The organism is Lentzea californiensis, from assembly GCF_024648825.1.
GTDB lineage: Bacteria > Actinomycetota > Actinomycetes > Mycobacteriales > Pseudonocardiaceae > Lentzea > Lentzea californiensis.
The window spans coordinates 449631-507301 of the sequence record NZ_JANBBE010000006.1 but is presented as its reverse complement, the minus strand read 5'-3'; the positions used below and the strand labels follow the sequence as shown (position 1 = coordinate 507301).

The following is a 57671-nucleotide window of genomic DNA, read 5'->3' as shown; positions in this document are numbered from 1 at the left end:
CTGGCACGTCAGGACGCGGACGGCACCGTCGAGTTCCTGGGCCGTGCGGACGACCAGGTGAAGATCCGCGGTTTCCGGGTGGAGCCGGGCGAGGTGCGCGCGGTGCTGGCCGGGCACCCGGACGTGCGGCAGGTCGAGGTCGTGGTGCGGGAGGACCGGCCGGGCGACAAACGCCTCGTCGCGTACGTGGTCGGTGGTGCTCAAGGGCTTCGCGACCACGCCCGCGCACGGTTGCCCGAGCACCTGGTGCCGTCGGCGTTCGTGGTGCTGGACGCCCTGCCGCGCACCGACACCGGCAAGCTCGACCGGCGGGCGCTCCCGGCACCCGACGCGGTGGTCGTGAAGGGCCGTGCCCCGCGCACCGCGAACGAACGCGCGTTGTGCTCGCTGTTCGCTGAAGTCCTCGGCGTGCCGTCGGTGTCGATCGACGACGACTTCTTCCGGCTGGGCGGCCACTCGCTGCTGGTGATGCGGCTGCTCGGCCGGATCCGCCGGGAACTGCACGCCGAACTGTCCGTCGCCACCGTGTTCGACGGACCCACCGTGGCCGATCTGGCCGACCGACTCGTACTCGCGAAGAAGGCCAGACCCGCTCTGCGGGCGCGGGCCAGCCAAAAGGAGACGTTGTGAGCCCCCTGTCCTTCGCCCAGCGCCGGCTGTGGCTGCTGCACCGGCTCGACCCGGCGGGCGCGCTCTACAACGCCACCCACACCCTGCGGCTGCGCGGCCCGCTCGACGTGCCCGCGCTGGAGTCCGCCCTGGCCGACGTGGCCTTGCGGCACGAGACGTTGCGCACGGTGTTCCCGGACGTCGACGGCGAGCCGCACCAGCTGGTGCTGGACACCGTTCCGGTGCTCCGCAAGGAGTCCGGCGAAGCGGGCCTGTGGGACGCGATGACCGAGGCGTCCGGGTACGACTTCGACCTGGCGACCGAACATCCGTGGCGTCCCACGCTGTTCCGAGTGTCCGAACAGGACCACGTGCTGCTCTTCGTGATGCACCACATCGCCACGGACGGCTGGTCCTGGGGCCCGCTCACCCGCGACCTCTCCACCGCCTACGCCGCGCGGCTGGCGGGGGAGGCGCCGGACTGGGAGCCGTTGCCCGTCCAGTACGCCGACTACACGGTGTGGCAGCAGGAGGTTCTCGGCTCGGCCGACGACCCGGACAGCGAGATGGCCGGTCAGCTGGCCTACTGGCGCGACGCCCTCGCCGGACTGCCCGAGCAGCTCGTCCTGCCGACCGACCGCCCCCGTCCGGCCGCTGCGACCCATCGTGGCGCGGCGGTCGAGATCTCGGTCGACTCCGCTGTGCACCACCGGCTCTCGGACCTGGCCGCGGAGACCGGCTCGACGTTGTTCATGGTGCTGCAGGCCGGTTTGACGGCCTTGCTGTCGCGGCTGGGAGCCGGCCCGGACATCCCCGTGGGCACGGCGGTGGCCGGCCGTACCGACGAGGCGCTGGACGACCTGGTCGGGTTCTTCGTGAACACCCTCGTGCTGCGCACGGACCTGACCGGTGACCCGACTCTCCGCGAGCTGGTCGGCCGGGTCCGCGCGACGGACCTCGCCGCCTTCGCCCACCAGGACCTGCCGTTCGAACGGCTGGTGGAGGAGCTCAACCCGGAACGCTCGCGGTCGCGGCACCCGCTGTTCCAGACGATGCTCGTGCTGCAGAACGCTCCGGAGGACGCGCCGGAGTTCGCCGGCCTGACCGTCGAGACCGGGTCGGTCGAGCTGCACCCGGCCAAGTTCGACCTCACCGTCGACCTCGCCGAGACCGCGGACGGCGTGCGCGGCTGGCTCACCTACGCGCTGGACCTCTGGGACGAACCGTCGGCAACCCTGCTGGCACGCCGGTTCACGGCGTTGCTGGACACGTGGTCGTCGCAGCCGGACGTGCCCTTGTCGCGCGTCTCCACGCTGCTCGCCGAGGAACGGGTCGCGCTGGCGGAGTGGAACGCCACCGATGTCGCCTACCCGCGTGACCGGACGCTGGTGGAGTTGTTCGAGGCGCGGGTGGACGCGGACCCGGACTCCGTGGCGCTGGTGTTCGACGGCGTGGAGGTGCCGGCCGCGGAGCTGGACGCGCTGGCGAACCAGGTCGCGCACCGGCTGATCGCCCGCGGAGTCGGGCGCGGTGATCTCGTGGGTGTGCTGGTGCGGCGCTCGCCGGACTTCATGGCCGCGATCCTGGGGGCGTTGAAAGCCGGTGCGGCGTACGTGCCGCTCGACCCCGGGCACCCGGACGACCGGATCGCGTCCGTGGTGGGGCAGGCACGGCTGGACCTGGTGGTGACGGACGACCCGGACCGCGTTGCCTGTGCGGCGGTGCCGGCCGGACCGGGCGACGAGCCCACCACTCGACCCGCTGTGGAGATCACGGCGGACGACGTGGCGTGCGTGCTGTTCACGTCCGGCTCCTCGGGCGTGCCCAAGGGCGCGATGTCCTCCCACCGCGCCACTGTGAGGACCTTCTTCGGCCAGTCCTATGTGGACTTCGGTGGCTCCTGGCTGCAGTCCGCCCCGGTCTCCTGGGACGGGCTGACCCTGGAGATGTGGCCGCCCCTGCTGCACGGCGGGACCTGTGTGCTCGCCCCCGGTCAGGTTCCCGACCCGGCGGTGATCGCACGACTGGTCGTCCGGCACCGGATCACCACGCTCTGGATGTCGGCGGGGCTGTTCGCGGCCGTGCTGGACACCCACCCCGAGGTCTTCGACGTCGTCCGGCAGGTGATGACCGGCGGCGAGAGCCCGTCGGTCGCGCACCTCGCCCGTGTCGTGCGGGAGTTCCCGGACGTGCGGCTCGTGCACGGTTACGGGCCGGTCGAGAGCATGGTGTTCGCCACCACCCACCAGATCACCGAGGCCGACGGCCCGGTGCCGGTCGGCGGGCCGATCGCGAACACCTCCGTGCACCTGCTGGACGGCGACCTCAACGCCGTGCCGCCGGGCGTCGCGGCGGAGATCTACCTCGCCGGTGACGGGCTCGCGCACGGCTACCTGAACCGGGCCGGCACCACCGCCGAGAGGTTCGTGGCGCGGGCCGGCGGTCAGCGGATGTACCGCACGGGTGACGTCGGGCGGTGGCGTCCGGACGGGACCGTCGAGTTCGTGGGCCGCGCCGACGACCAGGTCAAGATCCGCGGCTACCGGGTCGAGCCCGGTGAGGTCGAGGCCGCGCTGCTGAGGCATCCCGGTGTCGAGCGGGCCGCGGTCGAGGTGCGTGCGGACGGGAGTACCGGCAAGCGGCTGGTCGCCTACGTCGTCGGCAGTGCCGACGGCCTCCGGGAGTACCTCGCGGAACGGTTGCCCGACTACATGGTGCCGGCGGCTGTGGTGGTGCTCGACGCCTTCCCGTTGACGCCCAACGGAAAGCTCGACCGGCGTGCGCTGCCCGAACCCGAGCGCGCCCAGACCGGGGGACGGGCGCCCCGGACCGCGCGGCAGGAGGTCCTCTGCGGGATCTTCGCGGACCTCCTCGGTGCGGACCGGGTCTCGCTGGACGACGACTTCTTCGCGCTGGGCGGGCATTCGCTGCTCGCGGCACGGCTGGTCGCCAAGGCGCGCACCGCGTTCGGCGTCGAGATGGCGTTGCGGGACGTGTTCGACCGGCCGACGCCGGCGGCGCTGGACGCGTTGCTCGACTCCCTCGGCACCGCGCGCCGGGCCGTGACGCCGATGCCGCGCCCGGAACGGATGCCGCTGTCCCACGCGCAGCGCAGGTTGTGGCTCCTCGAGGACGTCCACGGCCCGAGCGCCGCCTACAACGTCCCGATCGCTCTGCGCCTCACCGGATCGCTCGACCGTGATGCGTTGCGCGTCGCCCTGGTGGACCTCGTCGCACGCCACGAGCCGTTGCGCACGGTCTTCCCCGCGGCGGACGGTGAGCCGTACCAGGTCGTGCTGCCCGCCGAGGTCGACCTGATTCCGCTGGACCCGGCTGCGCTGGAGGACAGCGCCACCCGGCCGTTCGACGTGCGCACCGAACCGCCGCTGCGGGCGTACCTCGCCGCGGAGGCGCCCGACCGGCACGTGCTGTTGCTGGTCCTGCACCACATCGCTGCCGACGGCTGGTCCGTCGCGCCGCTGCTGCGCGACCTGTCCACCGCGTACACCGCACGTCGCAACAACTCGGCGCCGCAGTGGAAGGCCCTGCCCGTCGAGTACGCCGACCACGTGCTGTGGCAGCAGGAACAAGACTTCAACGAGCAACTGGGCCACTGGCGCACGGCGCTGGCCGGCCTCCCCGACGAGGCGAGCCCGCCCGCGGACCACCTGCGGCCCGCCTCACCCAGCCACCGCGGCGGCCTGGCGACGGCGCACGTCCACGCCGACGTGGCCGGGCTCGCGCGCTCCGGCCAGGCGACCCAGGCGATGGTCGTGCAGGCCGCGTTCGCCGCGCTGCTGTCCCGCCTCGGCGCGGGCACGGACGTCCCGGTGGGCGTACCCGTTGCCGGACGGGGCGACGAGGCGCTGGACGACCTGGTCGGGCTCTTCGTCAACACCGTGGTGCTGCGCAACGACGTCTCGGGCGACCCGACGTTCCGCGAACTCCTCGACCGGGTGCGGGAGACCGGCCTGGCCGGCTACGCGAACGCCGACGTGCCGTTCGACCGCGTCGTCGAGGAGCTGAACCCCGCGCGCACCCTGGCCAGGCACCCGCTGTTCCAGGTGATGGTCGTGCTGCAGAACAACGCGGAAGCCGAAGCCGAGTTCCCCGGTTGCGAGACCGAGCTCGTCGAGGTCGACCGCCACACGGCCAAGTTCGACCTCACGCTGACCCTGCACGAGACCGGCGACGGCCTGACCTGTCACCTGGAGTACGCGACCGACCTGTTCGAGGACCGCACCGCCACCGCGATCCTCGACCGTTACGTGCGGTTCCTCACCGCAGTGGCGGAGAACCCCGGCCTGCGACTGTCCGAAGTGGACCTGCTGACCCCGGCGGAGCGGCACACGATAGCCGTGGAGTGGAACGACACCGGCGTCGTCGAGTCCGGCGAGTGCCTGCACGAGATCTTCGCCCGCCACGCGCTGCGGACACCGGACGCGACCGCGTTGATCCACGAGAACGGCCGCACCACTTACGCCGAACTGGACGCGCGCGCCAACCGGCTCGCGCGGCACATCGACGCCGGCGCGGGCGTGCTCGTCGCGATCTGCCTGCCCAGGGGACCGGAACTGGTCGCGGCCGTGCTCGCCGTGCTCAAGCTCGGCGCGGCCTACCTGTTGCTCGACCCCGACCACCCGGCGGAACGGCTGGCCGCGCTCGTGCGTCAGGCAAACCCCGAGTTGACGGTCGTGGACCGCCAGGAACCCCTGCCCGGCCGGCTGGTCGACGTTCACGGCGCCTCCGGGCTGAGCGCCGAGCCGGTGCACCGCCGCGTGCGGCCGGACGCCGCGATGTGCGTGATGTTCACGTCGGGCTCGACCGGCAGGCCCAAGGGTGTGCTGACCTCGCACCGCGCGATCGTCGCCACCCTCACCGGCCAGGACTACGTCGCGTTCGGCGCGGACGAGGTGTGGCTGCAGTGCGCACCGGTCTCGTGGGACGCGTTCGCGCTCGAACTGTTCGGCGCGCTGCTTTCCGGCGCGGCCTGCGTGCTGCAGCCCGGTCAGTCACCGGAACCCGCGCGGATCGTCGAGCTGATCGCCGAACACGGCATCACGACCGTGCACCTGTCCGCGAGCCTGCTCAACTTCGTGCTGGACGAGTACCCGGCCGCGCTCCGGGGCGTGCGCCAGGTGATGACCGGCGGTGAGGCCGCGTCGAAGGCGCACGTGCGGACGTTGCTGGAACGCCACCCGGACGTCCGGCTGGTCAACGGCTACTCGCCGCTCGAGAACACCGTCTTCACCCTGTGCCACCGAATCCGGCTCGAAGACACCGCGCGCCGCAGCATCCCGGTCGGCCGCCCGCTGACGGGCAAGCAGGTCTACGTGCTGGACGAGCACCTGCGGCTGGTCCCGCCGGGCACCCCCGGTGAGCTCTACATGGCCGGCACCGGCCTGGCGCACGGCTACCTCGGCCAGGGGGCCGCGACCGCCGAGCGGTTCGTCGCCTGCCCGTTCGGTGGTCGCATGTACCGCACCGGTGACCTGGTGCGCCAGGACGCCGACGGCACGGTCGAGTTCCTGGGCCGCGCGGACGACCAGGTGAAGATCCGCGGGTTCCGGGTGGAACCGGCCGAGGTCGCGGCCGTGCTGAACGCCCACGAGGACGTCCGGCAGGCGGAGGTCGTGGTGCTCGAAGGGCCGCGGCTGGTGGCCTACGTCGTGGGCGCGGCCGACCCGGTCGTACTGCGCGGATTCGCCGCGGCCAGGCTGCCCGACCACCTGGTGCCGTCGGCGTTCGTGCTGCTCGGCGAGCTGCCCCGCACCGCCAACGGCAAGCTCGACCGCGCCGCCCTGCCCGTTCCCGACGTCACCGCGTCCACCGGAGACGCCGCCCGCACGCCGCGCCAGCAGATCCTCTGCGGCGTCTTCGCCGGCCTGCTGGACCTGCCCGAGGTGTCGCTGGACGACGACTTCTTCGCATTGGGCGGGCATTCGCTGCTGGCCGCCCGGCTGATCAGCAGGGTGCGCGTGGTGCTGGGCGTGGAGCTCGCGCTGCGGGAGGTCTTCCGCACGCCGACCGTGCGCGGTCTGGACGCCCGCGTCGACTCCCTCGCCGCGGCCAGGCCCTCCGTGCGCGCCGGCGAACGCCCCGACCGGCTTCCGCTGTCGGCCGCCCAGCGCCGGCTCTGGTTCCTGAACCGCATGCAGGGTCCGGGAACGACCTACCACGTGCCGCTCGCCCGTCGACTGCACGGACCACTCGACACCACAGCACTGCAGGCCGCGCTCGGCGACGTTCTCACACGGCACGAGGTGCTGCGCACGGTGTTCCCCGACCGCGACGGCGTACCCGAGCAGGTAGTCCTGCCCGACGCCGAGTGCGCGCTGGAGGTCATCAGGTGCGATGAGAACGAGCTGGACGCGCTGCTCGCAGCCGAGTCCGCGAGGCCGTTCGACCTCGCGTCCGACCTCCCGCTGCGGGCCATGCTGTTCCGGCTGTCCGAAGAGGACAACGTCCTGCTGGTGGTGATGCACCACATCGTGACCGACGGCTGGTCGTGGGGGCCTCTGCTGCGCGACCTCGGCGCCGCCTACGACGCCCGCTGCGCCGGTACCGAGCCGGACCTGCCACCGTTGGAGGTCCAGTACGCGGACTACGCGCTGTGGCAGCAAGATCTCGACACCAGCGCTCAGGTCGAGCACTGGCGGACGGCACTCGCCGGTCTGCCGGAGGAGATCACGCTGCCTGCCGACCGGCCGCGCCCGGAGACCCCGAGCCACCGCGGCGAGCAGCTGGCCGTGTCGCTCGACGCCGAGGCGCACCGCAGGCTGCTGGCGATCGCTCGCGAGTGCGACGCCACGCTGTTCATGGTCGTGCAGGCCGCGCTGGCGCTGATGCTGTCGAGGCTGGGCGCGGGCACGGACGTACCGCTGGGCACCGCGGTGGCCGGCCGCACCGACGAGGCGCTGGACGACCTGGTCGGGTTCTTCGTGAACACGCTGGTGCTGCGCACGGACCTCGCCGGTGACCCGACCTTCCGCGAGCTGGTCGGCCGGGTCCGGGAGACGGACCTGGCGGCGTACGCGAACCAGGACCTGCCGTTCGACCAGGTCGTCGAGGAGCTGAACCCGGTCCGCTCGCCCGCCAGGCACCCGCTGTTCCAGGTGTTCGTCACCGTCCAGCCCGCCGCGCCCGCCGCCGAACTGTCCGGAGTGGACGGCGAACCGGTCGAGATCGCGGTGACCGCGGCCAAGTTCGACCTCGCGCTGATGCTGGCCGAGACCGTGGACGAGGACGGTCCGGCGGGGATCACCGGCACGCTGGAGTACGCGGCGGACCTGTTCGAGCCCGCGACGGCCCGAGCGTTGATCGCGCGGTTCGAACGTGTCACGGCCGGGCTCGACCCGGACGCACGGGTCTCGCGGGTGGACGTGCTGTCCGCCGAGGAGCACGACCTGCTCGCGGGGTGGAACGACACCGCCGCCGACTATCCGCGCGACCGATCGCTGACAGACCTGTTCGAGGAGCAGGCGGAACTCCGCCCGGAGGCGGTGGCGCTGGTCTTCGGCGACGAACGGCTGACGTTCGCCGAGGTGGACGCGTGGGCCAACCAGGTGGCGCACAAGGTGCTCGAACACGGCGTGGTCCGGGGCGACCTGGTCGGCGTGCTGGTCGAGCGGTCGCCGGCGTTCGTCGTGGCGCTGCTGGGGGTGCTGAAGACCGGGGCGGCCTACGTGCCGCTCGACCCGACGCACCCGGTGGCGCGCATCGTGGACGAGGCACGGCTGGACCTGGTGGTCAGCCACCCGTCCGTCGCCGGCCTGCTGCCGGACCGCCTGGACGTCGTGCGGGTGGACGACGTGCGGGACGAATCCACTACGAGGCCGGGGTTCCAGGTCGGCGGGGACGACGTGGCGTGCGTGATGTTCACGTCCGGCTCGTCGGGTGTGCCGAAGGGCGTCGTCACGACGCACCGCGCGGCCGTGCGGATGTTCTTCGGCCAGCGTTTCGCCACCAGGGGCGGAGTCTGGCTGCAGGCGGCGCCCGTGGCGTGGGACGCGGCCGCGCTGGAACTGTGGCAGCCCCTGCTGCACGGCACGACCTGCGTGCTCGCACCGGGCCAGGTGCCCGATCCGGCGCTGATCGCCGAGCAGGTCGCACGGCACGGCGTCGACAGGTTGTGGCTGTCCGCGGGCCTGTTCGCGGCGCTGGTGGACACCCATCCCGAGGTGTTCGGTCAGGTCGACGAGGTCGTCACGGGCGGGGACGCCGCGTCGCCGGCCCACATCGCCCGTGTGCTGCGCGAGTACCCGGACGTGCGGCTGGTGAACGGGTACGGGCCGGTGGAGAGCATGGTCTTCGCGACCACGCACCAGATCACCGAGGTGACCGGGCCGGTGCCGATCGGTGCGCCGATCGCCCACACCACCGTGCACCTGCTCGACGGTGACCTCAACCCCGTGCCCCCCGGTGTTCCCGGTGAGATCTACGTCGGCGGCGACGGTCTGGCACTTGGATACCTGGACAAGCCCGGCGCGACCGCCGAACGGTTCGTCGCGTGTGCGGGCGGCCGCCTGTACCGGACCGGCGACCTCGCCCGGTGGCGCGCGGACGGCGTGATCGAGTTCCTCGGCCGCGCGGACCACCAGGTGAAGATCCGGGGTTTCCGGGTCGAGCCGGGGGAGGTCGAGGCGGCGCTGACCCGCCACGACCGCATCGCCCACGCGGTCGTGGTCGTGCGGGAGGAACCGGCGACCGGCAAGCGCCTCGTCGGCTACGTCGTGCCGGCGGCCGGGTGCCAGGTCACCGCCGAGGAGGCCCGCGAGCACGCCGGCGCGCTGCTCCCGGCGTTCATGGTGCCCGCGGCGGTGGTGGTGCTGGACGCGCTTCCGCTGACGCAGAACGGCAAGGTCGAGCGCCGGGCACTGCCCGCCCCGGTCGTGCAGGCCGGCGACGACGCACCGCGCAACGCCCGCCAGGAAGTGCTGTGCGGCCTCTTCGCGGACCTGCTGGGCACGCCGAAGGTCGGTCCGCGCGACGACTTCTTCGCACTCGGCGGGCACTCGCTGCTCGCCGCCCGGCTGGTGGCCCGGATCCGAGCCGCTTTCGACACCGAGATCGGACTGCGCGAGGTGTTCGACGCGCCGACCGTGGCCGCGCTGGAGGCACGTCTGGACACCGGCCGCCAAGCCAGGGAACGGCTCGTGCCAGCCGAACGGCCGGAGCTCGTGCCGCTTTCCTCGGCGCAGCAACGGTTGTGGACGGTCGAGCAGGTCCAGCAACCCGGCGCCGCCTACCACGTCCCGATCGCTCTGCGGCTGACCGGCGACCTCGACGTGACGGCACTCCGCGCGGCACTCGAGGACGTCGTGCACCGGCACGAGGCGTTGCGGACGGTGTTCCGCCAGCGCGACGGCGTGGTGCACCAGGAGGTTCTGCCGGCGGCGGTCGACTTCGCCGAGTCGCACGGCACCATCGAGGAGGAGGCCCGCAGGCCGTTCGACCTGACCGCGAGCCCGCTGCGCGTACGGCTGATCCGTGCCGGTGAACGCGACCACGTGCTGCTGATCGTCGTGCACCACATCGCGGCCGACGGCTGGTCGATGCGGCCGCTGCTGACCGGCCTCGCTGAGGCCTACACGGCCCGCGTCGACGGCAACGCTCCACAGTGGACGCCGCTGCCGGTCCAGTACGCGGACTACACGCTGTGGCAGCAACGGTTCCCGATCGACGACCAGCTCGCACACTGGCGGCAGGCCCTCGCCGGCCTGCCGGAGGAGGCGACGCTGCCGGCCGACCGGCCCCGTTCCGCCCGTCCCGCCCACCAGGGCGACGTCGTGCCGTTCAGTGTCGGCGCGGACGTGCACCAGAGTCTCACGGCGCTGGCACGGGCCGCCGGTGCGACGCCGTTCATGGTGCTGCGCGCCGCGTTCGCCGCCCTGCTGTCCCGGCTGGGCGCGGGCACGGACGTCCCGATCGGTACCCCGGTCGCGGGACGAGCGGACGAGGCACTGGACGACCTGGTCGGGTTCTTCGTCAACACACTCGTGCTGCGGACCGACCTGTCCGGCGACCCGACGTTCCTGGAACTGCTCAACCGGGTCCGCGAGCACGACCTGGCTGCCTACGACCACCAGGACCTGCCGTTCGAACGGCTGGTGGAGGAGCTGAACCCGGTCCGCACCACGGCCAGGCACCCGTTGTTCCAGGTGATGGTCGTGCTGCAGAACAACGCCGAGGGTGAGCTGACGCTGCCGGGCCTGCAGGTGGAGACGCTGCCCGCGGCGACCGGGGCGGCGAAGTTCGACCTCACCCTCGGCCTGCGGGAGGCGTTCGCGCAGGACGGCACTCCGGCCGGGCTGACCGGCGAGCTGGAGTACGCGACCGAGCTCTACGACCGCGAGACGGCCGAGGCCGTCGTGACCCGGCTGGCCCGGTTGCTCGAAGCCGTTGCCGAGAACCCCGCAGCGCCGATGTCCACAGTGGACGTGCTGGGTGCGGACGAACTGCGCGTCGTCACGGGGGAGTGGAACTCCTCCGGCGACAGCCCGCACCGGGACGCCACCCTGCCGGAACTGATGACCGGACGGCCGGACGCCGTGGCGTTGATCGACGATCTCGAGGCCGTCACGTACGCCGAGCTGCACGCTCGCGCGAACCGGCTCGCCAGGAGGCTGGCGGCGCAGGGCGCGGAAGCCGGGGACACGGTCGCGGTGTGCCTGCCGCGCGGCGTGGACCTGGTCGTCGCCATCCTCGCCGTGCTGAAGGCGGGTGCGGCCTACGTCCTGCTCGACCCCGACCACCCGGCCGACCGCCGGCAGGCGCTGCTCGACCAGGCCGGACCGGTGTTCGTGCTGGAGGACGTCGACGGCGGCCACTACCCGTCCGGCGACTTCACCCGCGTGATCACCGCGGACAGCCCGGCGTGCGTCATGTTCACCTCGGGCTCCACGGGACGTCCCAAGGGCGTCGTCGTGTCGCACCGGGCGCTCGTCACCACGCTGACCGGCCAGGACTACGTCGGCTTCGCGGAGGACGCGGTCTGGCTGCAGTGCTCGCCGGTGTCCTGGGACGCGTTCGCGCTGGAGCTGTTCGGCCCGTTGCTCTCCGGAGCCGCCTGCGTGCTGCAACCCGGCCAGACCCCGGAGCCGGCGCAGATCAAGCGCCTGACCGAGGAGCACGGCGTCACGACGCTGCACGTCTCGGCCAGCCTGCTCAACTTCCTCGTCGACGAGATGCCCGAGGTGTTCGACGGCGTCCGCGAGGTGATGACCGGCGGGGAACCCGCCTCCCTCCCGCACCTGCGCACCCTGCTCGACCGGCACCCGTTCCTGCGGGTCGTGAACGGCTACTCGCCGTTGGAGAACACCATCTTCACCCTCTGCCACGCGGTCGAGCCGCGGGACCTGGAACGGATCAGCGTGCCGGTCGGCCGCCCGGTGACGGGCAAGCGGGTGTTCGTGCTCGACCGCTGGCTGCGTCCGGTGCCGCCGGGCACCCCCGGTGAGCTGTACATGGCCGGTGACGGCCTCGCGCACGGGTACCTGGGCCAGACCCCCGCGACCGCGCAACGGTTCGTCGCCAACCCGTACGGCGCGCCCGGCGAGCGCATGTACCGCACCGGCGACCTGGTGCGCCAGGACCGCGAGGGCGTCGTGCACTTCCTCGGCCGCGCGGACGACCAGGTCAAGATCCGCGGCTTCCGGGTGGAGCCCGGCGAGGTGCGCGCGGTGCTCGCCCGTCATCCGGGCGTCCGGCAGGCCGAGGTCGTCGTCCGCGAGGACAGTCCCGGCGACAAGCGGCTCGTCGCGTACGTCGTCGGCCGTGCCGAAGGGGTGCGGGAGTTCGCCGCGAAGCACCTGCCCGACTACCTCGTGCCGGCCGCGGTCGTCGCGCTGGAGTCGTTGCCGCGCACGCCCAACGGGAAGCTCGACCGCGCCGCCCTGCCCGTTCCCGACGTGCGACGGGTCGCCGGCCGTGCGCCGCAGACCCCGCACGAGGAACTGCTCTGCGGCCTGTTCGCCGAGTTGTTGAACGCCCCCGAGGTGACCGTCGACGACGACTTCTTCGCGCTCGGCGGCCATTCGATCCTGGTGATGCGCCTGGTCAGTCGCGTCCGGTCGGTCTTCGGCGCGGAACTGGGCGTGCGGACCGTGTTCGAGAACCCGACGGTCGCGGGCCTGGCCGCCCACCTGCCGGCAGCCGCCCGTCCCGCCCCACGGCCCGTGCTGCGGGCCCGTCCGATGTCCAAGGAGACGTTGTGATCCCCCTGTCGTTCGCCCAGCAACGGCTGTGGTTCCTCGATCGGCACGAGGGAACCGGCGCCGCCTACAACATCCCGCTCGCACTGCGGCTGCACGGAGTGCTCGACAGAGAAGCACTCGAGCTCGCACTCACCGACGTGGTCGCGCGGCACGAGGCGTTGCGCACCACGTTCCCCAGCCGCGACGGCGAGCCGTACCAGGAGGTCCTGGACGACGCGAAGGTCGTGCTCGCCGTGCTCGAACCGGGCGACCCGGCCGTCGTGCTGGGCCGTGCGGCGCGGGAGGCGTTCGACCTGGCCGCCGACCCGCCGTTCCGGGCGCACCTGCTCGAGGAGGGGCCGCAGGACCACGTGCTGCTGCTGGTGATGCACCACATCGTCAGCGACGGCTGGTCGCTCGGACCACTGCTGCGCGACCTCACCGCCGCCTACACCGCGCGGCTGGAGGGCGAGGCACCGGACTGGGAGCCGTTGCCCGTCCAGTACGCCGACTACACGCTGTGGCAGCAGGACGTCCTCGGCTCGGCCGACGACCCGGGCAGCGTGCTCAGCGCCCAGCTGGCGCATTGGCGGGAGAAGCTGGCCGGTCTGCCCGAGGAGATCCCGCTGCCGGTCGACCGTCCGCGCGACGGCGACACCGGCACCGCGGGCTCCGCCGTGACCGCGCTGCTCGACGCCCGCACCGCGCGTGGACTGGCCGTGCTGGCGGAGGAGTCCGGCGCGACCCTGTTCATGGTCGCCCAGGCCGCCTTCGCCGCGTTGCTGGCGCGCAGCGGCTCCGGCGAGGACGTCCCGATCGGCACGGTCGTGACCGGCCGCGGCGAGGAGGCGCTGGAGGACCTGGTCGGGTTCTTCGTCAACACGCTGGTGCTGCGGGTGGACGTGTCCGGCGACCCGTCGTTCCGCGGGCTGCTGGCCAGGGTGCGCGAGGAGTCGCTGGACGCCTACGGGAACCAGGACCTGCCGTTCGACCGGCTGGTGGAGGAGCTGAACCCGGTGCGGGCACCGGGCAGGCACCCGCTGTTCCAGGTCATGGTGCTCGTGGACACGGACTCCGAGGGCGCCCTCGAACTGCCCGGCCTCAGCGCCGCGGTGGAGCCCTTCGGGGCGGGCTCGGCGAAGTTCGACCTCACCCTGTCGCTGCGCGAGGGACGGGACGGGGTGGCGTGCTCGCTGGAGTACCTCACCGGCCTCTTCGACGACGCGACCGCAGAGATGCTGCTGGAGCGGCTGGTCCGGTTGCTGGACCAGGCCGCGGCCGGCCCCGACCGGCCGTTGTGGGACCTGGAGGTGCTGTCCGCGGAGGAACGCGCCGCGGTGCTCGCCACCACGGAGACACCCGAACCCGCCGCCACCGTGCACGAGCTGTTCACACGTCAGGCCGCGCGCACCCCGCGGGCCGTGGCCTTGGTGTCGGACGACACCGAGATCACCTACGCGAGGCTGAACGCCGAGTCCGACAGCCTCGCGGGTTTCCTGGTTTCCCAGGGAATCCGGAGTGGGGACGTCGTGGGTGTCCACATCGGACGCGGCGTGGAGATGGCGACCGCGTTGCTTGCCATCCTCAAAGCGGGCGCGGCCTACATGATGCTCGACGTCGACTTCCCGCCCGCACGGCTGGCCTCGATGGTGGCGTCCCCGCCGGTGCGGCTCGTCCTGACCGACCGGCCGTTCGACGTGGACGTGCCCGTGGTCGCGCTCGACTACGTCCGGCCGATGCCCTTCACCGCACCGGAGACCGGTCCCGACGACCTGGCGTGCGTCATGTTCACTTCGGGCTCCACCGGTGCCGCGAAGGCCGCCGGCGCTCCGCATCGCGCCCTGACCGCCACGCTGGCCGGTCAGCGGTACGCGGGGTTCGGCCCCGGCGAGGTGTGGCTGCAGTGCGCCTCCGTGTCGTGGGACGCCTTCGCCACCCAGCTGTTCGGCCCGTTGCTGGCCGGCGGCACGTCGGTGCTGTACCCCGGCCAGCGGCCCGAGCCCGCGGTCATCGCGCGGCTCGTGGTGCGCCACGGCGTGACGGTGCTGGACGCGTCCGCCAGCCTGTTCAACCACCTCTGGGACACGAGCCCGGAGATCTTCACAGGGCTGCGCTGGGCGTTGACCGGCGGTGAGGCCGCCTCGGCCGGGCACGTGCGCGCGGTGCTGGCCGCCGTGCCGGGCATCGGCGTGGTCAACGGCTACGGACCCGTCGAGAGCATGGGTTTCACCACCTCGTTCACCGTGCCGCCAGGCTGGGACGGCACTGTGGTGCCGATCGGTTCCCCGTTGGCGGGCAAGACCGCGGTCGTGCTCGACCACCGGCTCTCGCCCGTGCCGACCGGTGCCGTGGGGGAGCTGTACGTCGGCGGAGAGGGCCTCGCGCACGGCTACCTCGGCCGGCCGGGACTGACCGCCGAACGGTTCGTCGCCTCGCCGTTCGCCACCGGGGCACGGCTGTACCGGACCGGTGACCTGGTCCGCCGCCGCGCCGACGGCACGCTGACCTACCTGGGCCGCGCCGACGACCAGGTGAAGATCCGCGGGTTCCGCGTCGAGCCAGCGGAGGTCGAGGCGGTGCTGACCACGCATCCGGACGTGACGGCCGCGGCCGTGGTGGCGCGCGAGGACGGGCCCGGCGGCAAACGGCTCGTCGCCTACGTGGTCGGCGACGCCGACCCGCGAGGCCTCCGGGAACACCTGGTGGAGCGGCTGCCCGAGCACATGGTGCCCGCCGCCTTCGTCACGCTCGACGCGTTCCCCCTGACGCCCAACGGAAAGCTGGACCGCCGCGCGTTGCCCGCGCCGTCGTACACCGTCGGCGGCAGCCAGCCGCGCACGCCCCGGCAGGAGATCCTGTGCGGGCTGTTCGCCAAGGTGCTGGGGCTCGAGGCGGTCGGTCTCGACGACGGGTTCTTCGACCTCGGCGGGCATTCGCTGCTCGCGGCCAGGTTGCTCGCCTCCATCCGCACGGTCTTCGGCGTCGAGCTGGGCATTCGCGTCCTGTTCCGCGACCCCACGCCTCGCGGTCTAGACGGTCACCTGGACAGCACGGCACCGGTGCGCACCGCGCCCCGCCCGGAACACCGGCCGGAACGGGTGCCGCTGTCGTCCGCCCAGCTGGGTGTGCGGCTCGCGATGGAGGTCGCCGACCACGCCTACACCGCGCCGCACGCCATGCGGCTGCACGGCGACCTGGACCTGGAGGCCCTGCGGACGGCGTTGCTCGACGTCGTCGAACGGCACGAGGCCCTGCGGACGGTGTTCCCCGAGGACGCCTCCGGGTGGCACCAGGTCGTGCTCCCGGCGGACGAGCTGGTGTTCGAGGTCGGGGACTGCGCCGAAGCCGAGTTGGAGGCCACGATGGCCGCGCTGGTGGCGCGCCCGTTCGACCTCGCCGCCGACATCCCGCTGCGAGTCCACGTGCTGCGCATCGGCGCACGTGACCACATGTTGTTGCTGGCGCTGCACCACATCGCCACGGACGGCTGGTCGACCGGCGTGCTGCTGCGCGACCTCGCCGAGGCGTACCGGGCTCGTGTCGCCGGCGTGGCACCGGACTGGAAGCCGTTGCCGATCCAGTACCCGGACCACAGCCTGCGGCAGGAGCTGTCCGCCGAGTCGCTCGAGTTCTGGGCCGAGACGCTGAACGGCGTCCCGGACGAGCTGCGGCTGCCCGTCGACCGCCCACGGCCGGTGGTGTCGGCCAACATCGGCGACGAGGTCCGCGCACAGGTCGACGCCGGCACGCAGCAGAAGCTCGCCGCGTTGGCACGGGCCAACAACGCCACGGTGTTCATGGCGCTGCACGCGGCCGTGGCGACGCTGCTGACCAAACTGGGCGCCGGCACGGACATCGTGCTCGGCACCGTGGTCGCCGGCCGCGGCCCCGAAGACCTGGACGACCTCGTCGGCCTTTTCGTGAACACGCTGGCGTTGCGCGTCGACCTGTCCGGTGACCCGGACTTCACCACGGTCCTGCAACGCGTCCGCGAGGCAGACCTGGCCGCGTACACGCATCAGGACGTGCCGTTCGACCGCGTCGTGGAGCGGGTCAACCCGGAGCGTTCCAGTGCCAGGCACCCCCTGTTCCAGGTGTCGCTCGCGTTGCAGGACGGGGTGGACGGCGTCGAGGACGACGCGCTCGGCCTGCCCGGCCTGGACGTGCGGACCGTCCGCACCACGACCGGCGGCGCGAAGCTCGACCTGTCCCTGGGCTTCGGGCAGAGCGAGGCCGGGCTGCAGGTGTGCCTGGAGTACGCCGTCGACCTGTGGGACCGCGCCAGCGCCGAGAAGCTGCTGGCCCGGCTGGTCGGTCTGGTCGAAACGCTCGTCACGGACCCGTCGGCGCCGCTGAGCCGGATCGAGGTGCTGACCGCGGCTGAAAGGGAAGCCGTTCTACGTCAGTGGAACGACACGGCGGTCGCTCACGACCTCGAGAAGCCCGTGCACGCGCAGATCGCCGATGTCGCGGCGCGCACTCCCGACGCACCCGCGGTCGTCGCGCACGACGGGATGCTCACCTACCGCGAGCTGGACGAACGGGCCAACCGGCTGGCGCACCACCTGATCGCGCTCGGCGCGCGCCGCGGCACCGTCGTCGGGGTGTGCACGGACCGGGACACGAGCAGCGTCGTGGCATTGCTGGCCGTGCTCAGGACAGGCGCGGCCTACCTGCCGGTCGACCCCACCTACCCGCCGGAGCGGCTGGTCTACATGCTGGCCGACGCGGGCGCGCCGGTCGTGGTGACGCAACGGGAGCTGGCGCACCTGGTCGCGTCCAGCGACGCGGCGAAGGTCGTTCTGGACGAGGAGGCCCCGGGGTGTCCGGCCACCGCGCCGGTGGTCGTGGGCGACCCGCGCGACGCCGCGTACGTGATCTACACGTCCGGCTCCACCGGCCGTCCCAAGGGAGTGGTGGTCGAGCACCGCGCGCTCGCCAACCAGACGGCCTGGCTGGTGCCCGCGCTCGGGCTCGTGCCGTCCGACCGCTCCAGCCACCTGTCCGCGCAGGGCTTCGACGCGGCGGTCGCGGAGATCTGGCCGACGCTCGTGTCCGGCGCCGCCCTGCACCTGCCGTCGCAGCAGGTGCTGGAGGACACCGAGGCGCTGGCCGAGTGGATCGCGGAGAGCGCGATCACGGTGTCGTCCCTGGCCACGCCGCGGCTGGAGGCCATGCTCGACGAACCTGCACTGGCCGCGTCCTCGGTGCGCGTCCTGCACACCGGAGGCGACGTGCTGCGCCGCCGCCCGCCCGCCGGCATGCCTTTCGAGCTGTACAACACCTACGGCCCAACGGAATGCACGGTCAACTCGACGTGCGGCCTGGTGCGGCCGGGCGTGGACGCGGACCTGCCGCCGATCGGCACACCGATCGACAACTACCTGGCGCTCGTGCTGGACGAGCACCTGCGGCCCGTCCTGCCGGGTGTGGTCGGCGAGCTGTACGTGGCGGGCGCGGGCCTCGCGCGTGGTTACCTGGGCAACCCCGGCCTGACCGCGACCCGGTTCGTGGCCTCGCCCACCGGCGGGCGGATGTACCGGACCGGCGACCTGGTGCGCTGGCTCCCGGACGGGCGGCTCGCGTTCCACGGCCGCGCCGACCAGCAGGTGCAGATCCGCGGCCTGCGCATCGAGACCGGCGAGGTCGAGGCCGCGTTGTGCGCCCTGCCGGAGGTCGCCCAGGCGGCCGTGGTCGTCCGCGAGGACCGGCTCGTCGCGTACCTCGTCGCGCCGGACGGGATCGACCCGGCGGCGGTGCGGCGCCGGCTCGCCGAGTTCCTGCCCCGGTACATGGTGCCCGAGGCGTTCGTCGTGCTGCCCGCCCTGCCGTTGACCCCCAACGAGAAGCTGGACCGGCGAGCCCTGCCCGCACCGGAGGTGGTGACGGCCGAGTTCCGCCCGCCCGCGACGGCACTGGAAGCGACTCTCTGCGCGTTGTTCGCCGAGGTGCTCGGCCGCGAGTCGGTCGGGCCGGACGACGGGTTCTTCGCCCTGGGCGGCCACTCGCTGCTGGCGGCCAAGCTCGTCTCCCGGATCAGGGCGGAACTGGGTGTGCGCCCCGAACTGCGCCTGCTGTTCGACGCCCCGACCCCGGCAGGCCTGGCCGAACGGCTCGGCAGCTCGGCCGCCGGTGATCCGCTGGGCGTGCTGATCCCGTTGCGGACCAAGGGAGACCTCGCGCCGTTGTTCTGCGTCCACCCCGGCGCCGGCATCAGCTGGGAGTACTACGGCCTGCTGCCGCACGTCGACCCGCGCCGCCCGGTGTACGCCCTGCAGGCGCGCGGCCTGACCGACCCGTCCGCGATGCCCGCCAGCCTAGCGGAGATGGCCGCCGACTACCTGGACCTGGTCCGCACCGTCTGGCCGGACGGCCCGTACCACCTGCTCGGCTGGTCGTTCGGCGCGGTCGTCGTGCACGAGATGGCGACCCTCCTGGCCCCGTCCGACATCGGCCTCCTGGCCCTGCTGGACGGCTACCCCGAAACCGAGGAGCACCCGCCGGTGTCACCGGACGACCCGGACCTGCTGACCCCGTTGCTGCTGTCCCTGGGCTACGAGCTCGACCAGCCCGTCCGCACCCGCGCCGAGTTCGACGCGGCGATCCGCGACCAGGCCGGTCCACTGGCCGGCTTCGCGGGGGCAGCGCTGCCCGAGGTGTTCGCGTCGAACGTCAACCTCCACAACCGCCACAAGCCCTCACTGCTGGCCGCGGGCGCGCACGTGTTCGAGGCCACCGAGGGCAAGTCCCCGTCCGATCCCACCCCGGCCTCGTGGCTGCCGCACTTCACCGGCCACGTCGAGGTCCACCGCGTGCACAGCACCCACGGCGGCCTGACCGCCCCGGAACCCCTGGCGTCCATCGGCGCCGTCCTGTCCACCCACCTCTCCAGCGAGGAGCCCCGCTCATGACCGCCGTCCTCAACACCACCCACGTCACCTCCGTCCACCGCTACTACGAGCTCGTCGACGCAGGCGACGTGACGGGCCTGGTGAACATGTTCAGCCCGGACGCCACCTACCGCCGCCCCGGCTACGCCCCGATGGTCGGCCACCAGGAGATGACCGCCTTCTACGGCGGCGCCCGCGTCATCCGCGAAGGCCGCCACACCGTCGACAAGGTCGTGGAGGGAGAGGACGAGGTCGCGGTCTACGGAACGTTCGCCGGCGTCCTGCACGACGGCAGGAACGTGGACCTCAGGTTCTCCGACTTCTTCGAGTTCACCGAGGACGGCCACTTCGCCCGCCGGGACACGTTCTTCTTCGCACCCCTGGTGTGACTGCAGCGGCCCGCCGACCAGTGGTGTGGCTTGGAAGGTTGCCGGGCGAATTCGCGGTCAGACGGGTGCATCGTGGTGCCCTGCTGAGCGTGAATTACCCAGCCGAGCTTCTGAGCCACACCACTGGCCTCACCGGCGGGCCGTCACAGGTCGGCCAGCGGCACGGGCCTGCCCAGCAGGAACCCCTGCGCCTGGTCGCACCCGAGCGTCCGCAATATCTCCAGCTGTTCCACCTGCTCCACCCCTTCGGCGATCACGGTCATGTCGACCGCGTGCGCCATGGCGATGATGCTGGTGACGATCGCCTCCGCCTCGTCGGACCGGCCCAGCCCCGTCGTGAAGGAACGGTCGATCTTGAGCGTGTCCAGCGGCAGGGTGAGCAGCTGCGCGAGGGACGAGTAGCCGGTGCCGAAGTCGTCGATCGCCAGCCGCACGCCCAGCTCGCGCAACGCCGCGAGGGTGCGGGCGGCCAGCGCCGGGTCGCGGGTCAGGGCGCTCTCGGTTATCTCCAGGCACAACGAGCTGGGGTCGAGCCCCGCCTCGTGGGTGGCGTGCCGGATCGCGGACACCAGCCACGGGTCGTCGAGCTGGCGGGCCGACAGGTTCACGGTCAGTTCCAGGCCCGGTGCCAGGTCGGCGATCTCGCGGGTGGCGGTGTGCATCATGTGCGCGCCCACGATGTTGATCAGGTCGCTCTCCTCGGCGAGCGTGATGAACTCCGCCGGGGAGATGAGGCCGTAGCGCGGGTGCGTCCAGCGCAGCAGGCCCTCGACGGCGGTGCGCTCGTCCGTGCGGAGGTCGACGATCGGCTGGTAGGCGACCCACAGCTGGTCGCTCAGCGGTGCCGTGCGGAGGTCCTGTTCCAGCTGCAGCCTGCGCTGGATGCGGTCGCGCAGCTCGACGTCGAAGAACGCGATGCGGCCCCGGCCCCTGGTCTTCGCGTGGTACATCGCCAGGTCGGCGTCGCGGAGCAGGTCGGCGCCGTTGCGCGGGTCTCCCGGCTCGGCCAGGACGATGCCCACGCTCGCGTCGACGTGCAGCCTGCGGCCGTCCACGAAGATCGGCCGGTTCAGCTCGGCGCGGACGTGGTCGGCGAGGGAGGTCGCCTCGTCCGGGCCGGCCACGCCGTAGGCGATGACGGTGAACTCGTCACCGCCGAGCCTGCCCACGACGTCGCCGCGGCGGGAGCTGCGGCTCAGCCTCGACCCGACGACCCGCAGCACCTCGTCACCGGCGCTGTGGCCGAGGGAGTCGTTGATGACCTTGAACTTGTCCAGGTCGATGAACAGCACCGCGGTGAGACCCGACCGGTGGGCCCTGGCGGCGGGACTGAGCCGGTTGATCGTCACCGTGCGGTTGCACAGGCCCGTCAACGCGTCGTGCGTCGCCTCGTGCTCCAGCTGGCTGTCGATCATGCGGCGTTCGGTGATGTCGGTGAAGGAGATGACCGTCGCCGAGGGCGTCATCCCGTCCTGGGTCAGCGCGCGGGCGCTCAGCGACAGCCAGACGTGGGTGCCGTCCGGCCGCAGCGCGCGCAGGATCCGGCCGTGCTGCGCCTTGCCGGTGGCCCGGGTGATGGCCGACGCGTACTGCTCCTGCGGGACCGGCTGCCCGGACTCGTCGTGCAGCTCGGCCAGTGACGCGGGCTGACCGATCACCTCCTGGGCGCGCACGCCGAGGATCCGCTCGGCCGCCGGGTTCACGGACTCGACGAGACCGGTGGCGCCGACCACCAGCACGCCCTCCTCGATGGCCGCGACCACTGAGGTGAAGTGGTGCTCGGCCCGCCTGCGCGCCGTCTCGTCCGCGCAGACCAGCACGTAGCCGTCGTCCATCCGGGCGACCGACACGCGCACCGCCAGCGCGCCACCGTCGGAACGCCGGTGCACCGCGTGCACGACGCCTCCCGCGTCCAGGACCTCCTCCGGGTCCAGCGGCGCACCCACCACCTCACCGATGGACTGCCCGATCGCCTCGGCGGCACGCCGGCCGTAGACGTTCTCCGCGCTGCGGTTCCAGCTCGTCACGACGCCGTCGGAGGTGGTCGCGATGAGCGCGTCGCTGACGTGCGCGGCGAGGGCGGCCTGGTAGCGCAGGGCCGCGGCGGCCGCCTTCTGCTCGGTGACGTCCCGCATGATCACCTGGAACGCCGGCCGGCCCTCCCAGGTCGTGCGCACCGAGACCGACTCGATGTCGGTGGTGCCGCCGTCGAACCGGACCAGCACGGCGTCGGCGGGGTCGCTCGTGGCGCCCGGCTCGGTCAGCTTCGAGATCCGCTGCATCATGTCCTGCTGCGAGTGCGGGTGCACGAAGTCGGTGATCGGGCGCCCGATCAGCTCGGACTCCGACCGCGCCCGCACGAACTGGACCGCCGCCGGGTTCGCGTACACCAGCAGGCCCGCCTCGTGCACCACGATCGCCTCGGGGGCGAGGTCCACGAGCAGCCGGTACCGGTCGGCCAGGTCCGCGAGCTCCTGCTGCTGGACGTGCCGCCTGGTCACGTCGGCGACCACGCCGACCAGGGCGCGGGCGGACTCGTGGGTCGAGACGCGGGCGCGGAACTGGAGCCAGCGCGTGCCGATCGAGGTCTCGAGGGGCTGTTCCAGCTCGAAGTCCTGCCAGGCCGCCGCCTTCGTGGCCACGTTCAGCGGGGCGGTCAGCTCGGCCAGCCGGGCGCGCACGGTGTCCTCGTCGGCGCCGGGCACGCCGATGACCGCGTCGAGGCCGGGCATCCAGCCGAGCTCGCCGGCGTCGAGGTCCAGCCACCACACGACGGCGGCCCCGACCGAGAGCGCGAGCTCGACCAGCAGTTCCTGGTCGAACCCGGCGTCACCGATCAGGCCGCTCACGTCTCGGCCCCCAGATCCGGGTGTTGGCACTGTGAAGTCCTACTACACACTCGACCAGAGCCGCATCCGCCTGGCGTGAACATGGTGAGCCGTTATATCCGGTCGGCGGGACCGCCCGATGATCAGGGTTCGGTTCTGACAGTCCACTGTGGACGGCCGGGTGGCATTTCGCAAGCCGGTTTACACCGTTATCCTTTCCCGAAGAGGTGTCGGCCCTCAGTCTGGGGGATCTGGATATGGTCGCGCGAAGCATGGGCATTTGTGGAATCGGCGTGGTCAGCGCGTACGGGTGGAACCGCCGGTCGCTCTGGGAGGGACTGATGAGCGGCAAACCCGCCGCGTCGATCGTCCCGGAACTGAACCGGTTCCCGGGCGACACCGTCTGGGCCGCGTACGTCGCGCAGGGCGGTGACCCGGTCGACGGGCCGAGCCGGTTCGCGCGTGCCATGCGAGCCGCCGCCAGGGAGGCGATCGACGACGCGGGCGCTCGCGGCTGGCGTCCCGGCCGGAGGGTCGGCCTGCTGCACGCGGTCGTGCTGGGCGAGGTCGACCTGTGGCGCGACTTCTACGTCACGCGCGGTGGCGAGTTACCCGTGCACGACTACTTGGCGTTGATGCCGTCCACACCGATGTCGACGTTCATGCAGGAATACGGTTTCCACGGTCCCGCCATGAACGTCTCGGCCATGTGCGCGTCCGGCAACGCCGGACTGATCACGGCGAAGGCGTGGCTGGACGCGGGAATCGTCGACGACGTCGTGTTCGTCGCGACAGATCTGTCGCTCACCCCGGAGAACGTCTCCCACTTCGTCCGGCTGGGAGTGGCCATCGTGGACGCGGAGCCGCTCGACGCGTGCCGCCCGTTCCAGGAGGGCAGCAGGGGCTTCGTGATGGGCGAGGCGTCGGTGGCGTTCGTCCTTTCGCGAAACGCGGTCAACCCCTACGCCCTCACCCTCGGTGGCGCGATGTCCCACGACGCGTACCACGTGACGTCGATCGACCCGCGGCTCGACCAGGTCACCGCCTGCTTCACCGACGCGCTCGACAACGCCGGGGTCAGCGCGGCCGACGTGCGCTACCTGAACGCGCACGGCCCGGGCACCGCGCAGTGCGACACCGCCGAAGCGGCGGTGCTGGACCAGCTCTTCGGCCCGGACACCGGCATCTACTCCGTGAAACCGCTGACCGGGCACTGCCAGGGCGCGGCGTCGGCGATCGAGGTCGCGGTGACGGCGATGGCCTACGACACGGGGACGATCCCGGCATCACCGGTCGTCGCACCGGCACATCCGCGGCTGCTGGACGGGCCGACGCCGTTGCGCGGCGGGCTCACGGTCAAGTCGTCGCTCGGCATGGGCGGCCACAACTCGGTGGTGGTGCTGGCGCCACCGGCCTAGCAATTGCATCGTCGTGCAATTGGTGTCGGTTCCGAGGGTGAGATCCCTACGGTCGTCTGATGTTGAAGCTGATGACGGCGGCACTCGCGGTGCTGGCGAGCGTGGTGGTCCCCGCGCAGAGCGCGGCGGCGGCCGAACGGTTCTGGGAGCTCCAGCTGAACCTGTGCAACAGCGGGATCGCCGGCTGCTACCAGCAGGGCCGTTCGGTCCCCGAGGCCGGTGACCTGATCGTCCGCCTGCGACCGGACCTCGTGACGCTGAACGAGATCTGCCGCAACGACCTGGCGGACCGCCTGGTGCCGTCGATGCTCACGGCCTGGCCGGGCGACCGGATCCACCAGTTCTTCGCGCCCGCGCTGAGGAAGGACACCGGCACGCCGGTGAAGTGCACCAACGGCCAGGACTACGGCAACGCGGTGATCGGCCGCGTGCCGGCGGCGGCCTACCAGGGCGTGAAGACGTGGACCGGCAGGTACACGAGCCAGGACACCGGCAACGAGCAGCGGACCTACGCGTGCGTGTACGCGATCGGTCACCACCTGGGCTGCACGACGCACCTGTCGGCGTCCAGCGAACCGGTCGCGCTCGCCCAGTGCCGGTCCTTGCTGTTCGACGTGATCCCGCAGATCAGGGCCGCGGAGGGGTTCACCGGCCGGACGGTCGCCGGCGGCGACTTCAACCTGGAGTACGACACCTCCGACCCGGAGAACGCCCAGAACTGCGTCCCGCCCGGCCATGTCCGCAAGGGCGACGGCAGCGTGCAGCACGTCGTGTTCTCGAACGACCTCGCGTTCGTCAGCACGCAGGAGTACTCGATGCGCTACACCGACCACCCCGCGTTCCTGGTCCGCCTGACCAAGCCCTGAGGCTCGGTCAGGCGGGCGCCGTTCAGCAGGCGGGGAAGAACGCCCTGGTGCCGCCGGTGGCCTGCCGGTCGCTGAACCGGCAGCCGAACCGCGGGTCGTCCGTGCGGCGCACGTCGTCACCGGCCGGCCGCTTGCCCCGGTCCACCCACGTGGTCAGGTCGCGCCACGCGGTCCCGGCCTCGGCGGGGGAGAACTCGCAGTGGTCGACCGTGCGGATGGCGCGCTGCACCAGCAGGTGGGTGCGGCCGAAGCGGGCGGCGTCGTCGCGGTAGTCCTGCTCCATCGAGAACGGCACGAACAGGTCGCCGATCCCGTGCAGCGACACGACGGGAGCACTCGGCAGGCCCTGCACGGCAGGGATCTGCGTGAGCGCCCAGGTGTGACGAGCGACGGGGTTGGCGGCCCGGACCCGTTGCACGGCCGCGTCGACGTCCACCGGCGAGTTGGGCCGGTAGCGGGTGGTGAGGTTCGTGGCGATCTGCAGCGGGTTCTCCGCGAGGCTGGTGCTGGAGGAGTTGGTGACCAGCCCGAACAGGAAGTCCTTCCAGTAGGCGTAGGCCGCCTCGGTGCCGGGCCGGGCGCCGCCGGACAGGGTGGCGACGACGGCCTTGAACTGGTCGTCACGCCCGGCCAGCGCTTCCTTGATCTCGGGCACCACGACGGTCGCGTAGTCCGGCGGAAGGGGATAGGCCTTGATGCCGGTCAACGCCTGCGCGACGAGGTGGTAGCTCAGGAAGTAGTCGAACAGCTCGTGGTCGCCCAGCACCCCGCACATGGGCAACGCGCCCGTGTAGAACCCCGGGTACTGCTCCAGCGAACGGGCGATGACGTGCCCGCCCATGGACGCACCGGCCAGGAACACCTTCGAGGGCCGCTGCACCTTCCGCGCGAACAACGTGGCGAGCTCACGGGTCGTCGTGACACCGGCCCGGACGTCGTAGGCGTTGCTGTAGTAGGAGGACGCGGCCCACGCGTAGCCCTCGTCGAGCCAGCGCTGCCGTAGGCCGAACGGCGGAGCGTCGACGGTGAGGACCTTGCCGTCACCCCGATAGCCGTGCGCCCACATCGCGAGCCGGCCGTTCCAGCGCGGCGGCACCTCGATGACGTAGCCGGCGTGGCTGTGCACGCCCTGCAGGACCTTCGTCGGCTTGCCACCGACCAGTGCCGGGGCGAGAGGCGGGTTGACGATCGTGTAGCCGGGCAACGGCCGATCGCCACCGGTGGCCGCCGCGGGCTGCGCGACGACGGACACGAGGAGGAACGACAACGCGACGCTGAGCAGTCGTCTCATGCCCGGGACGCTACCTGCGGGCGGCCGTCGGCGACAGGAGTCCGTTCGGCTGCACGTGGCGACCTCGTGGAGGCGCCGGTCAAGGGAAAACTTGGCCGATATGTGCCACCCCGACCACCTTGTCGCAGGTGGGACGTCTCATTAGCGTCATTCCGGTAAGACCGAATTCCCTTCTGGCACAACGGTTGCCGGAGCCCCCCGGAGGACTCGATGGTGAGCTCGCCCGCGCGTGCGAACGCGCTGCTGTCCGTGCAGGGGCTGGTGAAGCGCTTTCCCGGTGTGACCGCGCTGGGAGGTGTGGACTTCGACGTCCGCGCGGGGGAGGTCCACTGCCTGCTCGGGCAGAACGGCGCCGGCAAGTCGACGCTGATCAAGGTGCTGTCCGGTGCGCACCGCCCCGACGAGGGCGAGATCCGCTGGCGGGGCGAGGTCGTGGAGTTCGGCGACCCGACGGCCGCGATGCGCAGCGGTGTGGCCGCCATCTACCAGGAGCTCGACCTCGTGGCCGGCTTGTCGGTGGCCGACAACGTGTTCCTCGGTCACGAACTGTCCACGGCGGGGTTCAGCCGGCGGGCAGAGGCGCGCCGCAGGACCCGCGCGCTGCTCGATCGCCTGGGACACAGGGACATCTCGCCCGACCGCGATGTCGGCCGGTTGTCCGTGGCGCACCAGCAGGTCGTCAGCATGGCGCGGGCGCTGTCGCTGGACGGGCAGCTGCTGATCATGGACGAGCCGTCGGCCGTGCTGGACCCGGACGAGGTGCGGGTCCTGTTCGGCGTCATCAGGGAGCTCACCGCCCAGGGGGTGGCGGTGATCTACATTTCGCACCGGCTGGCCGAGATCAGGGAGATCGGCGACCGGGTGACCGTCCTCAAGGACGGCCGCACGGTCGCGACGGGTCTGCCCGCCCGCGAGGTGAAGACCTCGGAGCTGATCTCGTTGATGACCGGGCGGGTGCTGGACAACGTGTACCCGCAGCGGTCACCTCTCGACCCGGCCGCACCCGAGGTGCTGGTGGTGCGCGGACTGGCCGACGGCGACCGCTTCGCCGGCGTGGACCTCACGGTCCGCGCCGGTGAGGTGGTCGGGCTCGCGGGTCTCGTGGGATCCGGCCGCTCGGAGATCCTGGAGACCGTCTACGGCGCGCGCAAGGCGGCCGAAGGCACCGTGGAGGTCGACGGCAGGCGCCTGCGACGAGGAAGCGTAGGCGCCGCCGTCCGCGCGGGGATGGGGTTGTGCCCCGAGGAGCGCAAGAGCCAGGGCCTGCTCCTCGATCAAGCCGTGTACCGCAACATCACCGTCTCCTCGATGTCGTCGTTCGCGAAGTTCGGGTTCCTGGACGACCGCGCCGAACGGGTCCGCTCGAGCCAGCTGACCGAGGCGCTGGACGTCCGGCCCGCCGGCGTCGACCGCCTGGTGCGCGGACTGTCCGGGGGCAACCAGCAGAAGGTCGTGCTCGCGCGGTGGTTGCTGCGGGAGTGCCGGGTGCTGCTGCTGGACGAACCCACCCGTGGCGTGGACGTGGGTGCGCGCAGCGAGATCTACGAACTCGTCCGTCAGCTGGCCGACTCCGGTGTCGCCGTGGTTGTCGTGTCCAGCGACGTCGAGGAGGTCCTGGGCCTGGCCGACCGGGTCCTGGTGGTGCGCGAGGGCCGGGTGGTCCACGACGGCCCGGCCGACGAGATCGACGAGTCCCGGGTCCTCGACCTGGTCATGGAAGGACAGCCAGCATGAGCGAGGACACCGCCGTGCCCACGCAGCAGAGAACACCGGTCGCGAAGGAGTCCGGCATCTCGGCGCTGCTCGGCTCCGCGGCCGGGCGCAACACCGGTCTCGTGGTCGCACTGGTCCTGTTGTGCGTCGGCGGTGTGGTCACCGCCGGCGACCGGTTCGCCGACGTCGACAACCTGCTCACCATCCTGCGGCTCGCGGCGGTGATCGGCGTCGTGAGCATCGGCATGACGTTCGTGATCACCGGCGGCGGCATCGACCTGTCTGTGGGCGCGATCGTCGCGCTCTCCTCGGTGTGGGCCACGACCCTTGCCACGCAGGGGATAGCGAACGACACGCACTGGATCGTCATGGTGTTCACCGCGTTGCTGGTGGGCGGCGCGTGCGGACTGGTCAACGGCGCGCTCATCGCCTACGGCCGGGTCGTGGCGTTCATCGCGACGCTGGCGAGCCTGGCCGCCGCCCGCGGTCTCGCCGAGATCCTCTCCAACCGCAAGACGCAGATCGTGAACGTGCCGGGCTTCGCCGCGTTCTTCGACGCGTCGGTGCTGGGGGTGCCGGTGCTCGTGGTGATCTTCGCACTCGTCGCCGTGGGCGGGTGGGTGCTGCTCAACCGCACCACGTTCGGGCGGCGGACGTTCGCCGTCGGCGGCAACCCGGAGGCGGCGCGCCTCGCCGGCATCAACGTGCGGCGCCACACCGTGATGCTCTACTCGCTGCTCGGCCTGTGCTGCGGGCTCGCCGCCGTCATGCTCATCGCCCGCACCACGACCGGCAGCGCGACCCACGGCGGTCTGTACGAACTCGACGCGATCGCCGCGGTCGTCATCGGCGGCACGCTGTTGTCCGGCGGGCGCGGCACGATCGCGGGCACCGTCTTCGGCGTCCTGATCTTCACCACGCTGTCGAACGTCTTCACGCTCAACAACCTCTCCATCTCCGCCCAGGCCGTCGCGAAGGGCGCGATCATCGTGGTCGCCGTCCTCCTCCAGCAGCGGCTCGCCCGACGCAGCGGCGCTTGAGGCCGCGACCACCACCGCCGCACTCCGAGGAGATAGAAACCCATGCAACACAAGAGAGTCGTCCGATTCGCCGCCGTGCTGACACTCGGCGTCGCGCTCACCGCGTGCACGGGCAACACCCCCGAGCCCCAGGGCGGCGGGAACCAGGGCGGCGGTGTGAAGGTCGCCAACGACGAGCCGGGCAAGAAGGTCGTCATCGGCTTCTCCGCACCGGCCGCCGACCACGGCTGGATGGCCGCGATCACCGACGCCGCCAAGAAGGAGGCCGGCAAGTACTCCGACGTCGAGCTGCGCGTCGTCGAGGGCACCAACGACCCCAACCTCCAGATCAGCCAGGTCGAGACGTTCATCAACGACAAGGTGGACGCGATCGTCCTGCTGCCGTTCGACGGCGCGGCGCTCACCCCGGTCGCGCTGAAGGCCATGAAGGCCGGCATCACCGTGATCAACGTCGACCGCCAGTTCGACAGCCCGTTCGCCGCGCGGTCCACCGTGCTCGGCGACAACTACGGCATGGGCGTGTCCGCCGGCACGTACGTCTGCGAGCGGCTCAAGGACAAGCCGGGCTCCGTGGTCGCGGAGATCGCCGGCATCGACTCGCTGCCGCTGACGCAGGACCGCAGCAAGGGCTTCGCCGAGGCGCTCGCGGGCTGCGGGCTGAAGGTCGGCAACCGCGTCGCCGCCGAGTTCACCGTGGAGAGCGGTGAGCGGGCCGCCGCGAACCTGCTGCAGGCCGCACCCAAGATCGACGCCCTGTGGAACCACGACGACGACCAGGGTGTCGGCGTCACCGCCGCCATCAAGAACTCCGGCCGCAGCGAGTTCTTCATGGTCGGCGGCGCGGGTTCGGCCAACGTGATGCGCGAGATCAAGGCGGACAACGGCCCGCACAAGGCGACCGTGATCTACCCGTCCACCCAGGGTGCCGACGGCATCCGGCTCGCGCGGCTGGCCGTGCAGGGCAAGGCCCTCGGCGACCTGGTCGAGGTGGAGGTCCCCCGGCAGGTCCAGCTCTACGCACCGGTCGTCACCAAGGACAACGTCGACCGCTACCTGCCGACCGCCTTCGAGTCCTGAGAAACCGAGAGGACCGCATTGTGACGACGCCGGAGCTGGGCATCGCGATGATCGGCCACGCCTTCATGGGAGCCGCGCACTCCCAGGCGTGGCGGGTCGCGCCGCGCTTCTTCGACCTGCCGCTGCGACCGGTGATGTCCGTGCTCTGCGGCCGCGACGCCGAGCGCACCGCGGCCGCCGCCGAACGCCTGGGCTGGGCGGAGGCCGTGACCGACTGGAAGTCCGTGCTGGACCGCGACGACGTGCACGTGGTGGACATCTGCACGCCGGGTGACACGCACGCCGAAATCGCGGTCGCCGCCCTGGAGGCGGGCAAGCACGTGCTGTGCGAGAAGCCGATGGCCAACAGCGTCGCCGAGGCCGTCGCCATGGCCGAGGCCGCCGGACGCGCCGCGCAGCGCGGGGTGCGGGCCATGGTCGGGTTCAGCTACCGGCGGGTGCCCGCGCTGGGCCTGGCCCGTGAGCTGGTCGCCCAGGGCAGGCTGGGGCGCATCCACCACGTGCGCGCCCAGTACCTGCAGGACTGGATCGTCGACCCGGCCGCACCGCTGTCCTGGCGGCTGGACAAGGAGAAGGCGGGCTCCGGCGCGCTGGGCGACATCGGCGCGCACATCGTCGACGCCACCCAGTTCGTCCTCGGCGACACCATCAGCGAGGTGATGGGGACGCTGGTGACGTTCGTGCCGGAGCGTCCCCTGGCCGCCGCGCACTCCGGTCTGTCCGGTACCGCCGCGACCGGGCAGACCGGCCCCGTCACCGTGGACGACGCCGCGTTGTTCCTGGCGCGCTTCACCGGCGGCGCGCTCGGCTCGTTCGAGGCCACGCGCTTCGCCAACGGCCGCAAGAACGCGCTGCGCATCGAGATCAACGGCTCGAAGGGCAGCCTGGCGTTCGACTTCGAGGACATGAACGTGCTGCAGTTCTTCGACGGCACGGAGGACTCCGCCGTCGCGGGGTTCCGCCGGATCATGGTCACCGAGCCGGAGCACCCGTACGTGGGTGCCTGGTGGCCCGCCGGGCACGGCCTGGGCTACGAGCACGCGTTCACCCACCAGGCCGTCGACCTCGTGCGGGCGGTGGCCGCGGGCACCGACCCCACGCCGACGTTCGACGACGGACTGCGGGTGCAGCGCGTCCTCGCCGCCGTCGAGGCGAGCGCTGATTCCCGCACGTGGCAGCAGGTTTGAGGGGGAGACCGGAAATGGCACGTCCGATCACGCTGTTCACCGGCCAGTGGGCCGACCTGCCGTTCGAGGAGGTCTGCCGGCTGGCCTCGGGCTGGGGCTACGACGGCCTGGAGATCGCCTGCTGGGGCGACCACCTCGACCCGTGGCGGGCCGCGGAGGACGACGACTACGTCGCGGACCGGCTCGCGATCCTCGCCGAGCACGACCTGAAGGTGTGGACGATCTCCAACCACCTCACCGGTCAGGCCGTGTGCGACGATCCGATCGACGAGCGGCACCAGGGCATCCTGTCCGCCCGCAACTGGGGCGACGGGAACCCCGAGGGGGTGCGGCAGCGGGCGGCGGAGGAGATGAAGGCGACCGCGCGGGCCGCGGCCAGGCTCGGCGTCGACACCGTCGTGGGGTTCACCGGCTCGTCGATCTGGAAGACCGTCGCGATGTTCCCGCCGGCCCCCGCCTCGATGATCGACGCGGGCTACCAGGACTTCGCCGACCGCTGGAACCCGATCCTGGACGTGTTCGAGGAGGTGGGCGTGCGGTTCGCGCACGAGGTCCACCCGTCCGAGATCGCCTACGACTACTGGACGACCGTCCGGGCGCTCGAGGCGATCGGGCACCGGCCCGCGTTCGGCCTCAACTGGGACCCGTCGCACTTCGTCTGGCAGGACCTCGACCCCGTCGGGTTCCTGTGGGACTTCCGCGACCGGATCTACCACGTCGACTGCAAGGACGCCCGGCGCCAGGTCGGCAACGGGCGCAACGGCCGGATGGGCTCGCACCTGGCGTGGGGAGACCCGCGGCGCGGCTGGGACTTCGTCTCCACCGGACGCGGTGACGTGCCGTGGGAGCAATCGTTCCGGATGCTCAACACCATCGGCTACTCCGGCCCGATCAGCGTCGAGTGGGAGGACGCGGGGATGGACCGGCTCACCGGTGCCCCCGAAGCGCTGGAGTTCATCCGCCGCAACGCCTTCGACCCGCCGTCGGCCTCGTTCGACGCCGCGTTCAGCTCCGGCGGGTGACGACCGCGAACCACCTTTCCGTGCCGATGTGACAATTGTTCGATGGAGAGCACCTTGGGTGTCGAGGCGGGTTCGCCGGCCGCAGTGCTGCGCATGCTGATGGACGGCAGCCCGCGCACCCGGGCGGAGATCGTGGCCGCGACCGGTCTCGCCCGTTCCACCGTGCGCGCCAGGCTGGACCTGCTGGTGGCCGCCGGCCTGGTGACCGGCAGCGGCACGGGGGAGTCGACCGGCGGCCGCCCGGCCGGCAGGTTCGGCTTCAACCCGTCCGCCCACCTCGTGCTCGCCGCCGAGGTGGGCGCCACCCACGCCACCGTGGCCATCTCCGACCTGGCCTGCCGGCTGCTGGCCGTCGAGCAGGTGGACCTCGACGTGGCCGACGGCCCGGCGGCGATACTCCCGCTCCTCGTCACGACCTGGCGCTCGTTGCTGCGGACCGCCGGCCCCGCGGAGATCGCGGGCGTCGGCATCGGCCTCCCGGGCCCGGTCGAGCACTCCAGCGGCCGCCCGAACAACCCGCCGATCATGCCGGGCTGGGACGGCTTCGACGTCCCCGCGGCGATCGCGGCGGAGTTCGACGTGCCCGTCCTGGTCGACAACGAGGTCAACCTCATGGCCCTGGGCGAGCACACCGCCTCGCACCCGGACGTGCGGCACATGATCGTGGTGAAGGCGGCGACCGGCATCGGCGCGGGCCTGATCAGCAACGGCGTCCTGCACCGGGGCGCGGCGGGCGCCGCGGGCGACCTCGGCCACATCAGGGTGCCCCAGGGCGGCGAGGCGCTCTGCCGCTGCGGCAACACCGACTGCCTGGAAGCGGTCGCCGCCGGCCCCGCGCTGGCCGCGAAGCTGCGCGACCTAGGCCACCCCGCCGACTCGACCGCCGACGTGGTCGGCCTCGTGAGGGCCGGCAACCTGGAGGCGGGCCGCGTCGTGCGGCAGGCGGGCAGGGACATCGGCGAGGTGCTCGCCGGCTGCGTGAGCATGTTCAACCCGTCGCTCGTGGTCATCGGCGGCCTGCTCGCGGAGGCGGGCGAGATGCTGCTGGCGGGCGTGCGCGAGTCCATCTACCGCCGCTCGCTCCCGCTGGCCACGGAAAACCTCCGCATCGTCGCCTCGGGCGCCGGTGTGACCGCCGGTGCGCTGGGCGCGGCGGCGATGGTGGTGCGGCACGTGCTGTCGCCGGAGGTGCTGGACGCGCGCCTGGGCGAGGTCGCCGCCGGTGCCGCCGCGCCTGAGGTGCAGCTCTCTTCCAGCGCCACGTAGGCGCCGTCGTCCGAGTCCCGCCCCGACGGCTGCGGCCGGGGGTTCCGAGATGGCGACCTGGACGTGTCCTTCATCAGTCGTCCGTCTGCCGGTAGAGCGGCAGCGATCACGCATGCCCTGGTAATGGCGGCGTTCAGCCTGAAGATAGCTGTGATTTGACAGCAAAGTGCCGACTTTTGATTGACGGCCGCCAATAGTCCGGCATACAGTCGCCCTATGACTGTGACCCGCGTAACACCGGGGGTGGTCACCCACCTGTCCGTGGGCCAGGAGCCCACGATGGCGACTCAGCGCCTGCTGCGGCTCATGCGCACCGGCGCGACCGACCGTGCGATCGCCCGCGAGCTGGACGTCAGCCTCCGCACCCTGAACCGGCGCATCGCGCGCCTGCAGTCGATGCTCGGCGTGCAGTCGAGGTTCCAGCTCGGCGTGCTCGCCGCCGAGCTGGACTGGCTCGCGGTGCCCCCGAGGGCTCAAGCCGTGGGGGAATGAACGACGGCTCCCGTGCGGGAGCCGTCGTGTGGTGTGACCGGTCGTGTGGTGTGACTAGATGCCGCAGCTCGGTGCGGACCAGAAGCGGCTGGACTTGTGCGCGACGTGCACGTGGTCGTTGTGGCCGCTGTAGCCCGGGCCGAGGATCTCGTTGAAGCCGTGGTTGCGGGCCTGCTTCGCCAGTGCGCAGAAGCCCTGCGGCCCGGCGCCCAGGTCGACGGCGTCGCCGTAGAGGTGGCGGCTTCCGGACGCGCCGCCGACGGCGTTGTTGCACGAGACGCTGCGGAAGCCGCCGTTGACGTCGATCGGCCTGTCTCCCATGGCGTGCCGCATCGCCTGCAGCTTCCACATGGACACCAGGGCGTTGGCGCGTGCGGTCGCCGCCGAGACGTTGCCGCCCGACCAGTCGGAGTTGCAGTTGTTCAGCTCGTCGTAGGAGAAGTTGATCGGCGTGCAGTCGTTGTCCTGCAACGCGTAGAGCTTCGCGAACGTCGCCGGCCCGGCGATGCCGTCCGCGCCGAGGCCGTAGGCCTGCTGGAACCGGGTCACGGCCGCCTTGGTGCCGGGGCCGAACTGCCCGTCGAGGCCCAGCACGCCGCCGTAACCGGGGTAGCCGGCGACCCGGATCTGCAGCTGGCGCACGTCCTCGCCCGACGCCCCCTCCGACAGGGTGCGGCCCCAGGTGTAGCAGGCGTCGGCGGCCGAGATGGGATCCGCCTGTGCTGCTGCGGCGGGGGTGACGACCACGGCGGAGAGCAGGGCGAGGATTGGTAAGAGGAAACGGAGTTTCATGACAAGCGGCACCTTTCGATCACAGGGAGGTGCAGCGTGTCGAGGATCGGCCGGGTCTGTCAATGAGCCACCAAATGAACTTCGAGTGTGGCGAGGAGAAACCACCCGAACGGCCGCCACGGTGAACGCCGCGATCGTCCACAAAGGACTTCAGTCGCTCCCGAGCGCGATCTGCAGCAGATCGCCCAGCTGGTCGAGCTGTGCGGGCGACAGTGCGCTGAACGACGACTCGACGACGCCGTCGGCCAGGGCCTGCCCCTCGGCCCGCAGCCGGGCGCCCTCCTCGGTGAGGCGGTGGCGCACGGCCCGGCCCGGACCCGGAACCCGTTCGATCAGCCCGCGTTCGGCCATGCGCACCGCCAGCGAGCCGAAGGACTGGTCGGTCTGGAACGTCAGCACCGCGAGGTCGTGCAGCGAGGCGTCGGGCCGCCGGTGCAGGTGGCGCAGGGTGTCCCACTGCGCCAGGGACAGTCCGAGGGGCGCCAGCGCCTGGGTCAGTGAGCGGTGGTGGCGGTGCTGCAGGCGCTTCACGGCGAGCGCGACGTCGGCTGGGCGGTGCTTCACGTCGCTCAGCTTAACCAACCTTGCTTATATAAGTATCCTTATCTAAGGTTGCTTATATGACTCAGACGTACCTGCTCCTGCACGGCGGGGGCGGCGCCCCCACGATGACCGCGTTCGCCGCGCTGCTGGCCGAACGCGCGCAAGCCGAAGTCCTCGCGCCCACCCATCCCGGGTTCGGCGGCACCCCCAGGCCGGTCGAGCTGACCGGCGTCCGCGAGCTGGCGCGGTACTACGTCGCGATGCTGGACGGGCGGGACCTGACGGACGTCGTGGTGGTCGGCAACTCGTTCGGCGGCTGGCTGGCCGCCGAGATCGCGCTGTGCGGGAGCCCGCGCGTCAGCGGTGCGGTGATCGTCAACGGGATCGGCGCCATGGTCGACGGCCACCCCATGACCGACGTCAGCGGCCTGAGCGCCGCCGAGATCCGCTCGTTCTCGTTCCACGACCCGTCCAGGCTGCCCGCCCTGCCCGCGGGCGGCGCGGGGCCGAGCCCGGACGTGCGGGCGCTCATCGGTTACGCCGGACCGTCCATGTCGGATCCGTCGCTGCTCGGCCGGCTCGGCGACGTGAAGATCCCCGTCCACGTGCTGTGGGGCGAGAGCGACCGCATCGTCGATCCCGCCTACGGCAAGGCCTTCGCGGCCGCGATCCCGTCGGCGACGTTCACCCTGCTTCCCCGCACCGGCCACCTGCCGCAGGTCGAGACGCCCGAGGAACTGCTCGCCGCGTTGACGTCCGTCCTGGCCTAACCCGGCCGGTGCCCGTCGAGGAACCGGCGCACGACGGCCTCGGGATCGGCGGGCGCCTGCGTGGCCCGCTGGTCCACGCGCCGCGCGATGGACCGCATCATCACCGGCCCGACCAGCGCGAAGAACGTGTGCCGCGGCGGCTCGACGACGAGGGCGCCCCGTCGCTGGTGGTGCAGGATGACGGCGTCCACCCGCTCCAGCAGCCTCTCCGGTTCGGTGAGGACCGCGGCCACCTCCGGGCTGAACTTCGCCTCCCGCATCAGGGTGAGCACGACGCCGCCGCGCGTCTCGTAGAGCCGGGAGTAGTAGCTCACGATCGTGATCAGGTCGGCGGCCACGTCGTCGCCCGGTGCGTCGAGGTCGAGCGCGAAGCCGGTGAAGTTGCTGCGCACCGCCTGCCGCAGCAGGTTCTGCTTCGAGGTGAACCGGCGGAACAGCGTCGCCTCGTTAATCCCGGCGGCGTCGGCGATCGCGCGGGTGGTCGCCCGTTCGTACCCCTGCTCGGCGATCACCCCCAGCGCCGCGTCGAACACCGTCTCGTCGGTCACCCGGCCGGCCACGCACCCTCCTCGATATATGCAAGTGAGCACTTGCATCAGGGTGACCGGATGGCTACCTTGTTTGCAAGTGACCGCTTGCAATTAATCCTATCGAAGGACAGGGCTCATGGCCGACACCAGCTTCCCGGCTCGCTCCTCAGTTCTCGCGCCCAGCGCCGGAGAGGTCGTCGTCGGCCTCCTGGGGTCCGCCGCGGTCTCGATCGCGGTCAACGCCCTGATCGCCCTGGTCGCGGGCAACTTCATCCCCGCGGGCACCGAACGCGTGGGCCTGGCCTTCGCGGAGTACGCGCCGGCCACGGTGATCGGCGTCCTGCTCGGCACGCTCGGCTGGTACCTCGTGCGCCGCTCCGCCCGTGACCCGAGGCGCGTGCTGCGCGTCCTCGTACCCGTTGTCGTCGTGCTCTCGTGGATCCCGGACCTGGGCATCCTCGCGGGAGGTGCCACGGTGGCGAACTCGGTCGCGCTGATCGCGATGCACACCGTCGTCGCCGCCGCCACGGTGCCCGTGCTGGCGCGCGTCCTGCCGCTCCCCGTCCGGTGAGGCCTGCTCGGCGTCCGAACGTCTGAGCGCCTCCTCCGCGAATCAGGCGGCTCGCGGATTTGTAGGCTGCTGTCCGGTGGAACGCGCGGCGGCCGGCGCGCGTCGACTCGAACGGACGCGACGCTCGGGACAACGAGGACCATGACGGAAGAGACGTTCGGGCCGTACCGGATCGAGCAGCTGCTCGGTCGCGGCGGGATGGGCGAGGTGCACCGGGCCTACGACACGGTGCACGACAGGTTCGTGGCGCTCAAGAGGCTGTCGCCCGGCTACCACGACGACGAGGACTTCCGCGCCCGCTTCCGCCGCGAGGCGCAGATCGTCGCCCGCCTGCGCGAGCCGCACGTCATCCCCATCCACGCCTACGGCGAGATCGACGACCGCCTCTACCTCGACATGCGGCTGGTGGAGGGCGCCGACCTGTCGGACGTGATCCGCGAGGGCACCGTCGAGCCGGCACGGGCCGTGCGCATCGTCGACCAGGTGGCGAGCGCCCTGGACGCCGCCCACGCCGACGGACTCGTGCACCGCGACGTGAAGCCGTCGAACGTCCTCGTGACCTCCGGCGACTTCGTGTACCTGGTCGACTTCGGCATCGCCCGCAGCGTCTCACCGGCCGCGACGAGCCTGACCGCGTCCGGCTCCGTGGTCGGCACCCTCGACTACATGGCCCCGGAACGCTTCGAGAGCAGCCCGGTGGACGGCCGCGCGGACGTGTACGCCCTCGCGTGCGTCCTGTTCGCGTGCCTGACGAACCGCCGCCCGTTCAGCGCCGACGGCACCGCCGCCCAGATCTGGGCGCACCTGAACGAGGCGCCGCCCAAGGCGTCCCCGCTGAACCCGGCGGTTCCGGCGGCGCTGGACGACGTCATCGCGAAGGGCATGGCGAAGAACCCGGCCGACCGCTACACCACGGCGGGCGCGTTCGCGCGGGCGGCAGCCGAGGCACTCGCCAGTTCCGGACCTGTCGGGACTCCGCCTTCGGGACAATCCGGACTGGTCGCCGGCACGACTCCATCCGCGGGGCAGTTCGGGCTGGCCGGCACGACTCCGCTTGCAGGGCTTGCGGGGCCCGCTCGCGCACCCGGTGCCGCCACCCCGTCCGGAGGGTTCGCCACTCCCGCGGGACAGCCCGGCCCCTCCGCCCCTCCGACCCCACCAGGTGGGCACGCCGGACCCCCGGCCGGCTGGCCACGGCCCGTCGCGCCGGTTCCGCAGGGCCGTCCCCAGTTCCCCCAGCAGCCCACACCCCAGCCCTGGGCTCCGGCCCAGCACGTCGCGACCGGCCCTCAGCAGGTCGTGAACCCACCGCCGTACCCGCCGGCGCGCGTCCGGCCCCGCCCTGCCCAGCGGATCGCCATCGCCGGCGTCGTCCTCGCGGTCGCGGTGGCGTTCGTCACGACCATGGTGATCTGGGGTAACAGCGACAAGACCCGAGGGTCCGCCAAGTTCAGCAGCACCCCGGCCACCGCGACCACGACGACGACCACCACCACGACCACGAGCGCCACCCGGACGCGGACGCCGCAGGACGACGCGCTGCTGGCAGCCCTGCCGCTCGTCTACCAGAACGCCAAGTCCTGCGTGCCCACTGCTCCCGACAAGGACACGGTCGCCACCGTCCGCTGCACCACCGTGACCGTCGACGACCTGTACGCCCCGCCGCCGGCCGAGGCCGAGTTCCGGCTGTTCGCCGACCAGGCCAAGCAGAACGCGTTCTTCCTGGCACTGGTGACGAGCCGGGGCATCCCGCGGATGGACGACCGCGGTGGATGCCGGCCCAAGTCCGACCCCATCCACTACGCGCTCTTCTACCGCGACGTGTCAGGCCCGCTGCCGAACGAGTTCACCACCTGCTTCCTCGACGGCGGCAACGCCCAGGTCTGGTGGGTCGACACCAGGAACCTCACCATCGGCACGCTGAAGAAGCCGGGCGACATCGAAGTCCTCGACAAGCTCGACCTGTGGTGGAACCACCAGATCCTGTCGGCGTTCTAACCCTGCGCGTGGCCGGCCGCGACGTCGAGGATCCACGTCACGCCGAACCGGTCGGTGAGCATGCCGAACCCCGGCGCCCACGGCGCGGGGCCGAACTCCTCGATCACCGCGGCCCCGTCGGCGAGGCCCTTCCAGAGGGTGGCGACCTCCTCGACGGACTCGCCGCGCACGGAGAGGAAGAACGGCTCCGTGGTGATCGTGGCGCCGTTCGCGCGGTGGGTGGTGGGCTCGCCCTGGACGAACGGGACGTTCTCGCCGGGCACGTCGTAGGCCATGACGCGGAAGCCGTTGCCGGCGACGACCTGGCCGAAGACCACGTTCCGGGCGCCCGGCAGGTCGGCGGGCATGCCGAAGTCGGCGTAGGTGGCGATGGTGGCCTGGCCGCCGAACACCGACCGGTAGAACTCCAGCGCTTCCCGGGCCTGGCCGCGGAAGTTGAGGTGGGTGACTGCGTTGAGCGACATGGTGTCCGGTCCTTCACGAGTGGTTCTCGCCGCCGGAGGTCTCCGGCGACAGGAACGACGATGTCAGCGGTAGCGGACAGGGAACGTCCGCTTCTCGTGCCAAACTGAGAACCATGCCGACGGCTTCCTCGACGACCACCTCCGCACGTCTGCTGGCGCTGCTGTCGATGCTGCAGGCACGCCGCGACTGGCCGGGAGGCCTGCTCGCCGAACGCCTGGCCGTCAGCGAACGGACGGTGCGCCGTGACGTCGACAGGCTGCGCGAGCTCGGCTACGTCGTGCACGCGGTCAAGGGCCCTGACGGTGGTTACCGGCTCGAAGCCGGCAGCCAGATGCCGCCCATGCTGTTCGACGAGGAGCAGGCGATCGCGCTCGCCGTGGCGTTGCGGATCGCGGTCAGCGCGGGCGCCGGCATCGAGGAAGCAGCCGCACGTGCCCTGGTGACCGTGCGCCAGGTGATGCCGTCCCGGCTGCGCCGCCGCGTCGACGCGCTGGAGATCACCACGGCAGGCGCAACGACTCCGCAGGTGGACACCGAGGTGCTGCTCACCTTGAGCACCACCATCCGCGGCCGCGAGGAGCTGAGGTTCGACTACCACCCGCCGGGCCGTCCGGACGACGCGGAGCCGCAGCCTCCTCGCCGCGTGCAGCCGCACCACCTCCTCGTCCGAAGTGGACGCTGGTACCTCCTGGGGTGGAGCGGCGAACGGCAGGACTGGCGCACCTACCGCGTGGACCGGATGACGCTCCGCGTGCCCACCGGTCCCCGTTTCACCCGGCGCGAGGTGCCGGGCGGGAACGTCGCGGCGTTCCTGTCCGCCCGGTTCAAGGGTTCCGGCGGCGCCGACGCCTGGCCTTGCCAGGGTGAGGTCGTCCTCGATCTTCCGATGGCCGAGGTGGCGTTGTTCGCGGGAGACGGCACCGCCGAGGAGGTGGCCCCGGGCAGGACGAGGCTGATCGCCGGCTCCTGGTCCTGGGCCGCGCTCGCCGCCCGGCTGGCGCGCTTCGACACCGAGATCGAGGTCGTCGGCCCGCCGGAGCTGCGCGCCGCCTTCGCCGAACTGGCCGGGCGCGCGGCGCGGGCGGCCGGCTGACCGGTCAGGGGGAGAGGTCGCGGTGCACCGGCGAGTCCTCGTCGAGCGCGACGAGGACCTGGTGCAGGAGCTCGGCGGCCTTGTCGATCACCGATCGGCCGACGGGGTGGAGCGCCCGGTCGATCACCTCGGCGACGGCCGCACCGGTCTCTCGCGCGACGCCATGTCCTTGCGGGGTAAGGCGCACGATGCTGCTCCGTGCGTCGGTGCGGTTCGCCTCGCGCGTGATGTGTCCGTCGTTCTCGAGCCTGCGGAGTATGTTGCTGATACCGCCCGTGGTGAGCAGCAGCTGCGAGGCGAGTTCCTGCGGGCGTGCGCCTGCATCACCACACGACGCCAAGGCTCCCAGCACGTCGAGCTCGCTGCGGGAGAGCCCGTGCTTCTTGAGCACCTCGGCGATGTGCCGCTCCAGCAACGTTTGCAGCCTCACGGCGTGCTGGGCGAGAGACAGCGAGGACATGCTCGGATCCTACCAGATTGCTTTCATGATAGCTTTCGTAAAAGCTAATCGAGGGAGGCGCGATGACGACCGCGATCGAGAACGTGCGGGTGTTCGACCGCTCGGCGATGAGCGAGCCCCGGCGGGTGGTGTTCGGGAAGTCGGTCCTCGCGGACGACACCGCTGCGGCCGACATGGTCGTCGACGCGGCGGGAGGCGTGCTGCTGCCAGGTCTGATCGACGCGCACGTGCACACGGTGCGCGGCCGGGCCGATCTTGAGGACCTCGCGCGCTGGGGCGTCACGACGGGACTGGACATGGGCGCCTGGCCGCTCGCGTTCGTCGGCGACGTGCGACGGCAGAAGGGCGTGGCGCAGATCTTGAGCGCGACGATCCCGGCGGTGGGGCCCGGCGGTCACCACGCGAGGATGCCGGGCTTCCCGGCGGAGGGAATCGTGAACAACCCGGACGAGGCGCGGGCGTTCGTGGCACGGCGCGTCGCCGACGGAGCTGACTACATCAAGATCGTCACCGAGGCCGCGCCGCCCGAGGGCATGGACCAGGCGACCGTGAACGCCCTCGTCCGGGCCGCACACGAACACGGCCTGCTCGTCGTCGCGCACTCCGTCACGACAGGCGCGTTCCGCGTCGCCGTGGAGTCCGGTGTGGACGTGAGCACGCACGCGCCGCTCGACGCCGTCCTCGACGACGACACCATCGCGGGAATGCGGGAGATCGGCATGGTGTCGGTGCCGACCCTGACGATGATGGAGGGCACGGCGAACCTGTTCGCCGGCGCCGGTTTCCGCTACGAACACGCGCGGGACACGGTGACCGCGTTCCACGACGCCGGCATCCGGGTGCTGGCCGGGACGGACGCGAACTCGGCGCCCGGAGCGCCGTTCGCCCCGAAGCACGGCGAGTCGCTGCACCACGAGCTCGAGCTCATGGTCGCTGCCGGCCTGACTCGGATCGAGGCACTCGCGAGCGCGACATCGTTGCCCGCGCAGGTCTTCGGCCTCGGTGACCGCGGTGTGATCGCGGCCGGAAAGCGCGCGGACCTGCTCCTGGTCGACGGCGACCCGGCGTCCGGGGGCACGCGGGACATCGCCGGTGTCTGGATCGCCGGAGACCGCGTCCGATGAGCGACGCAGCCGAGAGAGCCTCGGCTGCGTTCACCTCGAAGCACTACTGGGCGGTCGGTACCGGGTGGCCTTCCGACGCCTGCACCACGACGATGCCCTGACCCGACAACGCGAGCTGGTACGCCTCGCCGGAGCCGCGGCCGATGACGGCACCGAGCTTGGCCGTCTTGCGGATCGTGGACTGCAGCGAGGTGGACCACAGGACGGCCGACTGCATGTCGACGAACGTCGGCTGGTCCACGTTCAGCACGACCGGGGTGCCGTAGGCGGTGACGGCCAGCGCCCCGGTACCCGTGAAGGTGGTGTTGAACAGGCCGCCGCTGAGCATCGACGCGCCTTCGGTGCGGTTGATGTCCCACTTGAGCGTGCTGTCGAAGGCGAGCACGTTCTTGCCGTTCACGGTGACGCCCTCGTCCTCCAGGTGCAGCACGAAGATCTCGTCCGCGTCCTGGGCGAGGAAGACGTCGCCGCTGCCCGACACCTTCATCAGCGACATGCCCTCACCGGTGAAGGCCTTCTTGAACAGCTTGCCGAGACCACCGCTGCCCTCGTAGGCGAAGTCGACGTCGCCCTGGTAGGCGACCATCGATCCCTGCTTGGCGAAGAAGAAGCCGCCGCTGCCGGTGAGGTCCACCTTGAGCATGCGTTCGTTCTGCAGTTGGAAGCTTCCGGGCTCGACGGCCCGCTCTTCGTGGTTGAACAGTGAGCTGCGCATGGTCAGATCATGCCGCAGACGCCTTTCGGACGATCCCGCGCGCCATGGTGGCGAACACGACGTCGTGCAAGGGCTTCTGCGCCACCCAGTACAGCTGGCCGAGCAGCCCGTCGGCGGTGAACGTGATCTTCTGCCGGTAGCGCGTGCGGCCGCCCTCGCGATCGACGCGCATGTCGAGCAGCGTGCGGCCGGGCATCTTCATGTCCGCCCGCAACACCAGCTGCCTCGCCTCGTCGTCGCGGTGCACGACGGTCCAGAAGTCGACCACGTCGCCTTCGCCGACCTCCGGTGCCCGGCCGCGGTACAGCCCGATGCCGCCGAGCAGGTGGTCGATCGCGCCCCGGACCGTCCACACGAGAGGGATGGTGTGCCAGCCGTCCTTGCCGCCCAACGTGTTCACGGTGCGCCAGACGTCCTCCGGTGAGGCCTCGGTCAGCACCGTGCGTTCCTCGGTGAACACCTCGCCGCCGTCCTGCTCGGCCTCCGGGGTGGTCGCGGCACGGATGGCGTTGTCGACGCTGGTCATGCCACCGGGCGGCGCGGGCAGCACGTCGGTGGCGAGTGGACCGTCCGCCGCGAGGTCGTGCTCCAGCGACGCGAACAACGGTTCCGCGACCGCCGCGCGCACCGGGGTCACCAGTCCGGCGACCTGTGCGGCGAGCTTGTGCGACCACAACGGGGCGGGCACGGGCAGCCGGACCGGGAGCCGCAGCACCCGCGCGCACCGCTGCACCAGTTCCAGGTAGCTGAGCCGCTCCGGGCCGGGCACGTCGAACACGCCGTCAACAGGTTTCGGAAGATCCGCGGCGGCCACCAGGAGGTGCACGACGTCGGCGACCGCGACCGGCCTGCTGGTGTTGTGGATCCACGACGGCGCCGGCACCCACGGCGTGAGCCGCGCGGACGACCGCAGCAGCTCGAAGCTCGCCGAACCGGCACCGATGATCATCGACGCCTGCAGCACGAGTGCGGGCACCCGTCCCGCGGTCAGGACGTCACCGACCTCGGCCCGCGAGGCGAGGTGCGCGGACAGGCCGGGGGAGCCGGGGCGTGGTCCGCCGACGTAGACGATCTGCCGCACCGCCGCGTCCGCCGCCGCCTCGGCCAGCACGGCGGCGGCATCGGCGTCGACACCGGCGAAGTCGGGCCGTTCCAGCGAGTGCACGAGGAAGTACACGATGTCGTTGCCCGCCAACGCCTCCCGGACGGCATGCGGGTCCGTGGCGTCGCCGGTGTGCACCATCACCCTCGTGGCGAACCGCGCCGCCTGCGCACTGTCGCGCACCAGCACGGCCACCTGGTGGCCGTGCCGGAGCAGTTCGGGCACGAGGCGCGACCCGAGGTGCCCGGTCGCGCCCATCACGAGGCACCTCGTCGGTCGCCCGTCTTCGTCGGTCGTCACCCGCATCACGTGCCCGTTCCCGGGCGAACGCAACCGTCCACCCACGAACGAATGACGACGCGGTTGCCGAACCGGGCCGCCGGGTACCGCTCACCGGTGACGACGTCGATCGCCCTGTTCACCCGTGACCTGCGGGTCCACGACAACCCGGTGCTGCACGCCGCGACCGCCGCGGACCGGTGCATCCCGCTGTTCGTGCTCGACGACGCGATCGTCTCGTCGGCGTTCTTCAACGCCAACCGCGCCGCGTTCCTGTCCGACTGCCTCGCCGACCTGGACCGCTCGCTGCGCGAACGTGGCGGCGAACTGGTCGTGCGCCGGGGAAAGCTCGTCGACGAGATCACCAGGGTCGTGCGAGCCCACGACGTCACCGAGATCCACGTCGCCGCCGACGTCAGCAGGTACGCCCGCCGCCGGGAGGAGGCCCTGGAGACGCTGGGGGCCGACCTGCACGTGCACGACCAGTCGATCAACGCCGTCCCGCCGCTGTCGCTCACCCCGTCCGGCGGTGGCGACCACTTCGCGGTGTTCACCCCGTACTTCCGCAGGTGGGAGACCGTGCACCGGCGCGGTGTCCTGCGCGCGCCGGGGCGGCTGACCGTGCCCGAGATCAGCGGTGAGCCGCCGGGCCGGCTCCACCACGGCACCCCGTCACCGGAGCTGGCCGCGGGCGGCGAAACCGTGGGACGCAGGCTGATGGCGGACTGGGTGCGCACCGGCGTGGAGGACTACGCCGACCTGCACGACGCCTTGGCCGACGACGCGACCTCGCACCTGTCCCCGCACCTGCACTTCGGCACGGTGTCGGTGACCGAACTGCTGGAGCGCACCGGCACCGCGTCCGAGGGCGCCCAGGCCTACACCCGTCAGCTCGCGTGGCGCGACTTCCACCACCAGGTGCTGGCCGCCCGCCCCGACTCGGCCACGAAGGACTACCGCACCCGCGACGACCAGTGGCGCCGCTCGGACGACGACTTCGAAGCGTGGAGGGACGGCCGCACCGGCTATCCGATCGTGGACGCGGCGATGCGCCAGCTCGACCGGGAGGGCTGGATGCACAACCGGGCCCGCCTGGTCGTGGCGAGCTTCCTCTGCAAGACGCTGTACCTGGACTGGAGGCGCGGTGCCCAGCACTTCGTCGACCTGCTGGTGGACTGCGACCTCGCGAACAACCAGATGAACTGGCAGTGGGTGGCGGGCACGGGCACCGACACCCGCCCGAACCGCGTGCACAACCCGCTGGCGCAGGCCCGCCGCTACGACCCGGACGGCACCTACGTCAAGCGCTACCTGCCCGAACTGGCCGATCTGGCCCCGCAGCACGTCCACGAACCGTGGACGCTGCCCGAGGAGGAACGGAAGGCGCTCGACTACCCGGCGCCCATCGTGGACCTGCGCGAAGCAGCGGACAGGTTCGCGGCAGCGCGTTCCCGCAAGCGCTGAGCGCCGTACCGGCACGGGCCCGCTCGCGTGGGCCCGTGCCGGTACGTTCTCCGGAGCCGTCGTCAGGCGACGCGGCAGGAGACGCTGGGCCAGTTCCAGTTACCGCCGTGCATGACGGTGAAGCCGAAACTGTTGCCGCTGCCGTTGGGACGTGCGGTCATCACGTTCGCGGACTCCCAGCTGGCGCTGGTGTTCCAGGTGGCGGTGATCCGCTGGGGTGAGCTCACCGTGACCGTGACGATCCAGTTGTCCGAGCCCGAGACGGTGACCTGGCCGTTGAAGCGGTCGCTCCACTTCTCGCCCTCGGAGTACGTCGCGGTGCAACCCCCGCCGCCGGGGTTGGACGTCGTGGTCGTGGTGCTGGTGGGCGGAGTGGTGGTGCCCGTGCCGGCGTTCAGGGCGCTGAGCACCGAGTTGTACGCGGCCTTCTTGTTGCCGCTGCCGTCGAACAGCAGCGGGGTGCCGGACGCGCGCCAGGAGTCGGTGTCGCGGATGCCCCACACGGTGATGCCGGTGCACCGCGCCACGGCGAGACACGCCTGCGTGACGCCCTGGTACTGCTGGGCCTGGCTGCTGCCGGAGCCTTCGATGTCGAGCTCGGTGATCTGCACATCGACGCCGAGAGCGGCGAAGTTCTGCAGGGTGGTGTGGTAGTTGGACGGCACCGGGTTGCCGCTGTTGAAGTGCGCCTGGAAGCCGACGCAGTCGATCGGCACGCCGCGGGACTTGAAGTCCTGCACCATCCGGTACACACCCTGGGTCTTGGCGTGCGACCAGTTGTCCGTGTTGTAGTCGTTGTAGCAGAGCTTCGCGCCGGGATCGGCGGCCCGTGCCGCGCGGAAGGCGGCCTCGATCCAGTCGTTGCCGGTGCGCTGCAGGTTGGAGTCACGACGCCCGCCGCCGCTGCCGTCGGCGTACGCCTCGTTCACCACGTCCCAGGCGTAGATCTTGCCCCGGTAGTAGGTCGCGACCTGCGTGACGTGGTTCAGCATCGCGTTGCGCAGAGCGGTACCGGACATGTTCTGCATCCAGCCGGGCTGCTGCGAGTGCCACGCCAGTGCGTGCCCGCGCACCCGCTTGCCCTGGTTGCGCGCCTGGTTCACGATCCGGTCGGCGTTGCCGTAGCTGAACTGCCCCTGGTTCGGCTCAGTGGCGTCCATCTTCATCTCGTTCTCGGCCGTGACCATGTCGAACTCGCGGTTGAGGATCCCGGTGTAGGTCGAGTCCCCGAGCTTGTTCGCGGCCACGGCCGTACCGAAGTAGCGGCCGCTCTGCTGGGCCGCCGCGGCGAGCGTGGAGGCGGCGCCACTGGCGGGGGACGCCGAAAGGAGCGCGGCGCCCGCCGCGGCGAGGACGAGGGTGGACACGAGGGAAACCCGTGCTACTGACTTCACTGTCAGCGTCATGTATCGGCGCTTTCTGAGAAGCACCCGCGAGAACGCGAGTGGAATGGTTCGGGCGGTGCGGACTGCGCCATGCCCACATCGCTCGACTGAAACGCTGACCAGTATTAGCCGATGCCGGTCGACCCATCAAGGCGTGCGTCTCGGCCTGTCGTCGCAGCGGTTCTGAGCTGGACGATCATCGGTGGTGAAGTGAATGCCTTTTCGAATGCCCGTCGAATGCCCAGGTGAGACCACCTGTTCGCCGGACGGAATTAGGTGCGGTTTCGCGCGTTGTGCGGGGGGTTTCGCAGCCAATTGTGTTAAAGTTTCGAAACAAGTTTCGAAACGTGGAGCCGCGCCACTTGTCGGGCCCGGCTCCGCCGTCTGCTCCAGATCACTTCCGCCAGAACAGGTGGTGGGTCACGCCGCTCGAACTCGGCACGACGTCGAGGTGGAACCGGTCGAGCAGTTCGTCCGGCGACTTCCACAGCGGCACGCCGTGCCCGAGCTCGACCGGGGACACCGCGACGTGCAGGGTGTCGATCAGGTCGGCGTCGAGGAACGCCCGGATCGTGGTGGCGCCGCCGCCGATCCGGACGTCCTTGCCCCGCGCGGCCTCCTTCGCGAGCTCGAGCACGCCGGCCGGGTCACCGCTCACGAAGCGGAACGTCGTGCCGGACAGCGTGAACGACGGCCGCTCGTGGTGCGTCAGCACGAAGACCGGGGTGTGGAACGGCGGTTCGTCGCCCCACCAGCCCTGCCAGTCGTGGTTCTCCCACGGTCCGCGGTGCGGGCTGAACTTGTTGGCGCCCATGATCTCCGCACCGATGTTGTGCGCGAAGTCGCGGGTGAGGTAGTCGTCGAGTCCGCGGCTGCCGCCGGGATCGGTGCGGTTGGGCCAGCTCGCGGTGGCGCCCGCCCACGCGAACATCGTGCCGGGGTCGGCGTGGCCGAACGGCCTTTCGAGGGTCTGGTTCTCGCCGGCACCGAACCCGTCGCTCGACACGACGAAGTTCTGGACCTTCACCAGCTGGGTCATGGGCTTCCTTCCGTTCCTGGGTCGATGGTCAGACCACGGAGGCCGCGTGAACTCATCGGTCTCGGCCGGGGAAGCGTGTCACGAGGTGCGGAGCTCGCCTGGCACTCGTCACGGGAGCAGCACGATCCTGCCGAACACCTCGCCCGCGTCCATCTTCCGGTGGGCGAGCGCGGCCTTCTCCAACGGCAACCGCTCGTGCACCACGGCACTCAACTCACCGCGGGTGACGGCCGCGAACTGTGCGGCTGTCACCGCGCGTTTGTCGGACTCAGACACCGTGTTGGCGCTGAAGGTGGCGAACGACAACGACTTCTGGAACATCGCCACGATCCGCGTGCCGAAGTCGTCCGGCGGCTGGCCCCCGACCGCGCCGACCACGACCATGCGCCCGTTCGGCTCGAGCCTGTCGAAGAACGACGGCAGGTCCCCGCCCGCCACGACGTCGATGATGACGTCGTAGGCGGCGGGGGAGTCGTGCCCGGCGCCGGAGCGGTCCAGCACGTGGGTCGCGCCCAGTGCGCGAAGCCGGTCGCCGCGTTCGGCGGACGACGCGGTGACGGCCACCGCGCCCGCACCGCCCTGCGCGGCGAGCTGAACCGTCATGATGCCAAGGCTTCCTGACGCGCCCCGCACCAGCACGGACTCGCCGGGAGCGAAGCGGGCGTGCGCAAGTCCGAAGTGCGCCACCAACCCGGCGCTCCCGAGCGCCACGGCATCGGCGGCGGACAGGTCCGCGGGAAGAGCGACGACCTCCTCCGCCGCGGCCACCGCGTGCTCGACGTAACCACCGCCGAGACCGGTGTGCGCCCACACCCGCCGGCCGACCCACGACGTGTCCACACCGTCGCCCACCGCCGTCACCGTGCCCGCGACCTCGCTGCCGAGGACATGGCCTTCCCGGAATCCGTACGCGGCGAGGTCGCCGCGCCGGATCACGACGTCGACCCCGCCCACGCCGGTCGCCTCGACCTCGACCAGCACCTGCCCCTTCGCGGGGCTCGGCGTCGCGAGGTCGACGACCTCCATGCCCTCGGGGCCACCGAACTCCCGCACCACAACAGCTCTCATGGCGCCGAAGCTAAACGGACGCACCCGTCCGTTTGGCTAAAGTGAGAGCATGGCCGGCCATTTGTCTCAGAAGGCGCGTTCCGACGCCCGCTACAACCGCGACCACATCCTGGACGTGGCCCGCGAGGTGTTCGCCACCGAGAGCCTGAACGTGCCCATGCGCGAGGTGGCCCGGCGCGCCGGAGTCGGCCCCGCCACCCTGTACCGCCACTTCCCGACCAAGGAGGCGCTGGCCACGGAGGCGTTCTCCGACCAGATGCAGGCGTGCGACGTCATCGTGGCGGATGGGCTGGCGGACCCCGATCCGTGGCGCGGCTTCCGCTCGGTGATCGAGAGGATCTGCGAGGTGCACGCCCGCGACCGCGGTGTCACCGCGGCCTTCACGGCGAACTTCCCCCACGCGATCGACTTCGCGGGACACAGGGAACGCACGCTCGCCTCGATCGCGGAACTCGCCCGGCGCGCCAAGCGAGCCGGCCGGTTGCGCCCGGACTTCGTGCTGGACGACCTGATCCTGGTCCTCATGGCCAACGGCGGCATCCACGCCACCTCGGAGACCACCCGAGTCGCCGCCTCCCGGCGCTTCGCAGCACTGGTGATCCAGGCGTTCCAGGCCTCGCCCGGCCACACCCCGCTGCCGGCGCTCGGGTAGTCCCGTGCTTCACCCGGCCGCGTGATCCGGGCTACTCGGGCTCGATGACCAGCAGCCGGAACGTAGTCGACGGAGACTCGCGCCCGCACGTCTGCACCATGTGCCAGGCCAGGTTGCCGGGACCGTTGTCGGCCTGAGGCAACCGCTGCCTGCTGATGCCGAGAACACCGTCGGGACTCTCCTCGAGGACCTCCGGCGTGCCGACGAGCACCGCGATGCCGAACGCCAGCACGTCGGCGCGCAGGTCGTCGTCCAGGTCGTCGGTGAGCCCGATCTTGCACTGCGGCTGGCCGTTCGCGCCGGCGCCGACGCCGACCAGGCCCGCGAGGCCCGCGCTGTGCGCCACGGGCACCTCGAACACGCGGATGTCCGTGCCCATCGCCAGCGCCATCAGTCTGGCCGTCGGCGTGGTGAGGAGCGGGTCGTTGATGGCGGCGCCGCCACTGCCTGCGGGGTCGTTCCTGCGCTGGCCCATGATGCGTCAGATCGTACTGCGGACCACGCCACCCCATCGGGTGATCGTTCAGCGCCTCGTCAGCCGGTAGCGGCCGTCCAACCACCAAGTCGACGCGAACCCTTCAACACGGGACGCGGTGCTTCGAACTGCAGCACCGCCGCCCCGCCACCAAGGCGTTGACGGTGGTGAACCGCACGACGTCCTCGGTGAGCAGCCCGCGAAACCCCGCTCCAGGTGGCCGCGCAGTTCAGCGGCCACCGAAACCCCACACCGTGTCCCACAATCCACATTGGACTCGAATACGCGTTGGCGTGATCCGGTAGCCTCGTCCTGTGTGCAACCTGGGGGTGGCATGGACAACGCTGACCTGCGGCGCGTCCTCGACCGGATCAGCGACGGTCTCGCGGGCGTACCGGGAGTGACCGGCCTGGCGCTGGGCGGATCCCGCGCCAGTGGCACGGCCGGCCCGAACTCGGACATCGATGTAGGCCTGTACTACGACCCGGCCCACCGAGTCGACTTCGACACCCTGCTGGGCGTCATGGCGGAACTGGACGACCGCGGTGCCGTGGACGGCTTCGGCCGGTACGGCGAGTGGGGGCCGTGGATCAACGGCGGCGTGTGGCTGCGGATGGCGGACACGAAGGTCGACGTCCTGCTGCGCGACGTGGCCAAGACCCGTGAGGTGCTCGGCGACTGTGCCTCTGGGCGGATCGGCATCCACTACCAGATCGGTCATCCGCACGGGTTCTGCACCGCGATCTACGCGGGCGAGGTGTTCCAGAACGTGCCGTTCCACGACCCGGACGGCGTGCTGGCCGGGTTGCGCTCGCTGGTCGACCCGTACCCGGAGCGGTTGCGGGCGGCGGTGATCGAGAGGTTCGGCTGGGAGTCAGGTTTCTCGTTGTCCACCGCGAAGTCCGCGGCCGAGCGCGGTGACGTCGCGTACGTGACGGGCTGCGCGTTCCGGACTGTCTCGTGTCTCACGCAGGTCGTCTTCGCCGCCGAAGGCCGGTACCTCACGAACGAGAAGGGCTCGGTGGCCATGGCGGACGGGTTCGCGGCGGCGCCCGCGGGATACGCCGAACGGGTCGGGAACGCGCTGGCGGCGCTGACGCAGTCGCCGCAAGTTCTGGGATCGGCTCTGGAGCAGTTGCGGGCGCTGCACGACGACGTGCTCCGCCATGACCACCGGTGACGGCGTGCGAGCCGATGTCGGGCTCGCGGTCCGGGCCGCGGAGTACCGGCTGGACGTCCTCGACCTGATCCGTTCGGCGGGTGGCGGGCACACGGCAGGCAGTCTGTCCTTTGTGGACATTCTGACGGTGTTGTACGAACGGGTTCTGCGCATCTCGCCGGAGACCCTGCGGCACCCGGAACGGGACAGGTACGTGCAGAGCAAGGGCCACGCGGTGGAGGCGCTGTACGTGGTTCTCGCGGGAGCCGGGCTGCTCGACCGCGCCCTGCTGGACACCTACCTGAGGTTCGGCACGAAGCTGGTCGGCCACGCCACCAGTTCCGTGCCGGGCATCGAGCAGTCCACGGGGGCGCTGGGGCACGGGTTGTCCATCGGCGTCGGCATGGCGATCGCGGGACGGCAGAACGGGTTCCGCTACCGCGTGTTCGTGCTGCTGGGGGACGGCGAGCTCGCGGAGGGGTCGGTGTGGGAGGCCGCGATGTCCGCGGCGCACCACGGTCTGGGCAACCTGGTGGCGATCGTCGACCGCAACCGCCAGCAGATCGCGGGCCCGACCGCGGAGATCATGAACTCCGAGCCGCTGGCGGAGAAGTTCGCCGCCTTCGGCTGGACGGTGCACGAGATCGACGGGCACGACCTCGTCCAGATCGAGCGCACCCTGTCCTCCGCGCCCGCGGTGCCCGGCCGCCCGACGGTGGTGCTGGCGGACACCGTCAAGGGCAGCGGCATCTCCTTCATGGAGCACGACATCCGCTGGCACCACAGGGTGCCGGACGACGAGGAGTACGCCATCGCGCGCCGCGACGTCGAGAACCGCGTCGCGGAACTGAGGAGCCGGGCATGAGCCGGCACACCGCCGGGCCGGGGCTCGCGAACCTCGAGGTGCTCGACGCGACCCTGCGCGACCTCGCGCGGTCCGATCCGGCCATCCGGGTGCTCACGGCGGACTCGCGCGTCTCCGGCAGGCTCGGGCCGTTCGCCCGGGAGTTCCCGGACCGGGTGGTGGAGCTCGGGATCGCCGAGCAGAACCTGGTCGGCGTGGCCGCCGGGCTCGCGTCGTGCGGGATGAAGCCGTTCGTGGTCTCGCCCGCCTGCTTCCTGACTGCCAGGGCGCTCGAGCAGATCAAGGTCGACGTGGGCTACAGCGGCAACGCCGTGCGGCTCGTCGGGATCAGCGCGGGGATCAGCTACGGCGCGCTCGGTGCCTCGCACCACTCGATCGCCGACTTCGCGGCCCTGCGCGCGATCCCCGGCATCCCCGTCGTGGCGCCCGCCGACAACTGCGAGGCAGAGGCGGCCATCCGGCTGGCGGCGGCGACCGACGGTCCCCTGTACGTTCGGCTCGGGAAACGCGCCTTGGCGTGCGTGCACGAATCCGGCCCCGTGGCGATCGAACGCGCCACCAGGCTGCGGACCGGGGACGACATCGGCATCATCGCGACCGGCGAGACCGTGGGCATCGCCCTCGGCGCGGCGACGGCGCTGGCGCTCGGCGGCGTCGAGACGACGGTCGTCAGCATGCCGATGGTGCGGCCGCTCGACACGGCGACGCTGTTCGACGTCGCGCGGCGCGTTCGCGGGCTGGTGGTGACAGAGGAGCACAGCGTCCACGGAGGCCTCGGCGAGGCGTGTGCCGCGGTGCTCATGACCGAGGGGATTCCGGTGCGGTTCCGCGCGCTCGGCATCCCGGACGAGCCCATCGTCAACGGTCCGCAACTGGATGTCCTGGCGCACTACGGCATCGGCACCGACCAGCTCGCCGCACTGGCGCGCGGACTGCTCGACAGAAATCCGCCGCGTTCAAGCGTGCTCTGACCTGCACGTTCGTCTAGTCAGGGTGCGGCGGCCGCAGCGGTCGGCCCTTGTGTCATCCATCCGCTCGTGCCTATATTTGCCGAAACAGGAGAATGTAAGCGCTTACATCACAAAGAGTGATATGTAAGCGCTTACATGAACCAGTCGGTGACGAACAGGGCGGCGAGCAGCACAGATGGGAAAGCCAGCCTCACCCGAGGCCAAGCCGGGAGCGACGATCTACTCGGTCGCCGAGCACGCCGGTGTCAGCATCGCCACCGTGTCGCGGGTGCTGCAGGGCGCGGCGGTCGTCGCCGAGGCCACCCGGCAGAAGGTGCTCACCGCCGTGGACGAGCTCGGCTACACGCCGCTCGGCGCCGCCCGCAGCCTCGCGGTGCGGCACCACGAGGCGCACGGACTCGTGCTGCCGGAGCTGTCCGGGCCGTACTACGCCGAGCTGCTCATGGGTTTCGAGGCACGAGCCGCCGAGCTCGACCAATCCGTCGTGCTCGTGCTCACCGGCAGCCGGACCGACATGGTCGCGGCGGTGCGGCAGCTCGCGACCAGGGTCGACGCCATCGCGGTGTTCGGATCGGCGGCGATCCCGGCCGATGTGGTGCGGATGCTGCGCGCCAAGAAGCCGGTCGTCGTCATCGCGGGCGAGCCGCACGACGGCATCGAGGCGGTCGCGGCGGAGAACCTCGGCAGCGCGCGGGAACTGGCCGGGCACGTGCTGGACCACGGGCGGCGGCGGGTGCTGTTCGTCGGTGACCCGGACAGCGGGCCCGACGTCCGCAACCGGCACGCCGGCTACGTCGCCGCGCACCGGGACCGCGGGCTCGACGCGGCGGAACCGGTCCGGGTCGCGCTGAGCGAGGCCGACGGTGCCGCGTTCGCACAGCGGTTGCTCGCGGGGGAGCACGAGGCGGACGCCCTGATGTGCGCCAACGACGAGCTCGCGTTGTCGATCATGACCGCGCTGCAGGACGCCGGCAGGGACGTGCCGGGCGACATCGCGGTGGTCGGCTGGGACGACGTCATGACCTCGCGGTACGTGCGGCCCGGGCTCACGACCGTGCGTCAGCCCGTGCACGAACTGGGTGCGCTCGCCGCGAGCCGCCTGCACGAACTCGTGAGCGGCGAGCCGCCGCGGGAGGACGCGCAGACGCTGCCGACGCAGCTCGTCGTGCGCACCTCGTGCGGCTGCGCCTGATCACTCCGAAGACGAAGGCCGAGAGGAAGCGAGAAGCAATGGCGCGCAGGACTTCCAAGACACTCGCGGGGGTGTCAGCCCTGGTGCTGGTCCTCGCCGCCTGTGGGCGCGGTGACGACCAGGCCGGTGGCCAGGCGGGCACCGGCGTCGCGCAGGGCCCGGCGACCGGCACGATCACCGTCTGGGCCATGGGCGCGGAGGGGGAGAAGCTCCCGGCGCTCGCGGAGGAGTTCGAGAAGGCCAACCCCGGCGTCGACGTCCAGGTGACCGCGATCCCGTGGGACGCCGCCCACAACAAGTTCACCTCGGCCATCGCCGCGGGCCAGGTGCCCGACGCGGCCATGGTGGGGTCGACGTGGATGGGTGAGTTCGCGGGCATGGGCGCACTCGACCCGACGCCGTCCTCGATCGACAAGGGCTCGTTCTTCGACGGCGCCCAGCGCACGACCGAAGTGGACGGAACGTCCTACGGGATTCCCTGGTACGTCGAGACGCGGCTGCTCTACTACCGCAAGGACCTCGCCAAGACCGCCGGGTACGAGACGCCGCCGAAGGACTGGCCGGGCCTGAAGGAGATGGCGAAGGCCATGCAGGCCAAGGCCGGCGCCAAGTGGGGCATCGGACTACAGCCCGGTGGCACCGGGTCGTGGCAGTCGTTGCTGCCCTTCGCGTGGTCGAACGGCGCCTCGCTGACCAAGGACGGCGGCGCCGCCTACAACTTCGACAGCCCCGAGATGCGCGAGACGCTGGAGTACTACGGATCGTTCTTCGCCGAGGGAATCGCGGACAAGGAAGCGCCCGCGCAGCCCACGACCGAGCCGGACTTCGCCAGCGGGCGCGTGCCGATGTTCATCTCCGGCCCGTGGATGATGTCCGCGGTCGAGAAGGTCGGCGGCGAGGGCTTCAAGGACAAGTACGACGTCATGCCGATGCCGACGAAGAAGACCTCGTCGAGCTTCGTCGGCGGCTCGGACTTCGTCGTGTTCAAGGAGACGAAGAACCGCGACTCCGCCTGGAAGTTCGTCCAGTGGCTGGCGAACCCGCAGACGCAGGTGAAGTGGTACCAGCGGTCGACGGACCTGCCGTCGGTCAAGAGCGCCTGGCAGGACCCGGCGCTCACCGCCGACACCAAGCTCGCGACGTTCGGCAGGCAGCTCGACACGGCGCAGTCGCCGCCGACCTTCGCCACGTGGGAGCAGGCGATCACCGCACTCGACACGGAGGTCGAGAAGGTGGCTCGCTCGGGCGCCGACGCGGCCGGTGCGCTCAAGGCCGCCCAGTCCGCCGCGGACTCCATCGGTACCGGCAAGTGAGCTCGCCCGTCGCGGTACGCCGCCGTGGAGTCGAACGGGCGGCGTGGTTCCTCGTCCTCCCGTTCTGCCTGCTGTTCGGGGTCTTCACGGCGTGGCCGGTGCTCCAGTCGCTCTTCATGAGCTTCACCGACACCCGGAACCGGGACCTGCGCTCGCCGTTCGCGGTGGAGTTCGTCGGGCTGGAGAACTACGTCAAGGCGTTCGCCGACCCGCTGTTCCGCACGGCGGCGGCGAACACCGCGTACTTCGTGCTGGTCGGCGTGCCGCTGACGCTGGTCATCGCGCTCACCGCGGCGGTGGTGCTGGACAAGGGGATCACGCGGTTCCGCGCGTTCTTCCGGCTGGGCTTCTACACCCCGGTGATCACCTCGATCGTCGCGGTCGCCGTGGTGTGGAGGTTCCTGCTGCAGGACGAGTTCGGGCTGATCAACACCGTGCTCGGCTGGGCCGGTGTCGAGGGCCCGAACTGGCTCGGCGACCCGGACTGGTCGATGCCCGCGCTGATCCTCATGGCCGCGTGGCGCAACTTCGGCACCGCGATGATCATCTTCCTGGCCGGGCTGCAGGCCGTTCCGCCGTCACTGCACGAGGCGGCGTCCATCGACGGCGCCGGTCCGGTGCGGCGGTTCCGTTACATCACGCTGCCGTTGCTGCGCCCGACGCTGCTGTTCGTCTCGGTGACGACGGCGATCGGCTACCTGCAGTTCTTCGAGGAGCCGTACGTGATGACCAACGGCGGTCCGCTCAACTCGACGATCTCCGCGTCGATGTACACCTACCGGCAGTTCGGGTTCGGCAACTACGGCTACGCCTCCGCCATGAGCTACCTGATCTTCGTCGTCATCGCGGTCGTCACGTTCCTGCAGTTCCGGCTGTTGCGCGAGAGGGGATGACATGACCGCAAGCCGCACGAAGAACCGTTGGTGGATCTACGTTCCGCTCACGGTCGCGTTCGTCGCCGTCGTCTCGCCGTTCGCCTGGATGGTCCTCGGCAGCTTCAAGGGCGAGGGCGAGATCCGGGCCAACCCGCCGACGTGGCTGCCCGAGGCCGCCTCGCTGGACAACTACACGCAGCTGTTCGCCCGCCTGCAGTTCGGGACGTACTTCCTCAACTCGGCGATCGTGGCCGTGCTGGTGACCGCCGGCAACCTGATCTTCTGCTCGATGGTCGGCTACGCACTGGCGATGCTGGAGTTCCGGGGCAAGCGGGCGCTCTTCGTGGTCGTCATGGCGACCCTGATGATCCCCGGTGTGGTCACGTTCGTGCCGCTGTACGTCCTCGTCGTCAACGCGGGCCTCGCTAACTCGCTGCCCGCGCTGATCCTGCCGTTCCTCGTCTCGCCGTTCGGCGTCTTCCTGATGCG

At 71.3% G+C, this 57671-nt stretch carries 40 protein-coding genes (2 of these 40 cut by a window edge); 27 read left to right on the top strand and 13 right to left on the bottom strand.

All coding sequences use genetic code 11. The features are described from left to right. The 4 genes in view from LX88_RS24460 to LX88_RS24445 are tightly spaced (each overlapping or abutting the next) and all read left to right on the top strand, a layout consistent with a single transcriptional unit that may run on beyond the window. On the top strand, window positions 1-630 hold the 3' portion of the coding sequence (locus LX88_RS24460) for a non-ribosomal peptide synthetase (RefSeq protein WP_258950141.1). Its footprint begins 4107 nt before the window's first position; 630 of the gene's 4737 nt are visible here — the last part of the coding sequence; its start codon lies off the left edge, out of view; its stop codon occupies window positions 628-630. Then, window positions 627-12824: a non-ribosomal peptide synthetase gene (locus LX88_RS24455; protein WP_258950140.1), complete on the top strand. Its 12198-nt coding sequence runs from the start codon at window positions 627-629 to the stop codon at window positions 12822-12824. Before LX88_RS24460 ends, LX88_RS24455 begins: the two co-directional genes overlap by 4 nt. Then, entirely contained in the window at window positions 12821-19714 is a 6894-nt protein-coding gene (locus tag LX88_RS24450; RefSeq protein WP_258950139.1) for a non-ribosomal peptide synthetase, read from the top strand. The genes LX88_RS24455 and LX88_RS24450 overlap by 4 nt, the downstream gene beginning before the upstream one ends. Next, on the top strand, window positions 19711-20082 hold the full coding sequence (locus LX88_RS24445) for a nuclear transport factor 2 family protein (RefSeq protein ID WP_090064152.1): 372 nt from the start codon (window positions 19711-19713) through the stop codon (window positions 20080-20082). Before LX88_RS24450 ends, LX88_RS24445 begins: the two co-directional genes overlap by 4 nt. Window positions 20083-20225: 143 nt before the next feature. Here LX88_RS24445 and LX88_RS24440 read toward each other — a convergent pair whose 3' ends face one another. Continuing rightward, complete coding sequence (locus tag LX88_RS24440) at window positions 20226-22931, bottom strand: sensor domain-containing protein (RefSeq protein WP_258950138.1); 2706 nt, start codon at window positions 22929-22931, stop codon at window positions 20226-20228. 251 nt (window positions 22932-23182) lie between these two features. Here LX88_RS24440 and LX88_RS24435 point away from each other — a divergent pair, with 251 nt between their 5' ends. Together LX88_RS24435 and LX88_RS24430 are read left to right on the top strand one after the other, a co-directional pair. Then, window positions 23183-24328 (top strand): beta-ketoacyl synthase N-terminal-like domain-containing protein, encoded by a 1146-nt coding sequence (locus LX88_RS24435; RefSeq protein WP_372511406.1) that lies wholly within the window; start codon window positions 23183-23185, stop codon window positions 24326-24328. A 59-nt stretch (window positions 24329-24387) separates the two neighbouring features. Further along, the gene (locus tag LX88_RS24430; RefSeq protein ID WP_258950136.1) at window positions 24388-25194 is read left to right on the top strand and encodes an endonuclease/exonuclease/phosphatase family protein; all 807 of its coding nucleotides are present in this window, start codon (window positions 24388-24390) and stop codon (window positions 25192-25194) included. A 22-nt stretch (window positions 25195-25216) separates the two neighbouring features. Here the strand turns inward: LX88_RS24430 and LX88_RS24425 are convergent, their stop codons facing one another. Then, complete coding sequence (locus LX88_RS24425) at window positions 25217-26485, bottom strand: hypothetical protein (RefSeq protein WP_258950135.1); 1269 nt, start codon at window positions 26483-26485, stop codon at window positions 25217-25219. Between the two features lie 213 nt (window positions 26486-26698). On the opposite strand from LX88_RS24425, the gene LX88_RS24420 reads away from it, so the two are divergent. From LX88_RS24420 to LX88_RS24390, 7 genes are all read left to right on the top strand, one after another. Further along, on the top strand, window positions 26699-28219 hold the full coding sequence (locus LX88_RS24420; protein WP_258950134.1) for a sugar ABC transporter ATP-binding protein: 1521 nt from the start codon (window positions 26699-26701) through the stop codon (window positions 28217-28219). Then, entirely contained in the window at window positions 28216-29238 is a 1023-nt protein-coding gene (locus LX88_RS24415; protein WP_258950133.1) for an ABC transporter permease, read from the top strand. The genes LX88_RS24420 and LX88_RS24415 overlap by 4 nt, the downstream gene beginning before the upstream one ends. 42 nt (window positions 29239-29280) lie before the next feature. After that, window positions 29281-30315 carry a substrate-binding domain-containing protein gene (locus LX88_RS24410; RefSeq protein ID WP_090064158.1) on the top strand — a complete coding sequence of 345 codons (1035 nt, stop codon included), beginning with the start codon at window positions 29281-29283 and terminating at the stop codon, window positions 30313-30315. Window positions 30316-30362: 47 nt separating this feature from the next. After that, window positions 30363-31502 (top strand): Gfo/Idh/MocA family protein, encoded by a 1140-nt coding sequence (locus tag LX88_RS24405; protein WP_258950169.1) that lies wholly within the window; start codon window positions 30363-30365, stop codon window positions 31500-31502. A 14-nt stretch (window positions 31503-31516) separates the two neighbouring features. After that, entirely contained in the window at window positions 31517-32524 is a 1008-nt protein-coding gene (locus LX88_RS24400; protein ID WP_258950132.1) for a sugar phosphate isomerase/epimerase family protein, read from the top strand. A gap of 42 nt (window positions 32525-32566) precedes the next feature. Further along, window positions 32567-33790, top strand: a complete 1224-nt coding sequence (locus LX88_RS24395; protein WP_258950131.1) for an ROK family transcriptional regulator — start codon at window positions 32567-32569, stop codon at window positions 33788-33790. A gap of 216 nt (window positions 33791-34006) precedes the next feature. Next, window positions 34007-34282: a LuxR C-terminal-related transcriptional regulator gene (locus LX88_RS24390; protein WP_258950130.1), complete on the top strand. Its 276-nt coding sequence runs from the start codon at window positions 34007-34009 to the stop codon at window positions 34280-34282. Window positions 34283-34336: 54 nt separating this feature from the next. Here the strand turns inward: LX88_RS24390 and LX88_RS24385 are convergent, their stop codons facing one another. Further along, a complete protein-coding gene (locus tag LX88_RS24385) occupies window positions 34337-35074 on the bottom strand; it encodes a D-Ala-D-Ala carboxypeptidase family metallohydrolase (protein ID WP_258950129.1) in 738 nt (245 codons plus the stop codon). A gap of 150 nt (window positions 35075-35224) precedes the next feature. Beyond that, window positions 35225-35638 carry a MarR family winged helix-turn-helix transcriptional regulator gene (locus LX88_RS24380; protein ID WP_258950128.1) on the bottom strand — a complete coding sequence of 138 codons (414 nt, stop codon included), beginning with the start codon at window positions 35636-35638 and terminating at the stop codon, window positions 35225-35227. Window positions 35639-35694: 56 nt separating this feature from the next. Between LX88_RS24380 and LX88_RS24375 the strand changes: the two genes are divergently transcribed. Next, entirely contained in the window at window positions 35695-36387 is a 693-nt protein-coding gene (locus tag LX88_RS24375) for an alpha/beta fold hydrolase (RefSeq protein ID WP_258950127.1), read from the top strand. Here LX88_RS24375 and LX88_RS24370 read toward each other — a convergent pair. After that, a complete protein-coding gene (locus LX88_RS24370; protein WP_258950126.1) occupies window positions 36384-36947 on the bottom strand; it encodes a TetR/AcrR family transcriptional regulator in 564 nt (187 codons plus the stop codon). The two genes, LX88_RS24375 and LX88_RS24370, sit on opposite strands and share 4 nt — an antisense overlap. Window positions 36948-37053: 106 nt before the next feature. Here LX88_RS24370 and LX88_RS24365 point away from each other — a divergent pair, with 106 nt between their 5' ends. Continuing rightward, window positions 37054-37488 carry a DUF6069 family protein gene (locus LX88_RS24365; protein ID WP_258950125.1) on the top strand — a complete coding sequence of 145 codons (435 nt, stop codon included), beginning with the start codon at window positions 37054-37056 and terminating at the stop codon, window positions 37486-37488. A 141-nt stretch (window positions 37489-37629) separates the two neighbouring features. Then, the gene (locus LX88_RS43845) at window positions 37630-39486 is read left to right on the top strand and encodes a serine/threonine-protein kinase (RefSeq protein ID WP_307790905.1); all 1857 of its coding nucleotides are present in this window, start codon (window positions 37630-37632) and stop codon (window positions 39484-39486) included. Here LX88_RS43845 and LX88_RS24350 read toward each other — a convergent pair. Further along, window positions 39483-39950, bottom strand: a complete 468-nt coding sequence (locus LX88_RS24350; RefSeq protein ID WP_258950123.1) for a VOC family protein — start codon at window positions 39948-39950, stop codon at window positions 39483-39485. The genes LX88_RS43845 and LX88_RS24350 overlap by 4 nt on opposite strands. Window positions 39951-40063: 113 nt before the next feature. Here LX88_RS24350 and LX88_RS24345 point away from each other — a divergent pair, with 113 nt between their 5' ends. Continuing rightward, entirely contained in the window at window positions 40064-41044 is a 981-nt protein-coding gene (locus LX88_RS24345; RefSeq protein WP_258950122.1) for a helix-turn-helix transcriptional regulator, read from the top strand. A 4-nt stretch (window positions 41045-41048) separates the two neighbouring features. Here the strand turns inward: LX88_RS24345 and LX88_RS24340 are convergent, their stop codons facing one another. Continuing rightward, complete coding sequence (locus LX88_RS24340; protein ID WP_258950121.1) at window positions 41049-41504, bottom strand: MarR family winged helix-turn-helix transcriptional regulator; 456 nt, start codon at window positions 41502-41504, stop codon at window positions 41049-41051. A gap of 62 nt (window positions 41505-41566) precedes the next feature. Here LX88_RS24340 and LX88_RS24335 point away from each other — a divergent pair, with 62 nt between their 5' ends. Beyond that, on the top strand, window positions 41567-42628 hold the full coding sequence (locus tag LX88_RS24335; protein ID WP_258950120.1) for an amidohydrolase family protein: 1062 nt from the start codon (window positions 41567-41569) through the stop codon (window positions 42626-42628). 43 nt (window positions 42629-42671) lie between these two features. On the opposite strand, the gene LX88_RS24330 is transcribed toward LX88_RS24335, so the two are convergent. Together LX88_RS24330 and LX88_RS24325 are read right to left on the bottom strand one after the other, a co-directional pair. Beyond that, a complete protein-coding gene (locus tag LX88_RS24330; RefSeq protein ID WP_090064171.1) occupies window positions 42672-43343 on the bottom strand; it encodes an AIM24 family protein in 672 nt (223 codons plus the stop codon). 7 nt (window positions 43344-43350) lie between these two features. Further along, a complete protein-coding gene (locus LX88_RS24325) occupies window positions 43351-44745 on the bottom strand; it encodes a DUF2867 domain-containing protein (RefSeq protein ID WP_258950119.1) in 1395 nt (464 codons plus the stop codon). 51 nt (window positions 44746-44796) lie between these two features. On the opposite strand from LX88_RS24325, the gene LX88_RS24320 reads away from it, so the two are divergent. Further along, entirely contained in the window at window positions 44797-46188 is a 1392-nt protein-coding gene (locus LX88_RS24320; protein ID WP_258950118.1) for a cryptochrome/photolyase family protein, read from the top strand. Between the two features lie 62 nt (window positions 46189-46250). On the opposite strand, the gene LX88_RS24315 is transcribed toward LX88_RS24320, so the two are convergent. From LX88_RS24315 to LX88_RS24305, 3 genes are all read right to left on the bottom strand, one after another. Then, window positions 46251-47594 carry a glycoside hydrolase family 10 protein gene (locus tag LX88_RS24315; RefSeq protein WP_258950117.1) on the bottom strand — a complete coding sequence of 448 codons (1344 nt, stop codon included), beginning with the start codon at window positions 47592-47594 and terminating at the stop codon, window positions 46251-46253. 373 nt (window positions 47595-47967) lie between these two features. Then, on the bottom strand, window positions 47968-48612 hold the full coding sequence (locus tag LX88_RS24310; protein WP_258950116.1) for a dihydrofolate reductase family protein: 645 nt from the start codon (window positions 48610-48612) through the stop codon (window positions 47968-47970). Window positions 48613-48720: 108 nt separating this feature from the next. Next, entirely contained in the window at window positions 48721-49680 is a 960-nt protein-coding gene (locus tag LX88_RS24305; RefSeq protein WP_258950115.1) for a zinc-binding dehydrogenase, read from the bottom strand. 49 nt (window positions 49681-49729) lie between these two features. On the opposite strand from LX88_RS24305, the gene LX88_RS24300 reads away from it, so the two are divergent. Continuing rightward, on the top strand, window positions 49730-50332 hold the full coding sequence (locus LX88_RS24300; protein WP_258950114.1) for a TetR/AcrR family transcriptional regulator: 603 nt from the start codon (window positions 49730-49732) through the stop codon (window positions 50330-50332). A gap of 31 nt (window positions 50333-50363) precedes the next feature. On the opposite strand, the gene LX88_RS24295 is transcribed toward LX88_RS24300, so the two are convergent. Next, a complete protein-coding gene (locus LX88_RS24295) occupies window positions 50364-50807 on the bottom strand; it encodes a hypothetical protein (RefSeq protein WP_258950113.1) in 444 nt (147 codons plus the stop codon). Between the two features lie 334 nt (window positions 50808-51141). Here LX88_RS24295 and LX88_RS24290 point away from each other — a divergent pair, with 334 nt between their 5' ends. The 7 genes from LX88_RS24290 to LX88_RS24260 all read left to right on the top strand — a co-directional run. After that, window positions 51142-51987, top strand: coding sequence for a nucleotidyltransferase family protein (locus LX88_RS24290; RefSeq protein ID WP_258950112.1), 846 nt, complete (start codon window positions 51142-51144; stop codon window positions 51985-51987). Then, window positions 51974-52831 (top strand): transketolase, encoded by an 858-nt coding sequence (locus LX88_RS24285; RefSeq protein WP_258950111.1) that lies wholly within the window; start codon window positions 51974-51976, stop codon window positions 52829-52831. Before LX88_RS24290 ends, LX88_RS24285 begins: the two co-directional genes overlap by 14 nt. Then, window positions 52828-53802: a transketolase family protein gene (locus LX88_RS24280; RefSeq protein ID WP_258950110.1), complete on the top strand. Its 975-nt coding sequence runs from the start codon at window positions 52828-52830 to the stop codon at window positions 53800-53802. Before LX88_RS24285 ends, LX88_RS24280 begins: the two co-directional genes overlap by 4 nt. A 175-nt stretch (window positions 53803-53977) precedes the next feature. Continuing rightward, complete coding sequence (locus tag LX88_RS24275) at window positions 53978-54994, top strand: LacI family DNA-binding transcriptional regulator (RefSeq protein WP_258950109.1); 1017 nt, start codon at window positions 53978-53980, stop codon at window positions 54992-54994. Window positions 54995-55032: 38 nt separating this feature from the next. After that, window positions 55033-56307, top strand: coding sequence for a sugar ABC transporter substrate-binding protein (locus LX88_RS24270; RefSeq protein ID WP_258950108.1), 1275 nt, complete (start codon window positions 55033-55035; stop codon window positions 56305-56307). Then, a complete protein-coding gene (locus tag LX88_RS24265; protein ID WP_258950107.1) occupies window positions 56304-57200 on the top strand; it encodes a carbohydrate ABC transporter permease in 897 nt (298 codons plus the stop codon). Before LX88_RS24270 ends, LX88_RS24265 begins: the two co-directional genes overlap by 4 nt. A 1-nt stretch (window position 57201) precedes the next feature. Then, window positions 57202-57671, top strand: partial view of a carbohydrate ABC transporter permease gene (locus LX88_RS24260; RefSeq protein ID WP_258950106.1) — the 5' portion only. It continues 358 nt past the right edge of the window; 470 of the gene's 828 nt are visible here — the first part of the coding sequence; the start codon lies at window positions 57202-57204; its stop codon lies beyond the right edge, outside the window.

Excerpts from the sequence above, each read along its gene's own strand:
- LX88_RS24445 (WP_090064152.1), top strand. The coding sequence starts at position 19,711 with ATGACCGCCGTCCTCAACACCACCCACGTCACCTCCGTCCACCGCTAC.
- LX88_RS24350 (WP_258950123.1), bottom strand. The coding sequence starts at position 39,950 with ATGTCGCTCAACGCAGTCACCCACCTCAACTTCCGCGGCCAGGCCCGG.
- LX88_RS24295 (WP_258950113.1), bottom strand. The coding sequence starts at position 50,807 with ATGGGCCAGCGCAGGAACGACCCCGCAGGCAGTGGCGGCGCCGCCATC.
- LX88_RS24315 (WP_258950117.1), bottom strand. The coding sequence starts at position 47,594 with ATGACGCTGACAGTGAAGTCAGTAGCACGGGTTTCCCTCGTGTCCACC.
- LX88_RS24290 (WP_258950112.1), top strand. The coding sequence starts at position 51,142 with ATGGACAACGCTGACCTGCGGCGCGTCCTCGACCGGATCAGCGACGGT.
- LX88_RS24345 (WP_258950122.1), top strand. The coding sequence starts at position 40,064 with ATGCCGACGGCTTCCTCGACGACCACCTCCGCACGTCTGCTGGCGCTG.
- LX88_RS24395 (WP_258950131.1), top strand. The coding sequence starts at position 32,567 with ATGGAGAGCACCTTGGGTGTCGAGGCGGGTTCGCCGGCCGCAGTGCTG.
- LX88_RS24400 (WP_258950132.1), top strand. The coding sequence starts at position 31,517 with ATGGCACGTCCGATCACGCTGTTCACCGGCCAGTGGGCCGACCTGCCG.
- LX88_RS24430 (WP_258950136.1), top strand. The coding sequence starts at position 24,388 with ATGTTGAAGCTGATGACGGCGGCACTCGCGGTGCTGGCGAGCGTGGTG.
- LX88_RS24320 (WP_258950118.1), top strand. The coding sequence starts at position 44,797 with ATGACGACGCGGTTGCCGAACCGGGCCGCCGGGTACCGCTCACCGGTG.
- LX88_RS24365 (WP_258950125.1), top strand. The coding sequence starts at position 37,054 with ATGGCCGACACCAGCTTCCCGGCTCGCTCCTCAGTTCTCGCGCCCAGC.
- LX88_RS24390 (WP_258950130.1), top strand. The coding sequence starts at position 34,007 with ATGACTGTGACCCGCGTAACACCGGGGGTGGTCACCCACCTGTCCGTG.
- LX88_RS24280 (WP_258950110.1), top strand. The coding sequence starts at position 52,828 with ATGAGCCGGCACACCGCCGGGCCGGGGCTCGCGAACCTCGAGGTGCTC.
- LX88_RS43845 (WP_307790905.1), top strand. The coding sequence starts at position 37,630 with ATGACGGAAGAGACGTTCGGGCCGTACCGGATCGAGCAGCTGCTCGGT.
- LX88_RS24385 (WP_258950129.1), bottom strand. The coding sequence starts at position 35,074 with ATGAAACTCCGTTTCCTCTTACCAATCCTCGCCCTGCTCTCCGCCGTG.
- LX88_RS24340 (WP_258950121.1), bottom strand. The coding sequence starts at position 41,504 with ATGTCCTCGCTGTCTCTCGCCCAGCACGCCGTGAGGCTGCAAACGTTG.
- LX88_RS24335 (WP_258950120.1), top strand. The coding sequence starts at position 41,567 with ATGACGACCGCGATCGAGAACGTGCGGGTGTTCGACCGCTCGGCGATG.
- LX88_RS24310 (WP_258950116.1), bottom strand. The coding sequence starts at position 48,612 with ATGACCCAGCTGGTGAAGGTCCAGAACTTCGTCGTGTCGAGCGACGGG.
- LX88_RS24285 (WP_258950111.1), top strand. The coding sequence starts at position 51,974 with ATGACCACCGGTGACGGCGTGCGAGCCGATGTCGGGCTCGCGGTCCGG.
- LX88_RS24425 (WP_258950135.1), bottom strand. The coding sequence starts at position 26,485 with ATGAGACGACTGCTCAGCGTCGCGTTGTCGTTCCTCCTCGTGTCCGTC.
- LX88_RS24375 (WP_258950127.1), top strand. The coding sequence starts at position 35,695 with ATGACTCAGACGTACCTGCTCCTGCACGGCGGGGGCGGCGCCCCCACG.
- LX88_RS24415 (WP_258950133.1), top strand. The coding sequence starts at position 28,216 with ATGAGCGAGGACACCGCCGTGCCCACGCAGCAGAGAACACCGGTCGCG.
- LX88_RS24300 (WP_258950114.1), top strand. The coding sequence starts at position 49,730 with ATGGCCGGCCATTTGTCTCAGAAGGCGCGTTCCGACGCCCGCTACAAC.
- LX88_RS24270 (WP_258950108.1), top strand. The coding sequence starts at position 55,033 with ATGGCGCGCAGGACTTCCAAGACACTCGCGGGGGTGTCAGCCCTGGTG.
- LX88_RS24410 (WP_090064158.1), top strand. The coding sequence starts at position 29,281 with ATGCAACACAAGAGAGTCGTCCGATTCGCCGCCGTGCTGACACTCGGC.
- LX88_RS24330 (WP_090064171.1), bottom strand. The coding sequence starts at position 43,343 with ATGCGCAGCTCACTGTTCAACCACGAAGAGCGGGCCGTCGAGCCCGGA.
- LX88_RS24405 (WP_258950169.1), top strand. The coding sequence starts at position 30,363 with ATGATCGGCCACGCCTTCATGGGAGCCGCGCACTCCCAGGCGTGGCGG.
- LX88_RS24275 (WP_258950109.1), top strand. The coding sequence starts at position 53,978 with ATGGGAAAGCCAGCCTCACCCGAGGCCAAGCCGGGAGCGACGATCTAC.
- LX88_RS24305 (WP_258950115.1), bottom strand. The coding sequence starts at position 49,680 with ATGAGAGCTGTTGTGGTGCGGGAGTTCGGTGGCCCCGAGGGCATGGAG.
- LX88_RS24435 (WP_372511406.1), top strand. The coding sequence starts at position 23,183 with ATGGGCATTTGTGGAATCGGCGTGGTCAGCGCGTACGGGTGGAACCGC.